54 protein-coding genes and 1 tRNA gene (1 of these 55 running past the window's edge) are annotated in these 56288 nt (G+C 70.1%); 32 read left to right on the top strand and 23 right to left on the bottom strand.

Annotated elements, in window-relative coordinates:
• The 4 genes from rqcH to C471_RS01240 form a co-directional block, all read left to right on the top strand.
• Positions 1-1800, top strand: the 3' portion of a protein-coding gene (rqcH, locus tag C471_RS01255; RefSeq protein WP_004045942.1) for a ribosome rescue protein RqcH. It extends 402 nt beyond the left edge of the window; the window shows 1800 of its 2202 coding nt (coding positions 403-2202); the start codon falls outside the window, past its left edge; it ends in the stop codon at positions 1798-1800.
• Between the two features lie 88 nt (positions 1801-1888).
• Positions 1889-2272 carry a DUF5820 family protein gene (locus tag C471_RS01250; RefSeq protein ID WP_004045941.1) on the top strand — a complete coding sequence of 128 codons (384 nt, stop codon included), beginning with the start codon at positions 1889-1891 and terminating at the stop codon, positions 2270-2272.
• 147 nt (positions 2273-2419) lie between these two features.
• The gene (gene purF / locus C471_RS01245) at positions 2420-3919 is read left to right on the top strand and encodes an amidophosphoribosyltransferase (RefSeq protein WP_004045940.1); all 1500 of its coding nucleotides are present in this window, start codon (positions 2420-2422) and stop codon (positions 3917-3919) included.
• A 109-nt stretch (positions 3920-4028) separates the two neighbouring features.
• A complete protein-coding gene (locus C471_RS01240) occupies positions 4029-4733 on the top strand; it encodes a halocyanin domain-containing protein (protein ID WP_004045939.1) in 705 nt (234 codons plus the stop codon).
• Between the two features lie 54 nt (positions 4734-4787).
• Here C471_RS01240 and C471_RS01235 read toward each other — a convergent pair whose 3' ends face one another.
• Complete coding sequence (locus C471_RS01235) at positions 4788-5348, bottom strand: DUF420 domain-containing protein (RefSeq protein WP_004045938.1); 561 nt, start codon at positions 5346-5348, stop codon at positions 4788-4790.
• 175 nt (positions 5349-5523) lie between these two features.
• Between C471_RS01235 and C471_RS01230 the strand changes: the two genes are divergently transcribed.
• Both C471_RS01230 and gatE read left to right on the top strand, forming a co-directional pair.
• A tRNA-Leu gene (locus C471_RS01230) sits at positions 5524-5608 on the top strand.
• A 490-nt stretch (positions 5609-6098) separates the two neighbouring features.
• Positions 6099-7982 carry a Glu-tRNA(Gln) amidotransferase subunit GatE gene (gatE, locus tag C471_RS01225; RefSeq protein ID WP_004045937.1) on the top strand — a complete coding sequence of 628 codons (1884 nt, stop codon included), beginning with the start codon at positions 6099-6101 and terminating at the stop codon, positions 7980-7982.
• Positions 7983-8277: 295 nt separating this feature from the next.
• Here gatE and C471_RS01220 read toward each other — a convergent pair whose 3' ends face one another.
• Entirely contained in the window at positions 8278-8760 is a 483-nt protein-coding gene (locus tag C471_RS01220; RefSeq protein ID WP_004045936.1) for an Lrp/AsnC family transcriptional regulator, read from the bottom strand.
• Positions 8761-8943: 183 nt separating this feature from the next.
• Here C471_RS01220 and C471_RS01215 point away from each other — a divergent pair, with 183 nt between their 5' ends.
• The gene (locus tag C471_RS01215) at positions 8944-9885 is read left to right on the top strand and encodes a DMT family transporter (protein WP_004045935.1); all 942 of its coding nucleotides are present in this window, start codon (positions 8944-8946) and stop codon (positions 9883-9885) included.
• A 29-nt stretch (positions 9886-9914) separates the two neighbouring features.
• Here C471_RS01215 and C471_RS01210 read toward each other — a convergent pair whose 3' ends face one another.
• Positions 9915-10490 carry a hypothetical protein gene (locus C471_RS01210; protein WP_004045934.1) on the bottom strand — a complete coding sequence of 192 codons (576 nt, stop codon included), beginning with the start codon at positions 10488-10490 and terminating at the stop codon, positions 9915-9917.
• Positions 10491-10721: 231 nt separating this feature from the next.
• Here C471_RS01210 and C471_RS01205 point away from each other — a divergent pair, with 231 nt between their 5' ends.
• Positions 10722-11723, top strand: a complete 1002-nt coding sequence (locus tag C471_RS01205; RefSeq protein ID WP_004045933.1) for a biotin--[acetyl-CoA-carboxylase] ligase — start codon at positions 10722-10724, stop codon at positions 11721-11723.
• A gap of 48 nt (positions 11724-11771) precedes the next feature.
• Here C471_RS01205 and C471_RS01200 read toward each other — a convergent pair whose 3' ends face one another.
• Positions 11772-12320 carry a universal stress protein gene (locus C471_RS01200; RefSeq protein ID WP_004045932.1) on the bottom strand — a complete coding sequence of 183 codons (549 nt, stop codon included), beginning with the start codon at positions 12318-12320 and terminating at the stop codon, positions 11772-11774.
• A 127-nt stretch (positions 12321-12447) separates the two neighbouring features.
• On the opposite strand from C471_RS01200, the gene C471_RS01195 reads away from it, so the two are divergent.
• Positions 12448-12705: a DUF5789 family protein gene (locus C471_RS01195; protein ID WP_004045931.1), complete on the top strand. Its 258-nt coding sequence runs from the start codon at positions 12448-12450 to the stop codon at positions 12703-12705.
• Positions 12706-12815: 110 nt separating this feature from the next.
• On the top strand, positions 12816-14018 hold the full coding sequence (locus tag C471_RS01190) for a redox-regulated ATPase YchF (protein ID WP_004045930.1): 1203 nt from the start codon (positions 12816-12818) through the stop codon (positions 14016-14018).
• Between the two features lie 32 nt (positions 14019-14050).
• Here C471_RS01190 and C471_RS01185 read toward each other — a convergent pair whose 3' ends face one another.
• Positions 14051-15916, bottom strand: coding sequence for an aldehyde ferredoxin oxidoreductase family protein (locus tag C471_RS01185; protein WP_004045929.1), 1866 nt, complete (start codon positions 15914-15916; stop codon positions 14051-14053).
• 121 nt (positions 15917-16037) lie between these two features.
• Here C471_RS01185 and yqeC point away from each other — a divergent pair, with 121 nt between their 5' ends.
• Positions 16038-16835, top strand: a complete 798-nt coding sequence (gene yqeC / locus C471_RS01180; protein WP_004045928.1) for a selenium cofactor biosynthesis protein YqeC — start codon at positions 16038-16040, stop codon at positions 16833-16835.
• Positions 16836-16895: 60 nt separating this feature from the next.
• Here the strand turns inward: yqeC and C471_RS01175 are convergent, their stop codons facing one another.
• From C471_RS01175 to C471_RS01165, 3 genes are all read right to left on the bottom strand, one after another.
• Positions 16896-17486 carry a DUF7109 family protein gene (locus C471_RS01175; protein WP_004045927.1) on the bottom strand — a complete coding sequence of 197 codons (591 nt, stop codon included), beginning with the start codon at positions 17484-17486 and terminating at the stop codon, positions 16896-16898.
• 2 nt (positions 17487-17488) lie between these two features.
• Positions 17489-18682, bottom strand: coding sequence for a hypothetical protein (locus C471_RS01170; protein WP_004045926.1), 1194 nt, complete (start codon positions 18680-18682; stop codon positions 17489-17491).
• 90 nt (positions 18683-18772) lie between these two features.
• Positions 18773-19957 carry an MFS transporter gene (locus C471_RS01165; protein ID WP_004045925.1) on the bottom strand — a complete coding sequence of 395 codons (1185 nt, stop codon included), beginning with the start codon at positions 19955-19957 and terminating at the stop codon, positions 18773-18775.
• A gap of 100 nt (positions 19958-20057) precedes the next feature.
• On the opposite strand from C471_RS01165, the gene C471_RS17550 reads away from it, so the two are divergent.
• The gene (locus C471_RS17550; RefSeq protein WP_004045924.1) at positions 20058-20228 is read left to right on the top strand and encodes an HVO_0758 family zinc finger protein; all 171 of its coding nucleotides are present in this window, start codon (positions 20058-20060) and stop codon (positions 20226-20228) included.
• Positions 20229-20329: 101 nt separating this feature from the next.
• Here C471_RS17550 and C471_RS01160 read toward each other — a convergent pair whose 3' ends face one another.
• Genes C471_RS01160 through C471_RS01150 form a run of 3 tightly spaced genes read right to left on the bottom strand, consistent with a single transcriptional unit; the run spans position 20330 to position 23576 of the window.
• Positions 20330-21679, bottom strand: coding sequence for a hypothetical protein (locus C471_RS01160; RefSeq protein ID WP_004045923.1), 1350 nt, complete (start codon positions 21677-21679; stop codon positions 20330-20332).
• Positions 21676-22374, bottom strand: a complete 699-nt coding sequence (locus C471_RS01155; protein WP_004045922.1) for a hypothetical protein — start codon at positions 22372-22374, stop codon at positions 21676-21678. Before C471_RS01155 ends, C471_RS01160 begins: the two co-directional genes overlap by 4 nt.
• Before the next feature lie 59 nt (positions 22375-22433).
• On the bottom strand, positions 22434-23576 hold the full coding sequence (locus tag C471_RS01150) for an aldo/keto reductase (RefSeq protein WP_004045921.1): 1143 nt from the start codon (positions 23574-23576) through the stop codon (positions 22434-22436).
• A 152-nt stretch (positions 23577-23728) separates the two neighbouring features.
• Here C471_RS01150 and dacZ point away from each other — a divergent pair, with 152 nt between their 5' ends.
• The 5 genes from dacZ to C471_RS01125 all read left to right on the top strand — a co-directional run bounded on the left by dacZ (position 23729) and on the right by C471_RS01125 (position 29891).
• Positions 23729-24538, top strand: coding sequence for a diadenylate cyclase DacZ (dacZ, locus tag C471_RS01145; protein ID WP_004045920.1), 810 nt, complete (start codon positions 23729-23731; stop codon positions 24536-24538).
• Between the two features lie 5 nt (positions 24539-24543).
• Complete coding sequence (locus C471_RS01140; protein ID WP_004045919.1) at positions 24544-25332, top strand: mechanosensitive ion channel family protein; 789 nt, start codon at positions 24544-24546, stop codon at positions 25330-25332.
• A 77-nt stretch (positions 25333-25409) separates the two neighbouring features.
• A complete protein-coding gene (locus C471_RS01135) occupies positions 25410-26630 on the top strand; it encodes a sensor histidine kinase (RefSeq protein WP_004045918.1) in 1221 nt (406 codons plus the stop codon).
• 84 nt (positions 26631-26714) lie between these two features.
• Complete coding sequence (locus tag C471_RS01130; protein ID WP_004045917.1) at positions 26715-27383, top strand: GNAT family N-acetyltransferase; 669 nt, start codon at positions 26715-26717, stop codon at positions 27381-27383.
• Positions 27384-27458: 75 nt separating this feature from the next.
• Positions 27459-29891 carry a DEAD/DEAH box helicase gene (locus C471_RS01125; RefSeq protein ID WP_004045916.1) on the top strand — a complete coding sequence of 811 codons (2433 nt, stop codon included), beginning with the start codon at positions 27459-27461 and terminating at the stop codon, positions 29889-29891.
• Positions 29892-29936: 45 nt separating this feature from the next.
• On the opposite strand, the gene C471_RS01120 is transcribed toward C471_RS01125, so the two are convergent.
• The gene (locus C471_RS01120; protein ID WP_004045915.1) at positions 29937-30470 is read right to left on the bottom strand and encodes a DUF7344 domain-containing protein; all 534 of its coding nucleotides are present in this window, start codon (positions 30468-30470) and stop codon (positions 29937-29939) included.
• 706 nt (positions 30471-31176) lie between these two features.
• Between C471_RS01120 and C471_RS17330 the strand changes: the two genes are divergently transcribed.
• The 3 genes from C471_RS17330 to C471_RS01105 all read left to right on the top strand — a co-directional run bounded on the left by C471_RS17330 (position 31177) and on the right by C471_RS01105 (position 33452).
• Entirely contained in the window at positions 31177-31347 is a 171-nt protein-coding gene (locus C471_RS17330; RefSeq protein ID WP_160163119.1) for a hypothetical protein, read from the top strand.
• A gap of 89 nt (positions 31348-31436) precedes the next feature.
• On the top strand, positions 31437-31883 hold the full coding sequence (locus C471_RS01110) for a phosphate-starvation-inducible PsiE family protein (RefSeq protein ID WP_004045913.1): 447 nt from the start codon (positions 31437-31439) through the stop codon (positions 31881-31883).
• A gap of 81 nt (positions 31884-31964) precedes the next feature.
• Positions 31965-33452, top strand: a complete 1488-nt coding sequence (locus C471_RS01105) for a cryptochrome/photolyase family protein (protein ID WP_004045912.1) — start codon at positions 31965-31967, stop codon at positions 33450-33452.
• Between the two features lie 321 nt (positions 33453-33773).
• Here C471_RS01105 and mvaD read toward each other — a convergent pair whose 3' ends face one another.
• The gene (gene mvaD / locus C471_RS01100) at positions 33774-34772 is read right to left on the bottom strand and encodes a phosphomevalonate decarboxylase MvaD (RefSeq protein WP_004045911.1); all 999 of its coding nucleotides are present in this window, start codon (positions 34770-34772) and stop codon (positions 33774-33776) included.
• Between the two features lie 64 nt (positions 34773-34836).
• Positions 34837-35049 (bottom strand): antitoxin VapB family protein, encoded by a 213-nt coding sequence (locus C471_RS01095; RefSeq protein WP_004045910.1) that lies wholly within the window; start codon positions 35047-35049, stop codon positions 34837-34839.
• Positions 35050-35182: 133 nt separating this feature from the next.
• Here C471_RS01095 and C471_RS01090 point away from each other — a divergent pair, with 133 nt between their 5' ends.
• A complete protein-coding gene (locus C471_RS01090) occupies positions 35183-35524 on the top strand; it encodes a 2Fe-2S iron-sulfur cluster-binding protein (protein WP_004045909.1) in 342 nt (113 codons plus the stop codon).
• A gap of 381 nt (positions 35525-35905) precedes the next feature.
• Here the strand turns inward: C471_RS01090 and C471_RS01085 are convergent, their stop codons facing one another.
• The 4 genes from C471_RS01085 to C471_RS01070 all read right to left on the bottom strand — a co-directional run bounded on the left by C471_RS01085 (position 35906) and on the right by C471_RS01070 (position 41209).
• Complete coding sequence (locus C471_RS01085; protein WP_004045908.1) at positions 35906-36961, bottom strand: ABC transporter permease; 1056 nt, start codon at positions 36959-36961, stop codon at positions 35906-35908.
• Positions 36954-38933, bottom strand: coding sequence for an ABC transporter permease (locus C471_RS01080; RefSeq protein ID WP_004045907.1), 1980 nt, complete (start codon positions 38931-38933; stop codon positions 36954-36956). The genes C471_RS01085 and C471_RS01080 overlap by 8 nt, the downstream gene beginning before the upstream one ends.
• Positions 38930-40021 (bottom strand): ABC transporter ATP-binding protein, encoded by a 1092-nt coding sequence (locus C471_RS01075; protein WP_004045906.1) that lies wholly within the window; start codon positions 40019-40021, stop codon positions 38930-38932. Before C471_RS01075 ends, C471_RS01080 begins: the two co-directional genes overlap by 4 nt.
• 111 nt (positions 40022-40132) lie before the next feature.
• Positions 40133-41209: a succinylglutamate desuccinylase/aspartoacylase family protein gene (locus C471_RS01070; RefSeq protein ID WP_004045905.1), complete on the bottom strand. Its 1077-nt coding sequence runs from the start codon at positions 41207-41209 to the stop codon at positions 40133-40135.
• A gap of 133 nt (positions 41210-41342) precedes the next feature.
• Here C471_RS01070 and C471_RS01065 point away from each other — a divergent pair, with 133 nt between their 5' ends.
• Both C471_RS01065 and C471_RS01060 read left to right on the top strand, forming a co-directional pair.
• Positions 41343-42311: a hypothetical protein gene (locus C471_RS01065; RefSeq protein ID WP_004045904.1), complete on the top strand. Its 969-nt coding sequence runs from the start codon at positions 41343-41345 to the stop codon at positions 42309-42311.
• A gap of 316 nt (positions 42312-42627) precedes the next feature.
• The gene (locus tag C471_RS01060) at positions 42628-43119 is read left to right on the top strand and encodes an SRPBCC family protein (protein ID WP_004045903.1); all 492 of its coding nucleotides are present in this window, start codon (positions 42628-42630) and stop codon (positions 43117-43119) included.
• 37 nt (positions 43120-43156) lie between these two features.
• Here the strand turns inward: C471_RS01060 and C471_RS01055 are convergent, their stop codons facing one another.
• Together C471_RS01055 and C471_RS01050 are read right to left on the bottom strand one after the other, a co-directional pair.
• Entirely contained in the window at positions 43157-43639 is a 483-nt protein-coding gene (locus C471_RS01055) for a VOC family protein (RefSeq protein WP_004045902.1), read from the bottom strand.
• A 96-nt stretch (positions 43640-43735) separates the two neighbouring features.
• Positions 43736-44185, bottom strand: coding sequence for a DoxX family protein (locus C471_RS01050; RefSeq protein WP_004045901.1), 450 nt, complete (start codon positions 44183-44185; stop codon positions 43736-43738).
• Between the two features lie 69 nt (positions 44186-44254).
• Between C471_RS01050 and C471_RS01045 the strand changes: the two genes are divergently transcribed.
• Together C471_RS01045 and C471_RS01040 are read left to right on the top strand one after the other, a co-directional pair.
• Positions 44255-44644 carry a winged helix-turn-helix transcriptional regulator gene (locus tag C471_RS01045; RefSeq protein ID WP_004045900.1) on the top strand — a complete coding sequence of 130 codons (390 nt, stop codon included), beginning with the start codon at positions 44255-44257 and terminating at the stop codon, positions 44642-44644.
• A gap of 46 nt (positions 44645-44690) precedes the next feature.
• Positions 44691-45164: a hypothetical protein gene (locus C471_RS01040; protein WP_004045899.1), complete on the top strand. Its 474-nt coding sequence runs from the start codon at positions 44691-44693 to the stop codon at positions 45162-45164.
• A gap of 41 nt (positions 45165-45205) precedes the next feature.
• On the opposite strand, the gene C471_RS01035 is transcribed toward C471_RS01040, so the two are convergent.
• Positions 45206-45502, bottom strand: a complete 297-nt coding sequence (locus C471_RS01035; protein WP_004045898.1) for an acylphosphatase — start codon at positions 45500-45502, stop codon at positions 45206-45208.
• 116 nt (positions 45503-45618) lie between these two features.
• Here C471_RS01035 and C471_RS01030 point away from each other — a divergent pair, with 116 nt between their 5' ends.
• The 5 genes from C471_RS01030 to C471_RS01010 all read left to right on the top strand — a co-directional run bounded on the left by C471_RS01030 (position 45619) and on the right by C471_RS01010 (position 52666).
• Positions 45619-47082, top strand: coding sequence for a phosphoglucomutase/phosphomannomutase alpha/beta/alpha domain I (locus C471_RS01030; RefSeq protein WP_004045897.1), 1464 nt, complete (start codon positions 45619-45621; stop codon positions 47080-47082).
• Positions 47083-47380: 298 nt separating this feature from the next.
• On the top strand, positions 47381-48574 hold the full coding sequence (locus C471_RS01025; protein WP_004045896.1) for a BMP family lipoprotein: 1194 nt from the start codon (positions 47381-47383) through the stop codon (positions 48572-48574).
• A 108-nt stretch (positions 48575-48682) separates the two neighbouring features.
• Positions 48683-50278, top strand: coding sequence for an ABC transporter ATP-binding protein (locus C471_RS01020; protein WP_049908905.1), 1596 nt, complete (start codon positions 48683-48685; stop codon positions 50276-50278).
• Positions 50279-50322: 44 nt separating this feature from the next.
• Positions 50323-51621 carry an ABC transporter permease gene (locus C471_RS01015; protein ID WP_193366103.1) on the top strand — a complete coding sequence of 433 codons (1299 nt, stop codon included), beginning with the start codon at positions 50323-50325 and terminating at the stop codon, positions 51619-51621.
• A complete protein-coding gene (locus tag C471_RS01010) occupies positions 51614-52666 on the top strand; it encodes an ABC transporter permease (RefSeq protein ID WP_004045893.1) in 1053 nt (350 codons plus the stop codon). Before C471_RS01015 ends, C471_RS01010 begins: the two co-directional genes overlap by 8 nt.
• A gap of 135 nt (positions 52667-52801) precedes the next feature.
• Here C471_RS01010 and C471_RS01005 read toward each other — a convergent pair whose 3' ends face one another.
• Positions 52802-53119, bottom strand: a complete 318-nt coding sequence (locus tag C471_RS01005) for a hypothetical protein (protein ID WP_004045892.1) — start codon at positions 53117-53119, stop codon at positions 52802-52804.
• 152 nt (positions 53120-53271) lie between these two features.
• On the opposite strand from C471_RS01005, the gene C471_RS01000 reads away from it, so the two are divergent.
• Together C471_RS01000 and C471_RS00995 are read left to right on the top strand one after the other, a co-directional pair.
• Positions 53272-54642: a geranylgeranyl reductase family protein gene (locus C471_RS01000; RefSeq protein WP_004045891.1), complete on the top strand. Its 1371-nt coding sequence runs from the start codon at positions 53272-53274 to the stop codon at positions 54640-54642.
• Between the two features lie 380 nt (positions 54643-55022).
• Positions 55023-55439, top strand: a complete 417-nt coding sequence (locus C471_RS00995; protein WP_004045890.1) for a thiol-disulfide oxidoreductase DCC family protein — start codon at positions 55023-55025, stop codon at positions 55437-55439.
• 126 nt (positions 55440-55565) lie between these two features.
• On the opposite strand, the gene C471_RS00990 is transcribed toward C471_RS00995, so the two are convergent.
• Positions 55566-56288: thiamine pyrophosphate-dependent enzyme (locus tag C471_RS00990; RefSeq protein ID WP_004045889.1), on the bottom strand; the 723-nt coding region annotated here is incomplete at its 5' end.

Here is a 56288-nt window from a genome sequence, read left to right as displayed (position 1 = left end):
GGCGAGGTCGTGGGCGCGCTTCAGACCGTCCGGCTCAAGTCCCGGACGGTCGCGCCCGGATCGCAGTACGAGTATCCGGCCTCGCGGCTCAACCCCCTCGACGTGAGCCTCGGCGGGTTCAAACGCCACATGCGCGAGTCCGACAGCGACGTGGTGCGGACCCTCGCCACGCAGCTCAACCTCGGCGGGCTCTACGCCGAGGAGGTGTGCACCCGGGCCAGCGTCGAGAAGGAGACGCCCATCGAAGAGGCCACCGACGACCAGCTCCGTGCGCTTCACGAGGCGCTCGAACGCATCGGCGAGCGGCTCCGCTCGGGCGACGTCGACCCGCGGGTGTACGAGGAGGAACTCGACGAGGGGGACGGAGACGGCGGCGAGGACGACGAGGCCGACGACCGCGACCCCCGCGTCGTCGACGTCACGCCCTTCCCGCTCTCGGAGCACGAGGGGCTTCCGAGCGTCGGCTTCGACTCCTTCAACGCCGCCGTCGACGAGTACTTCTACCGGCTGGAACACGAGGAGTCCGACGCGGGGGAGGCGCCGACGGACGCGAGCGCCTCGCGGCCCGACTTCGAGGAGGAGATCGCCAAACAGGAGCGGATCATCGAACAGCAGAAGGGGGCGATCGAGGGGTTCGAGGAGCAGGCGGAGGCGGAGCGCGAGCGCGCGGAGCTGCTGTACGCCGAGTACGACCTCGTCGACGAGGTGCTCTCGACGGTGCAGGAGGCCCGCGAGAACGACGTGCCCTGGGACGAGATCGCGGAGACCCTCGACGCCGGCGCCGAGCGGGGGATCCCCGCGGCGGAGGCCGTCGTCGACGTCGACGGCGGCGAGGGGACGGTGACGGTCGAACTCGGTGAGGACGACACCCGCGTCGAACTCGACGCGAGCGCGGGCGTGGAGGTCAACGCCGACCGCCTCTATCAGGAGGCCAAGCGGATCGAGGGCAAGAAGGAGGGCGCGATGGAGGCCATCGAGTCGACCCGGCAAGATCTTGAGGCGGTCAAAGAGCGGAAGGCCGAGTGGAAGGCGAAGGAGGCGGCCGACGACGAAGAGGGCGGAAGCGACGCCGGCGGCGGCGAGGGGGACGAGGGCGAGGAGGAGTACGAGACCGACTGGCTCTCGCGCTCCTCGATCCCGATCCGGAGCCCCGACGACTGGTTCGAGCGGTTCCGCTGGTTCCGGACCTCGACGGGGTACCTCGTCATCGGCGGGCGCAACGCCGACCAGAACGAGGAGCTTGTGAAAAAGTACATGGGCAAACACGACCGGTTCTTCCACACGCAGGCGCACGGGGGACCGGTGACGCTGTTGAAGGCCGCGGGGCCCTCCGAGTCGGCGGACCCGGTCGACTTCTCGGAGGAGACCCTGCGTGAGGCCGCGCAGTTCGCGGTCTCCTACTCGTCGGACTGGAAGGACGGGCGCGGCGCGGGCGACGCGTACATGGTCGAGCCGGATCAGGTGTCGAAGACGCCGGAGAGCGGCGAGTACATCGAGAAGGGGAGCTTCGTGATCCGCGGCGACCGCACCTACTTCGAGGACGTGCCCTGCCGGGTCGCCGTCGGCGTCCAGTGCGAGCCCGTCACGCGCGCCATCGGCGGCCCGCCCTCGGCCATCGTCGACCGCGCGGCGACGAGCGTCACGCTGGAGCCGGGGATGTACGCGCAGAACGACGCCGCGATGATGGCGTACCGCGAGCTGAAAGGCCGGTTCAAGGACACCTCGTTCGTGCGGAAGGTGGCGAGCGCCGACCAGATACAGGAGTTCCTGCCGGCGGGCGGCTCCGACATCGTGGACTGAGGTGGTCTCCCGGTCGCCGGGGGAGCCGGCCGGCCACCTCTCCCGCCCGGAGCGCGACCCTTTCAAGCCCTCGCCCCCGACTCCGCCCATGAGCTTCGAGGCGCTGCCGGACGGCTGGCGGGTGTGGAACGAGGAGCCGAGCGGCCGGGCGATCCTCGTGTACCGCCCGGACGTGTTCGGCGGCGACGACCTCCCGTCCGAGTGTCTCCCGACGATCTACCTGACGAACGGCGCGCGCAACGCCCGGCCCGGGTCGGGCCAGTACGCCACCGAGGAGTGGCACGTCGTCCTCTTCTTGGAGCCCGAGATCGAGGCGATCTCGGAGACGTACGAGAGCCGCGAGACCGGCGCGGCCGCCGCCGTCGACGCGGCGGAGCGGTTCGCCGCAGGCGACGTGGACTACCGGGCCGCCTACCAGGTGCCGCGCGAGGCGTACTTCGAGCGGTTGGACGAGTACGTCGACGAAGACTGAGAGGGTCGCCGCGGGAGGGATGCGATCGCTGTCGCGTCGGGGAATCAGCGTCTTTGATCCACTCCTGTGCATACTTCTGTAGGTTACACGGATGATTGCACCACGAACACGAGGGTTTTTATCGACTCACGTCCCACCGACGTGTATATGCAAGCCGGTGGGGACAACACCGCTGACGAGCCGCGAGAGAAGTGCGGCGTCGTCGGCGTCTCGCTCGCCGACCGCGAGGCCGCGCGACCGCTGTACTACGCGCTGTACGCGCTCCAACACCGGGGACAGGAGTCCGCGGGGATCGTCACGCACGACGGCTTCCAACAGCACAGCCACGTCGAGCGCGGGCTCGTCGGCGACGCGTTCGACGAGGGCGACCTGGAGTCGCTGTCGGGCGGCACCGGCATCGGCCACGTCCGGTACCCGACCGCCGGCAGCCTCGACAAGAGCTGCGCGCAGCCCTTCTCGGTCTCCTTTAAGTCCGGGTCGCTCGGGCTCTCGCACAACGGGAACCTCGTCAACGCCGACGAGGTCCGGGCGGAGCTCGCGGAGGCCGGCCACGCGTTCACCTCCGACGGCGACACCGAGGTGATCGCCCACGACCTCGCGCGCAACCTCCTCGAAGAGGACCTCGTCCGGGCGGTCAAACACACGATGAACCGGATCCACGGCTCCTACTCGCTGGCGATCACCCACGACGACACGGTCCTCGGCGTGCGCGACCCCCTCGGGAACCGCCCGCTGTGTCTCGGAAAGATCGACGGCGGCTACGTGCTCGCCAGCGAGTCCGCCGCCATCGACACGCTCGACGGGGAGCTGATCCGCGACGTGCGCCCCGGCGAACTGGTCGTCTTGGACCCCGACGGGAGCGGGTACGACACGTATCAGCTCGTCGAACGCGAGTCGTCCGCCCACTGCTTCTTCGAACACGTCTACTTCGCCCGTCCCGACTCCGTGATCGACGAGAGCCTCGTGTACGAGGTACGTCGGAAGCTCGGCCGGAAGCTCTGGGAGGAGTCCGGCGTCGAGTCGGACGTGGTGATGCCCGTCCCGGACTCGGGGCGGGCGTTCGCCTCCGGCTACGCCGACGCCGCCGGCGAGACGACCGCGGACGGGGACCCCCGCCCCGAGGGCGAAGGGGGGATCGAGTTCGCCGAGGGGCTGATGAAGAACCGCTACGTCGGTCGGACGTTCATCATGCCGACCCAGGACGAGCGGGAGCGCGCGGTCCGGCTGAAGCTCAACCCGATTCGGTCCACCGTCGAGGGCAAGTCGGTTACCATCATCGACGACTCGATCGTCCGGGGGACCACCTCGACGCAGCTCGTCGAACTGGTCCGCGAGGCGGGCGCCGAGGAGGTCCACCTCCGGATCGGCGCGCCGGCGATCGTCGCGCCCTGCTACTTCGGGATCGACATGGCGACCCGCGAGGAGCTGATCGCCGCCGACGCCTCCACCGAGGAGATCCGGGAGGAGGTGGGCGCGGACTCGCTGTCGTACCTCTCGATCGACGCCGTCGCCGACGCGCTCGGCGAGAGCCGCGCGGACCTCTGTCTGGGGTGTGTCACCGGTGAGTACCCGTTCGACGTGGAGGGCGAAGAGGCGGACCGCGACATCGAGGGGACCGCGCCCGGCGCGACCGCGGCCGACGACTGATCGAGCCTCCGTCCAGCGTTCCGACCGCATTCTGTCCGCTGCCGATGCCCTTTCACGGCGCGGCGGTGGAATCGGGAATTTAAATACGCCCACGACGGGAGGTACGCGTATGACATCCGACGCCGACGAGACAACGATGAGTCGCCGCGGACTGTTCAGGGCCGGCGCCGCGGGGGCCGCCGTCGCAACGGGCCTCGCCGCCGGTTCCGGCGGAGCGGCGGCTCAGTACGACGGCTGGCTGGACGACGTCGACAACTACGACGGCACCCACGATTACACCGGGCAGGACGAGGTCACGGTCGACGTCGGCGCGGTCGACGGCCTCAAGTTCGGGCCGGCGGCGATCCTGATCGATCCCGGGACGACGGTCGTCTGGGAGTGGACCGGACAGGGCGGCGCGCACAACGTCGTCGCCGAGGACGGGACGTTCGACAGCGGCGAGACGGTCAGCGAGGAGGGAGCCACCTTCGAGTACACCTTCGACGACGCGTCCGACGGCGACACGTTCAATTACCTCTGTGTCCCCCACGAGGCGGTCGGGATGAAGGGCGCGGTCGCGGTCGGATCGGTCGACGACGACCTCGTGACGCCCGGCGGTGACGGGGGCGACGGTGGAAGCGGTAACACGACCGACGGCGGCAACACGACCGACGGCGGCAACACGACCGACGGCGGCAACACCACCGACGGCGGATCCGGCGGTCGCGATCTCACCGCCGGCGACATCGGCGCGCTCGCGCTCGGCTTCGGCTTCGCCGGGGCGCTGCTCGTACCGCTGTTCTACGCCGCTCACAAGATGGCGAACGAGGAGTAGGGCGCCGGCACCCGCCCGATTCCGGCCCTTTGCGTCGGTTCATGGCCGCTTCTCTCAGAAGGCGTGATGTAACATGAGGTAGACGCCGATCCCCATCGTGAAGGAGATCAGCCAGAGCACCGCGGCGACGGAGCCGACCTGCGCGTGCCGGGTGTGGTACAGATCCTCGTACGGTCGGGTGGCGGCGAGCAGTAGCGCGTAGAAGACGAACGGGACGCAGGCGATCGCGAGCAGGATGTGTATCGCGAGGAACGGGAGATAAACGTACGTGTACACGATCTCCGGGCCGGGGAACTCGGCGGTCCCCACGAGGATCAGCCGGTAGAGGTAGCCGCCGAGGAACGCGACGAACAGTCCGAACGACGAGAGCATGAACGCCTTGTGGCGGCGGACGTTCCCGCGGGAGATCGCCCGCCAGCCGAGCAGGATGGTGGCGATCGCGGTCGTCGATATCACGGCGTTGAGGTGCGGGAGCGTTTCGAGGACGGCGTCGCTCGCGCGCGGAAGCACGCTACTCGGGATCGCGCCGCCGACGGCGCCGAACACGAGCGCGAGCGCGGCGGCGGACAGGAGGGCGGTCAGCGTCGGGACGTTCTCGCGGGCCCACTCGGACATGTTGCGATCGCTGGGACGCCACCCCCAAACGCGTGCCGGTTTCGACGACTCGGTCCCGGCGGGTGGCTCGTCGCGTGCGTCCTCTCGATCGGTGGCAACCTCCGTCACGGTCCGGCCGAATGGAAGGGCTTTTAATTAGGGGAAGGGTACGTGGAGACGCGACAGAACACCGCGAGCGTGGGTAGCCAAGCCAGGCCAACGGCGCAGCGTTGAGGGCGCTGTCCTGTAGAGGTCCGCCGGTTCAAATCCGGTCCCACGCATCGCTCGGCGGAACACCCGCCACACCGATGCACGGTGTTGTCTCTACGACAGCACCCACGCACAATTCCTTTCGGCCGCTACGTGAGGAGTGACGACTTTGCGTTTGACTGCAGATCGGCGGCGGACACCTCCAAAGCCCCAGTCGCCGAGGGGCACGCTCGCTGCGCTCCTCAGTCGCTCGTTCCACTCGCTCCTTGCGGTGCTTACGTCCCCTGCGTGCCCCTCGGCGACTGCCCCTTTGAGTCCCACCCAACCGCGACCGCACAGCACCTCACGCCTCCCCAGCCTCGCGGCTCGCGCTCTCCGAGCGCTCACCGCGTCCCTCGCGCGTGCTCCTCGCGCCCTGCGGGCGCTCGGCGGCACGCGCCATCGCCTCGTTTATTTATAAATCACGTCGCCGGCGTCGATCGCGGCCGCTCGCTCGACCGGCCGATCGTCGCCCACGCGAACTGCCACCCTTTTAGTCACGCGCCGCCGGAGTGAGGCGTAATGAGTACGGACGCGACCCCCGAGTACGACTACGAGGAGCTGGGGCTCGTCGCCGGGCTGGAGATCCACCAGCAGCTCGACACGGCGACGAAACTGTTCTGCGACTCCCCGACCGTCGAGCGCGACCCGGACGAGGCCGACCGGGAGATCACCCGTCGCCTCCACCCGACGAAGAGCGAACTCGGCGAGCTCGACGACGCCGCCATGGAGGAGAGCCGCGTCGACCGCGAGTTCACCTACCTCGCGTACGACACCACCTGCCTCGTCGAGGAGGACGACGAGCCGCCCCGCCGGGTCGATAGCGAGGCCCTCTCCGTGGCGCTCCAGATCGCGGACCTGCTCGACATCTCCGTCGTCGATCAGGCGCACGTCATGCGGAAGCTCGTCATCGACGGCTCGAACACCTCCGGCTTCCAGCGTTCGATCCTGCTGGGGCAGGCGGGCGAGATCGAGACGAGCGAGGGGCGCGTGTCGATCGCGGACCTCATGCTCGAAGAGGAGTCGGCCAAGCGCGTCGAGGAGACCGAGGAGGGCGTCGTCTACTCGCTCGACCGGCTCGGCGTCCCGCTCGTCGAGATCGGGACGGGTCCGGACATTCGGAGCCCCGAGGGCGCTCGCGAGGCCGCCGGGCGCATCGGGATGCTGCTCCGCTCGACCGGCGCGGTCAAGCGCGGGCTCGGCACGATCCGGCAGGACGTGAACGTCTCCATCGCCGACGGCGCCCGCGTCGAGGTGAAGGGCGTCCAGGACCTCCAGGGGATCGAGGACATCGTCCGCGGCGAGGTCGGGCGGCAGGCCGAGCTCCTCGACATCCGCGACGAACTCGTCGAGCGCGACGCGAGCGTCGGCGACGTGCGCGACGTGACCGACACCTTCGCCGACACCGAGTCGGGGGTCATTCGCGGCGCGCTCGACTCGGGCGGGAAGGTGACGGCGGTCCCTCTCTTCGGCTTCGACGGGCTCGTCGGCCGCGAGATCCAGCCCGACCGCCGGCTCGGCACCGAGCTCTCGGACCACGCGAAGCGCCACGGCGCGGGCGGCATCTTCCACACCGACGAGCTGCCGGCGTACGGCGTGACCGAGGCGGAGGTCGACGCCCTCCGCGACGCGGTCGGAGCCGGCGAAGACGACGCGGTCGCCATCGTCGCCGCCGATCCCGAGACCGCCGACCTTGCGATCGAGGCCGCCGCCGAGCGCGCGGAGACCGCGATCGAGGGCGTCCCCGAGGAGACCCGCGGCGCGAACGACGACGGGACGACGCGGTATCTCCGCCCCTTGCCGGGCGCGGCGCGGATGTACCCGGAGACGGACGTGCCGCCGGTCGAGCCCGACCCGTCCGACGTGGAGCGGCCGGAACTGCTCGACGAGAAGGCCGAGCGGTACGCCGACGAGTTCGGGCTCGACGCCGGCCTCGCCGAGCAGGTCGCGTTCGGCCAGCGGTTCCCGCTGTTCGAGACCGCGGTCGAGCGCGGCGTCGACCCCACCTTCGCCGCGTCGACGCTGGAGTCGACGACGACGGAGATCCGCCGAGAGGGGGCGCCCGTCGAGAACCTCACCGACGACCACTTCCTCGCGCTCTTTGACCTCGTCGAGGACGGCGACCTCGCGAAGGAGGGCGTCCCCGAAGTGCTGACGACGCTCGCGGAGGACCCGTCGCTGTCGGCGTCCGAGGCGGTCGAGGAGGCGGGGCTGTCGGGCGTGAGCGAGGACGAGGTTCGGGAGGCCGTGGTGGAGGTCGTCGAGCGCAACGCGGACCAGATCGAGGCGGAAGGGATGGGCGCGTTCTCCGGGCTGATGGGCGAGGCGATGGGGGCGCTCCGCGGGAAGGCCGACGGCGAAGTCGTCTCCGACATGCTGCGCGAGGAGATCGGCAAGCGGACGTAGATCCCGGTGTGTAGAGCGCCTGTTCATAAACGACGGACTAGAGATCGACGGCGAACGCCTCCAGAGCCCCAGCCGGGAGGCGGGCGCACAGCACCTCACACCTCCCCAACCTCGCCGCTCGCTCGGGGCTCCCTTCGGTCGCCCACCTCACTCGCGGCGTCCCTCGCGCGGCGCTCCTTCGCGGCCGCCGGTGGCGGCCGCTCGGAGGCGCGCGCCACCGCATATCTGTTTATAAGCGATCGTCGCGATCCATTCCGTTTAAAACCACTGCCGTTGCCTAGGCGAGACCGGTTCCTCAGTCCGTCAGCTCCTCGATCAGCGTGTCGAGGTCGTACGTCGCCGGCGCACGCGGCTCGTCGCGCAGGGTGGCGATCGTGAACGTCGAGTTCGTACGCTCGACCTCGGGGATCGCCTCGAAGTCGCTGATCAGGCGCTCGACGGTATCCGACGAGGAGAGCCGCGCGAGGACGACGAAGTCGGTCTCGCCCATCGTGAAGAACGCCTCCGTCACGCCCTCGACCGCGAGCAGTTCGTCCGCGAACTCCTCGTAGGGGCCCTCGTAGTCCGCGAGCACCTCGACGATCACCGTGACGCCGAGCCCGAGCGCCTCGTGGTCGAGGTCGTACAGGTCGTTCTCGATCACCCCGTCCTCTCGGAGGTTGTTCAGCCGGTAGTGGATCGTCGACACCGGAATGTCGGTCTCTTCGTGGAGCCGCTCGGGGCTCCCGGTGCCCAGATCCGAGATCGCCTTCAACAGCCGCACGTCGCGCTCGTCCATACCCCCCGTTCGCGTGATGGTCTGTTATATATTTCGACCGATATAGTTGAATCCCAATACAAAATTAGCGCTCATTTCGGGGACCGAATCGCATCAGATTCGTATGTCTGATTGTTCATCCCAGATCAACGCTTGATCGAGAGAATAGTTTAACTATCTCTGTCAACTTCGAATAGATAACCAATGAATCTGCGGTCCCTCATTTCCACTCCCGAATCGATCGTCGCCGCGTTCGTCCTCCTCGCGACCCTGTGGGGTACCTCCTTCGTCGCCATCGAGGCCGGGCTGCACTACTTCCCGCCGCTGCTGTTTGCCGGCGTGCGCTACGCGATCGCCGGCGCCGTCGTGCTGGGCCTCGCCGCGGTCATGTCCGGCAGGACGGTCCCCCGAGGCCGCGACGAGTGGCTCGGCGTCGCCGTCGCCGGCGCCTTCGTGATCGCCGCGTACCACGGCCTGTTGTACGTCGCCGAACTCCACATCACGGGCGCCGTCGCCGCCGTGGTCGTGAGCCTCGCACCGGTGTTGACCGCCACGTTCGCGGCCCTGCTCCTCCCCAACGAGCGGCTCGGCCCCTTCGAGATCGGCGGGTTCGCGCTCGGGATCCTCGGCGTGATCGTGATCGCCGACCCGATGGAGGCGGGGCTCGGTAGCGCCGCCCTGTTCGGCGTCGGGCTCGCGTTCGCCGGCGCGGTCGCCTTCTCGCTCGGCGCGGTGCTGCTCCGCCCGCTCCGTACCGACCTCCCGATCGCCGCGCTGCAGGGGTGGGCGATGGTCTCCGGCGCCGGGATGCTGTTCGTCGGGGCCGCCGTGCTCGGGGAGTCGCCCGCGGCGATCGTCTGGAACGCCACGTCGGTCGCGTCGCTGTCGTACCTCACCCTGCTGTCGGGCGTCGTCGCGTTCCTGATCTACTTCGCGCTGCTCGACGAGGTCGGGCCGGCCCAGCTCCACCTCGTCGGCTACGCGGAACCGGTCGTCGCCGCGGTCGGGAGCTGGGTCCTGCTCGGCAGCCTGATCGACGCGGAGGCGATGGTCGGCTTCGTCGCGATCCTCGCCGGCTTCCTCGTCCTCGAACGCCACGAGATCGCGGCCTACGTCGGCGTCGAAGACGCGCTGCGAGCGCGCTGACCCGACCGTTTCGCTCCGCCTGATTCGCCTTATCCGCCGATGTCCTCGGTCAGCCCCGTCCGGAGGTCCCGCCCGAAGTAGTGACCGAGCAGCGCTAACGCGAGCCCCGCGCCGCCGCCGACAGCGACGAGCGGCAGTCCCCACTGCGAGAGGTAGTCGAGCCCGATCGGGAGGAAGCCGACGCCGAGGACGCTGGTCACCGCACTCGTCGCGCCCGCCGCGGCCCCGGCGATCCCCGTCTCGACGTACCGGCGGGTCGAGACGGCGAGGCCGAGCAGGAACGCGGCGAGGAACACGCCGCCCGCGGTCCCGATCGTCCCGCCGATGAGCGGGATCAGGCCGCCGACGAACACCCCGGCACCGACCGTGAAGAGCGCGAGCGCGAAGGCCTTCGCCGAGAACCAGCGGCCGTCCATCCCGACGCGGCCGCCGCTCCCGGAGCCTCCAGTGGCACTTCCCGGTCCGCCGACGCTCCCGGCGTCCGAATCGGTGCCCGCGGCCGAGTCGGAGCCGCCATCGCCGTCGGCGAGGTCGTCGTCGAGGAGGTCGTCGAGGTCGTCCATCGGGTCGCCGTCGGACGCCTCCCGCTCCTTGGAGGGTTGCATACCCGAGCGTTCGCCCGTGAGACCTTGTGTCTTGCGCCGAGGGCGACGTACACCCCTCGATCGCCGGTCAGTCGGATTTCGTGCGGCTTGCTACCACTCGCCGTTTCACCGGAAACCCGGTGTCTCCGGACGTTCGACTCCGCCTTCGGGCCCGGCACTGATAGGACTGCGTGCCTCCGACCCGCATCCGGACCCGGAACGGCTTTGCGCGTTCGCGCCGACCGCGTCGATATGGACACGCGTCGCGCGCTGCTCGACGCCCTCGTCGACGGCCCCGTCTCCGGCCCCGCGCTCGCCGACGACCTCGGCGTGTCGCGGGCGGCGGTCTGGAAGGCGGTCGAGTCGCTCCGCGAGGAGGGGTTCGCGGTCGAGTCGACCTCGGAGGGATACGCCGCGCCCGACGACCCCGGCTACTCCGCCGCCGGCCTCGAGTTCGGGCTCGGCGCTCCCTACGAGATCGAGTACCACGACCGAATCGCGTCGACGAACGAGCGAGCCCGCGAGCTGGCGGCCGAGGGGGCCGACGGGATCGCGGTCGTCGCCGACGAGCAGACCGGCGGGCGAGGGCGTCTCGACCGCGAGTGGGTCGCCCCGAGCGGCGGCGTCTGGCTCTCGCTCGCGATCCGGCCCGACGTACCGCCGGCTCGTGCGCCGCTTTTCACCCTCGCCGCCGCGGTCGCGACCGCCGACGCCTGCCGGGAGGCGGGCGTCGACGCTCACATCAAGTGGCCGAACGACGTGCTCGTGGGCGGGCTCGGCGGCGAAACCGACGGCGACGCCGATGGCGACGCGCCCGGCGCCTCCGGCGGTCGCGGCGGTCGCAAGGTCGCGGGGATCCTCACGGAGATGGAGGGCGAGGCCGACCGGGTGTCGTGGCTGGTCGCGGGGATCGGCGTCAACGCCAACATCGACCCCGGGGCGCTTCCCGCCGACGCGACCTCCCTGCAAGAGGTGCTCGGGGAGCCCGTCGACAGGCGTCGGTTCGCCGCGACCCTCCTCGAACGCTTCGCGGCGCTCGCGGGGACCTCGGACCGCATGGACCGGATCCTCCCGGCGTGGCGCGAACGCGCGAGCACCCTCGGCCGACGCGTCCGGGTGGACACCCCGAACGGCCCGGTGACTGGCACCGCGGTCGACGTGGAGCCACCAGGCGCGCTCGTGATCGAGACGGACGACGGGACGCGTCGGGTCCACGCCGGCGACTGCGAGCACCTGCGCGACGCCGGCGACTGAGCGTCGCTCGTCTCGCTCGCGACAGACCGCGGAGCCGGCGGCCGCAGGCTAGCTCCGTCCGGTCGCTTCCGGCTCGCCGTCGACCGGCGCCTCGCTTTCGGCCGAGACTTCGCTTTCTGCCGGCGCCTCGCTTTCGACGGCGGCGTCTCCCGGAACGTCGCCGTCCAGCCGCACCGTCAAGACGGGGACGCTCGACCCGCGAACCACCTTTTCGGCGACGCTCCCGAGGAGGAGCCGGTCGATCCCCCCCCGTCCGTGCGTCCCCATCACGATCAGGTCGCAGTCGTTGCCCTCGGCGTACCGGATGATCTCCTTGCTCGGAGAGCCCTCCGCGACCGCCGTCTCGACGCCGAGTTCGGTCTCGGCGGCGAGCGACTCGACCTCCGCGACCGCCTCCTTCGCGTCGTCTCGCAGGAGGTCTCCGACCCCCTCCCACGAGCTCTCCATCGGCATCCCCGCGTAGCTCGCCGTGTCGACCACGTACAGCGCGTGCACGTCCGCGCCGTGGACCGACGCGAGGTCGAGGGCGTGCGCGACCGCCCGCTTTCCCTCCGCGGAACCGTCGGTCGGGACGAGGATCCGATCGTATAGGGTCATACGTTCACACATATCACGGAACCGCCCGTACATAACTCTTTGCGCGCTTTGCCGGTTCTCTCGCGGCCGGAACCGGGGAACTTCCGTCGAGGCGCGTGTTTAAGCCCTCGCACGCCGATATCCACTCATGACATCCGAAGTTCACCTCTCGCGCGTCGAAGACGAATTCCGAGACTACGCTTACCCGGTCGCCCGCGAGAACCTCGTCGAGTCCTGTACCGGCACGACCGTGCTGTTCGCCGACGGCGACGCCGACCTCGGCGACCTCGTTGCTGACATCGACCAAGAGCGGTTCGAGAGCGCCGAGGACGCCTTCGCCGCGCTCCAGAACGTGCTCCCGATCGAGGCGCTCGGGGAGCCGGGGCAGTCGGACGGCGACGCCTGACCGGACTCGGTTACCTCCCCTCAGCCGCTGACAGCCCGCCCCGCGTCACCGCTCCCCACGTCACGGCGCGTCTCGCATCGCTTTTTACCGTGGATCGCGCAGTGATGCCAATGAGTTACCGGATCGGCCTCGTCGGCAAGCCCTCAGTGGGGAAGTCGACGTTTTTCAACGCCGCGACCATGAACGACGTGCCCGAGGGCGCGTACCCGTTCACCACGATCGACCCGACCGTCGGCGAGGCGTACGTCCGCGTCGACTGCGCCGCCCCCGAGTTCGACGAGAGCTGCACGCCGAACGTCGGCGTCTGCCGCGAGGGCACCCGTTTCGTCCCGGTCAAGCTCGTCGACGTCGCCGGCCTCGTCCCCGGTGCCCACGAGGGGCGCGGGCTCGGCAACCAGTTCCTCACCGACCTCAACGAGACCGACGTGCTGATCCACGTCGTCGACTTCTCGGGCAAGACCGACATCGAGGGCGAGGCGACCGAGGGCCACGACCCGCGCGAGGACATCGACTTCCTAGAGGAGGAGCTCGACGCGTGGTACCTCGACGTGTTAGAGAAGGGGCTCGAAAAGTTCGAGACGCGCTACCACGGCGCGGACGCCGCGATAGAACGGGAGCTCGCCGAGCAGATGTCCGCGTTCGGAATCGACAAGGACCGGATGAAGCAGGTGATCCTGGCGGAGGGCCTCGAACTCGACCCGGAGACGTGGGACGACGCGGACAAGGCGGACCTCGCCCGCGAGATCCGGAAGCGCACGAAGCCGATGGTCGTCGCCGCCAACAAGATGGACACCCCCGAGGCGCAGGCGAACTGGGAGGAGATCACGAGCGACCCCGATTACGACCACCTCTCCTTCGTCCCCGCGAGCGCCCACGCGGAGAAGGCGCTGAAGAACGCCGACGACGCCGGCGTCGTCGACTACACGCCCGGCGAGAGCGACTTCGAGGTCGTCGGCGACGTCTCCGGCGATCAGGAGGCGGGCCTCGATCAGATCGGCGAGTTCGTCGCCGAGTACGAGGGGACCGGTGTCCAGGGCGCGCTCGAAGCCGCCGTCTTCGACGTGCTCGGGTGTATCGCCGTCTTCCCCGGCTCCGCGAACGGCAGCAAAGACGAGAAGGGCGTCTTCCGCGACTGCTTCATCCTCCCCGGGGGCTCGACCACCGAGGACTTCGCGTTCCACATCCACTCGGACATCGGCGAGGGGCTCCTCCACGGCACCGACTGCCGGAGCAACCGACAGGTCGGCGCCGACCACGAACTCTCCCACCGCGACGTGATCGAACTGGTCTCGACGAAGCAGGCGGCGCCGTAGGTCGGTCGTCGGAGTTCAGTCGCCGCCGTCGTTCAGTCACCACCGCCGTTGACGCGCGGAACCGCTCCCGCCGTTCCGACCGGCGTCGCCGAGTCGGGGAGGTCGGCGAGCCCGAGTCGGTCGAGCAACTGAGCCGTCGGCCGTCCCTCTCGGTCCCAGCCGCGGTACGCGTAGTACCGATCGAGGAGGCCCTCGAACGCGTCGGGATCGAGGCCGTCGTCGCCTCCTTCATCCGTTTCGCTCCCCTCACCGGTCCCCCGCGTCAGCGCCTCCGGGAGCCCGTCGTCGCGGCGCTCGAACCCCTCCCGGAGGTTGAACAGGCGCGTGAGCGTCCACACGCGCTCGCCGAGGAGCCGGAGGTCCGCGGGGTCACGCTCGTCGCCGAGGGCGGCGAACCACTCGGCGGCCGCCGCCGGCCCGAAGCTCTCGGCGAGGAAGTCGTCGCCGACGAGACACCACAGCGCGGCCCGCCGGTCCTGCTCGTCGGCGACGGTGGCGGCGCGCTCGGCGGGGCTCCACCCCGGATCGGCCACGGCCTCGGTCTCGACGGGTCGCGCGCGTCGGTGACAGCCGCCGCGGTCGCCGGTCGCGAACGCCAGCGCCATCGTCGCCGCGCCGCGCGGGTCGTACGAGGCGAGTTCCATCCCCTTCACGGTCGGCACCATACCCGTCCCGCCGAACCGCTTCGCGGCGTCCGCCACCCCGTCTGCGAGCGCGTCGCCGAGGGGGGTCGAGCGCGCCGCGATCTCCTCGATCAACTCTCGGGCGGCCGCCTCGTCGCCGAATGAGAGCCCGCCGTCGACGCCGTGGTCGGCAGGGTCGATCAGTCCCGCGTCGCTCGCGCGGACCGCCCACGCGACCGCGTTGCCGGCGGATATCACGTCGATCCCGAGTCGGTCACAGACGCCGCCGAGAGTCGCCACCGCGTCGAAGTCGTCGATCCCGAGTCCCGAGCCGAGCGCGATCGGCGTCCCGCCGCGCGGGACGGTCGTGTCTGAACCGCCGTCGTCGTGTGACTCGGTTTCGTCGCCGGCCGGCACTCGGAACCCTCCCGGAACCGGAGCGTCGGGGCGCTCGCGGCCGGCCGCGCGCTCTCTCGCGCGCTCGACGCCGAGCCCCTGCGCGCCGTCGAATTCGCGGGCCTGCCAGCCGCGAGTCGGCAGCACACCGGTCTCGTGGCCGAACTCGACCGTTTCGAGGGTGTCGCCCGCGGCGAGCCACCGCCCGGCGCCGCTGTCGGCGAACGCCTCCTCGCTTCGCTCGCGGAGCGCCCTGAGCGCGGCCGGGACCTCCGGCGACCGATCGCGGGCGACCACCGCTTTGAGCCCCTTCGAGCCCATCACCGCGCCCGCGCCGCCTCGGCCAGCGTGGTGATCGCCGCCGTCGGAGGCGATCGTCGCGTACCGGACCCCCGCCTCGCCAGCCGGACCGACGCAGGCGACGGCGGCGTCCGGGAACCGGGCGTCGGTCTCGGCCGCGTCGAGCCCCCGGAGGTCGCTCGCGGGCTCGATCGTCGCCTCGCCGCCGCTGAGCGAGAGCACGACCGGCTCGTCGGCCGCGCCCTCGATCACGACGCCGAGGTGGTCGCCGAGCGAGCCGGCCAGCCGGGCCGCGAACGACCCGCCGCCGTAGGAGTCGAGGAACGCGCCGGTGAGCGGGGACTTCGTCACCGCCGCGTAGCGGGGCTCGCCGGGGAGGTAACCGGTGAGGGGACCGACGACGAACGCGAGTCGGTTCGCCGGCGAGGCCGGGTCGACGCCCGGTTCCATCTCGTAGAGGTACCGCGCGCCGAGCCCTTTTCCGCCGACGTAACGCGCGAGCCACTCCTCGGGGACCGGATCACTGCGTACGCGCTCCGCTGAGAGGTCGACGCGGAGCATCCGGTCGGGAACGGTCATCGTGAGACACCTCGCCGGCGAGCGTGATTAAACCACACGCTGGAGGCAGGCGGCCTCACCCCGATCGAACCCGACACCCCGACCGACGGGCTTTCGCCCCCGGCCGACCACGGGTTCGAACATGAACGAAGTCGTCGACGCCCTCGGCGCGGCCGCGGGGACGACCTGCCTCGTCGGCGCCGGCGGGAAGAAGACCACCCTCTACGCGCTCGCCGGCCGACTCGACCGGGCCGTGCTCACCGCGACGGTCCGGATCCCCATCTTCGACCGCGAGGTCGCCGCGGTTCGCGTCACCGAGGATCCCGTGGCCGCGCTCAACGAAGCCGCGGCGAGCGGAGGGGACGAGCCGGCGGGAGGCGCCGAGTCGATGAGCGACGCCGAACCGGCGGGAGGCGCCGATTCGTTCCCGCTCGGACTGGTCCCGGAGCGCGAGCGCGACGACCGGTATCGCGGGTACGATCCCGCGATCGTCGACGAGATCGGGAGCGCGCACGACGGACCGGTCCTCGTGAAGGCCGACGGCGCCCGAACGCGGCTGATCAAGGCACCGAACGAGCGCGAGCCGCAGATCCCCGCGAGCGCGGACACCGTGGTTCCGGTGGCGAGCGTCGGCGCGGTCGGGGAGCCGCTGACGGCGGAAACGGCCCACCGCCCCGAGCGGGTCGCGGCGATCGCTGACGCCGCGGTCGGCGACGAGATCACGGCCGAACTGATCGGTCGCGTCCTCGCGCACGAGCAGGGCGGTTTGAAAGGGATCCCGAACGGCGCGACCGCTGTCCCCCTCGTGAACGCCGTCGACGACGACGCCGACGAGAAGGTCGCACGGGAGATCGCCCGAGTCGTCCACGAGCGAGCGGACGTGTCACGGGTCGTCCTCGCGCGGATGATCGAGGGAGAGATCGTGGACATCGCCGAGTGAGAGATCGTGGACATCGTCGAGTGAGCGCCGTCGGGATCGGAGCCGTCCACGCGGGGGCGCCTATCCGTCCAGTTCGTCCACGATCCGCTCGCGTATGTCTCCGGCGTCGACGGGCGCCCAGGCCTCGATGTCGTAGGTCACGTCGGCGAGGACTTCGAGCCGATCTGCGTCGCCCGCCCCGATCGCGGCCACCGCGTCCTCGGACAGTCGCCCCAAGACAGCTTCCGAGAGGGTCTCGCGGTCCACGCCGCGCTCGGGCACGTCGAGGATGTGCGGGAGGTCCTCCGCGTCCGGCGGCAGCGAAGGGAACGCCGCCGGGCCGACCGCGAGCGCGACCGCGCCGCTCTCGGCGTCGCGGTCAGCGGCGGCGGTGAGGTCGGCGAGGGCCGCGCCTCGGTCACCGCTTCCCCCCGCCTCCGAGAGCGCCGCGGGCGGCGCGGGGACGAGCGCGTACTCCGCGACCGCGACGTCGATGCCGGCTGCGATGGCCTCGTCGTCGACCTCGGCGCGCTGTTTGAAGGCGAGCTCCGAGAGCGCTCGCGACAGCTCCTCGCGGGTGAGCCACTCGAACAGGTCGACGACGCCGGCGAGGTCGTCGCGGGCGGCGACGCTGGGGGCGTCGTCCTCGGAGCCCGCGGGTCCGTCTCCCATCGTCAGTCCTCCCCGGGCGCGGCGTCGACGCCCGGGTCCGCGGGCCGCGGCCGATCGGCCTCTCGCGGCTTCCGGCTCGGTCTCCCCGAACCGCCCTCCCGAACCGCCGCGATGTCGGCCCGCGCCGCGTCGGCGACTTCCGCGGTCGTGACGGGGGCGTCGCGCCACGCCGGCAGGCGGGTGTCCGGCCCGGGCTCGCCGAGGGCGTCGACGTACGTCTCGACCTGCTCGCGCTCGGCCGCGCGGTCGTAATCGAGGCCGTTGAACGCGGCGTCCGTCTCGTAGCCGCGGATCAGCCCGTCGGCCGCCTCGCGGTAGCGGTCTGCGAGCGCGTCGTACTCGACCCCGACGCCGGCGTTTTCGATCGCGCGGAGTGTCGCCTCGCCGACCGCTCGGCTCATGTCGGCGAGCCCGGTCGGTCCGTCGACGGAGCGGTGTTCGTGCTCGTACCGCCCCAGGTCGACCTGCGCGCTCCCCGCGAAGCCGGCGTGCGTGAACGTCTCGCCGAGCGTCCCGACCTCTAACCCCCAGCCGCGCTGGATCCGGAGCCGCGAGACGAGGTCGGTCGTCGCCGCGAACTCCCCGGCGAGCGCGTAGCGGAACGCGTCGAGGTACTCCAGAATCCCGGCTTCGCGTCGCTCGGTCGCGTCGGCGAGCGCGCGGACCAGCGGTCGGAAGAACAGTCGGAACAGCCGCCCGTACAGCGATCCGTCCTCGACTCGGGCGTAGTACCCCTTCGAGAACTCGTGACCGTGCGCGAGCGGGAACAGCAGTCGGGTGACGAACGCGGGCGAGTACGTCTTCGTGTCGGCGTCGTGGACGACGACGAACTCCTCCTCCAAGGCGCGGCCGAGTCCGAGCCACACGTCCCGGCCCTTTCCGCGCTCGCCGTCGAGCCCCCGGGCCGCGAGCAGTTCCGTGAGCCGCGGACCGCCGCACCACAGGGGCTCCACGTTCACGTCGAACCCGTCGAGCCAGTCGGCGAAGGGCCCGACGCGCTCGGCCGGGGCCCGGAGGGGGACGACGACCCGCGCCGGATCGACCGACTCCAGCGCCGTCAGGACCCGGTCGGCCGCGAGCGTCCCGTACTCGCGCTCCGTCATCGGTACGACGACCGCCGCCCGTCCGGTGGGGGCCTCCGGCCGGTGGTCGGTCAACGCGTGCAGCGTGGTCACGCGCTCTTGTACGTACTCCATCTACCAGTCACACGGGCGCGAGGCCCTAAACAGATGCGATACCCGTGCTCCCGTGCCGGTCCCGGCGTCAGAGCGGACGACCGACCCCGCTCACCGCGCCGGCTCCGAGCCCGCGGCGCCACCGGGGACCCGCCCGACGTGCTCCAGCACCGCGTACGCGACGACGACGAGCGCGAGCCCACCGGCGAGCGAGAGGAACACCGCGTCGTAGCCGGCACCGGCCTCGATCGCCTCGCCGACGACCCACGAGCCGGCCGCCTGCGTCGTCATCATCCCGGCGGAGAAGACGGCGTACGCCGACGCCCGCGACTCGTCCGGCAGCGAGGCGAGGAGGTAGGTGTCGCCCGCGGGGAACAGCATGTGGATCGCGAACCCCACGACGACGCTGGCGGCGACGACCGCGGCCAGTCCCGAGGAGACGACCACGAGGACGACCCCGACGAGGAACGTCGACACGATCCCGAGCAGGTACGGGACGTGCGGGAGTCGGTCGGCGAGGTCGCCGGAGATGAGAAACGCCGGGACGCCGGCGGCGAAGATCACCGTCAGCAGGTTCCGCGCGGTCGCGTCGGGGAGTCCCTTATCGATCATGTACAGCTCGTAGAAGTTGAACAGGCCCTGCCAGACGAAGCTCGTGAGCCCCATCAACACGACCCCGGCGAAGATCAGCTTCCACTCCGAGAGCGCGCCGGCGACGAAGTCGGTGTCGCTCGCGCCGGCGTCCGGGAGGTCCGTCCGGCGGGCGAAGGCGACGAAGACGACCGTCGACGCGGCGGCGGCGAGCGCGAGCCCGTAGAAGGCGAGCCGCCAGTCGTACCAGAGCGCGACCGTGACGACCGGCGCGGCGGCGACGGCGGCGAGTTGGCTCGCCATCCCGTGGACGCCCATGACGCGCCCGACGCGGGTCGGGAACAGCTCCGCGATGAAGGGGTTGGCGGCGACGAAGTAGACGCCGGACGCCAGGCCGATCGCGAACGTGGCGAGCATCAGCGTCGGCACGCCCGGCGCGAGCGCGACGCCGAGCGCGCCGAGCGTCAGCATCACCCCGGAGACGAGGATCACGAACTGCCGGGAGAAGCGCGTGAGCGCCCACCCCGCGGGGAGCCGCGGGGCCGCCGAGCCCAGCCACGCGAGCGTGACGATGAGCCCCGCCGTTCCCTCGCCGATCGCGAACTCGCCGATGAACTCGCCCACCAGCGGCGCGAACACGACCCGCGCGAAGTTGACGAGGAAGATGATCGCACACAGCGATCCGAACAGCCGGCTCCGTGACACAGGCGGCGTTGACGGCGGCGGGAGACAAGGGTTGCGAAAGCGACGCGTCCGACCGGCGTCGTACGGGGTTTTTATACAGTCACGCGATCAACTTCGAGGCATGAAATCGACGCGGAAGGGGCTTCGCGACGGCGACCTGTTCAAGGACACCTACGAGCGGCTGAACTGCGCCGACTGCGAGAAGGTGCTGAAAAAGCAGAACGACCCGGACGAGGTGTTCTCCGTGCGCGTCTGTCCCGAGTGCGAGGCCGAGTTCAAGGAGCTGCGCTAACCGTTCCCCGTCTCATCGAACCGCGGCTGAGAGCGGTGTCACCGCGCCCCCGCCTTTGTTCCTCCCTTCGCTTCCCGCGCCCGCTCCCGCGGCTCGTTCGTCTATCCGATAGCGTCAGTCACCGCCGCTGTCACGGGACTCGTCTCGTCGCCGACCAGCTCGACCCATCGGTACGTGGCGACCGCTCGGGCGACCGCTCGGGGGTCGGGATCGCTCTCCGCGAGCGCGGCGTCCCGTTCGGCGAACAGCGTCCGGAACTGCGCTCCGAGCCACCGTTCCAGCGGGTTCTCGCTCGTCACGAGGGCGTCCACCGACCGGATCGCGCCGTCACGGCCCTCCTCGACCGCGGCGGCGTCGGCCGGGAACAGCGTCTCACCGTCCTCGATGCGCGCGGCGAGGGCGTCGAGCGCGCGCAACCGGACACGGGCGAGCGCCGTTCGGGTGAGCGCCGTCGCCGGGTGGTCGGGGGTCCAGTCGTCGATCGGGACCGGATCGAACCAGAGGTCCTCGAACGTCCGGTAGCTCGCGCGCGACAGGAGCGAGACGCTCGGCGCGTCGCGCGGGATCGGTCGGTCGCCGAGGAACGCGTCCGTCCCGGGGTTCTGCCTGAGTCGCTCGGTGTCGCCCCCGTGGAGCTCTCTGAGTCGCTCGCCGACCTCGGCGCCGACCCGCTCGGCCGCCTCGCGAAGCGGCGCGGCGACCGCCTCCGGCTCGGCGAGCGAGCCCTCGTACCGGTCACGGAGGTGCCGACCGACCTCGACGTGGGACCGCACTCGCTCGACCTCTCCCACCGTCTCCCCGGCCCGCAGCGGGTTCGCGCTCTCGTCGACGCCCGCGGATCCGCCGACGAGGTCCCGGCGCAGCGCGGTGTCGAGCCAGCGCTCGATCGGGCCGTACACGGCCGCCCCGGCGAGAGGAGTCGACGCGCCCCCGGGAAGCGTGTCCAGCGTCGAACCCGCCCGATTCCGGACGGTCCCCACGCTCTCGGTCACCGCTCGCGGGTCGCCCTCGGTCGTCACGCCGGCCCACGTGCCCACCGCGGTCGCGGCGTGGCCGCGCGCGGTCGCGAACCGCTCCGCCCGCCGGAGCGGCGTGGCCGACTCACCGGACGCCGGGAGCGCCTCGCGGGCGGCGTCTCGACTCTCCGTGATCTGCTCGCGGATCGCGCCGTTTGGGAGCGCTGTCGCCGTCAGCGGCTCGGGGATCGGTGCGAGCAGGCGGTCGACGCGATCGGCGAACGACGCCGAGACCTCGCCCCCGATCGACACGGGGACGAGCCGCGGGCGGTCGGGAACGGGCGTCTCGATCGCCCCCGACACCCTGCTCGTGTCGAGGGACGGCGGGTCGTCCCAGAACCCCCGGTCGCGGCCGCGGCCGCCGTCGAGACAGCCGCCGAGCGCGAGCGTTCCGGCGGCCGCCAGCGCGCCGCGGCGGGTGAGGCGGCGCGTCACGAGCCGTCACCTCCGGCGTCCTCGTCGGCGCCCGCTCCGGCGGGTTCCGACCCTCCCAGAGCCGTGTCATTCCCCGGCACGGTCGCGTTCGCGTCGATCCGGTCGTACTCCGTCTCGACGGCTCGGCAGGGCGAACGCCCGCTCGACCCCGATCCGCTGAGCGGCGAATCGAGCGCCGCGGGGAGCCGGAAGAGAAGCCCGACGGCGTCTCGCGTGCCGGTCTCGCAGGCCGCGTCGGGCGGCCGGAGCTCGCGGCAGTACTCGTACTCGACGTGGCCCGGCTCCCACGAGACCGACCGGATCCGGTACCGGTAACACGACCTGATACCGGCGCGGGAGACGAACACCGTCTCGGTGTCGTAATCGGTGTCGTCGAGGAACGATCGGACCCGCGAGCGGTCCTCGTCGGCGACGCCCGGAGCGACCGTCAGCTGGGCCGCCCGGTCGGCGGTCGTCACGAGTTCGCGCGAGAGCGAGACGGGACCGGTGTCGCTATCGCTCTCGGCGGCGAGGTCGAAGAGGGCCGCCTCGCCGCCGGGGTTCCGAACCTTCAGCACGGTCGGATCGCCGTCTCTGCCCGTGGCCGATCCCGGAGTCGATCCGGGTGCGGAGGTCGCGCCGTTACCGAGACAGCCGCCGAGCGCGAGCGCGCCGAGCGACGCGCTCCGGAGGAGGGCTCGCCGCGTGGGGGACATGGGCACGGCTTGGGCCGGTCCCGACAAACGTCTTTTGCCGACCCGGTCCCGCCCGCCGCTCACTCGAACACCGCGTCGAACGCCGACGCGCCGAGGGGGTCAAAGGTTCCGGCGGCGACGTTCTCGCGGAGGTGGTCGAGGTCGCTCGCGCCGACGAGCGACGAGGTGACGCCCGGCGCGCTCCGCGCGAAGTTGAGCGCGCGCTGGGCCGGCGTCTCGCCTGCGAGCGTCGCGTCGACGTCGGTCGGGACCGCGCCCTGGGCGGCGAGTTCGCCCTGTCCGATGCTCGCGCTCGTCACCACGGAGAGCCCGGCCTCGTGGGCGAACTCCAGCGCGGAGACCGGTTCCGCCTCGGGGTCGTCGGCGGCGTCGCCACCGGACGACCGCCGGGTCTCGGGCGGGCGCTGGTTCCGCCGCGTGAACGCGTCCGCCATCGCGACGTTGAAGGGGAGCTGGATCGCCTCGAACCCGTGGTCGTCGTCGGGTCCGACCGCCTCCCCGGCGGCCTCGGCCCGCGAGAGCACCTCCGCGAGCGAGAGGTATCGCTCGTCGCCCTCGGCGACGCGGAACGCGTCCCACGTCGCGACGCCATAGGCCCCGACGTCGCCCGCGGCGCGCCGGCGCTCCAGGAGCTCGAAGGCCGCCTCCAGTCGGTCGTACACCGCGGCTCGCGAGCGCGTCGCGAGCTGCGTCTCCGGGTTGTGGACGTAGTAGCAGTCGACCGAACCGAGCCCGAGCCGGTCGAGCGATCGGTCCAGCGACCACTCCAGGTAGTCGGGATCGATCGCGTGCGCCCCGTTCGCGAGGTCGGCCGACGCGACGATCCCCGGCTCGACGAAGCGCTCGCGGACGAACGCGCCCGGGTCGTCGGGGCGGTCGCCGTCGAACGGGAGGAACCCGCCCTTCGTCGCCACCACGACCGCTTCGCGGTCGATCGGGGAGTCCCGGACCGCCTCGCCCACGACGCGCTCGGCGCGCCCGCACCGGTAGTTGACGGCGGTGTCGACGTGGTTCACGCCGGAGCGGAGCGCGAGGCCGATCGCCTCGCGGTACGCCTCGTCGACCGCGGGAGTTGGGTCGCCGAGGTACGTCCCGAGCCCGATACTGGAGACCACTCCGGGGCCGAACCGCCGGAAGTAGGTGCGGCCGAAGGCGTCGCCGAACTCGTCGCGGTAGTCCCAGAGGGCCTCGCGGGTCGCCATGTGCGTCCGACCGATGGCGCCACGGGGGGAAAAGTCGCGCGGCGCCGGGCCACCGAGCGCGGGGAGCCGATCGTTTCCGGCGCGCGCAACGTGTCAGACGTGCGCACGACACTGACGCAACGACTATACGTCGTCCGAGAGACCCAGAACCAATGGCCTCGCTCACCGACCACCTGTCCGATCTTGTCGCGGACGCCGACGCGGTGCTGCTGTTCTCGCCGACCAGCTCGTTCCACGATCGGTTCGAGGACGGCGACACGGAGGTCGTCGTCGTCGCCCCCGACAACGACGTCGACGCCGAGGTGTTCGTCGAACTCCCCCTCCCGTTCGACAACGTCAAAGACCGGATCCGGTTCGGCATCGAGGGGGCGATGGACGCCGACCTCGTCTCGGCGGGCGACGAGGTGGTCTGTATCGCGTCCGTCTTCGACGGCGGGTCGGACGCGGTGATCCGCGTCACCGTCGACGACACGGTCCACACCGGGATCTACGACCTGTTCGTCAACTCTCGGGCTGAACCGAGCGTGATCCGCGACGTGTTCGAGGTCGCGATCGAACTCGGGCAGAAGGGGCAGAAGGGGAAGCCGGTGGGCGCGCTGTTCGTCGTCGGCGACGCGGGGAAGGTGATGAACAAGTCCCGCCCGCTGTCGTACAACCCCTTCGAGAAGTCGCACGTCCACGTCGGCGACCCCATCGTCAACGTCATGCTCAAGGAGTTCTCGCGGCTGGACGGCGCCTTCGTCGTCTCCGACTCCGGGAAGATCGTCTCCGCGTACCGCTATCTCGAACCCGGCGCGGAGGGCGTCGACATCCCGAAGGGGCTCGGCGCGCGCCACATGTCCGGCGCCGCGATCACCCGCGACACCAACTCGACGTCCATCGTGCTCTCCGAGTCGGACGGGCTCGTGCGGGCGTTTAAGGCGGGAGAACTCGTCTTGGAGATCGATCCGGAGGAGTACTGATCCCCATGTCAGCGGTACCGACGCGCCTCTCCGAGTTCGCCACCGCGGTGCCGGACCGGTTCTGGCTCGCCCTGTTCGTGCTGCTGTTCGGGCTGGTAGCGGCGTACGTCGTCGGCGTGATCAACCGCCGCCTGCTGACCCGCGCCGGGGTCCCGGAGGTGATCGAGGGGACCGCCTTCGAGCGCACCGCCCGCGAGTTCGACACCTCGACGGTACGGATCCTGGCGCAGCTGTCGAGCTACTTCATCGTCGCCGTCGCCCTCATCGTCGCCCTGACCGTCGCCGATGTCAACTACCTCGAGCAGTTCTGGTCGGGCGTCGCCGCGTTCCTCCCGCGGCTGTTCGTCGCCGCCGTCGTCCTCATCGTCGGGATCGTCGTCGGCGACAAGGCGGAGATGCTCGTCGCCGAGCGGCTCCGCGGGATCAAGCTCCCCGAGCTCGGCGTGTTGCCGCCGCTCGTGAAGTACAGCGTCGTGTACGTCGCGACGCTGGTCGCCCTCGGACAGGTCGGCGTCCAGACGCTCGCGCTGATCGTCCTGTTGGCGGCGTTCGCGCTCGCGGTCGTGCTGTTCGCCGCGCTCGCGACGAAGGACCTCGTCGCCAGCGCCGCCGCCGGCGTCTTCCTCCTGCTCCGGCAGCCGTACGGGATCGGCGACGAGGTGCGGGTCGCCGGCGAGCGCGGCATCGTGCAGGAGGTCGACCTGTTCGTCACGCGCATCGAGGCCGACGGCGAGGAGCACGTCGTGCCGAACCACTCGGTGTTCCGCGACGGGATCGTCCTGATTCGGGAGTAGCGACCGTTCTATGCCGTCCGTCGCCCGCCGCCCGGTGCGGAACGCATTTAGCCGACTGTGTTTTAGGCTGGCCTAAAATGAAGCAACACGAGGAGCAACTCGTCGGGGCCCTTTTCGACGCACTGGACACCGAGGAACACGGTGTTGCCAGACGACAGCTGTTGGGTGCGTACGAGTCGAACGCGGCCGGCGGCCGCGACGAGCTGATCGAGGGGCTCGTCTCGGAACTGGTCGCCGTTCTCAACGACCGCCTCACGCGGCGCGAGGGCGTGGACGCGCTCACCGACGCGATAGGGTTCCTCGTCGATCGGTTCACCTCGGTGGTGGAGGTCGCGCCCGTCGCGATCGTCGTCGTCGACCCCGACGGAACGGTGCAACTCTGGAACGACGGGGCGGAGCGGCTCTTCGGTTGGTCGGAGTCCGACGCGCTCGGACATCGGTTGCTCTCTTCGGAGTCGGACGCGTCCGACGCGTTCGTCTCGTCCCTCTCGCGGCTCGCGGACGGTGAGCGCCTGACCGGTATCGAGGCGCGTCACCCGCACCGCGACGGGTCGTTGATCGACATCCGGTTCTGGGCGGCGCCGTTACACGATCGCGACGGCGAGTTCACCGGCGCGACGTACGTTGCAACCGACATCGGAGAGCGAAAGCGACGCGAGCAGCGACTGACGGTGCTCAACCGTGTGTTGCGACACAACATCCGGAACGACGTGAACGTCGTCACCGGGCACCTCGAAGCGCTCGCCGCCGACCGTCCGGACGACGACCCGCACGTCGAGGCGATGGAACGACGGCTCTCGAGCATCGTCGATCTGAGTGACGCCGCCAGACACCTCGAGCGACTCGACGGGCCCGAGGCGGAGGCGAGCCGGACGGCGTACGACCTCTCGTCTCTCGTTGCGGAACGAGCCGACGACCTCCGAACCGTTCGTCGACCGGTCGATCTCACGGTCAGAACGCCGGACGAAGTCGAGGTCACGGCCCACGAACTCCTTCCGTACGCGCTCGACAACTTACTGGAAAACGCGGTCGAACACAACGAGTCGGCGTCGCCTCGCGTCCGCGTGACGGTCCGTGAGAGCGGCGACCGGGCGTCGGTCACCGTCGCCGACGACGGTCCGGGGCTTCCGTCCCACGAACGCGAGGTGTTGACGAGATCGGAGGAGACCCAACTGACCCACAGCACCGGGTTGGGGCTCTGGCTGGTCCGGTGGATCGTCCGCGCCTCCGGCGGCGAGTTCCGGGTCGAAGACAGCGACTTCGACGGCACCGCGGTGACGGTGATTCTCCACGGATGACCGCCCTCTCGGACCGACCTCGCCGTTCCCACGCCGTGGGACCAGCTATCACGATATAACTCCGTTGGGGACCGACAGCTACCTATGAGCCACGATGCCACCGCCGCCTGCGACGGCTGGGACGGCAGCGAGTGCGAGGGGACGGTCCACTGTCCGCCGCGCTGTCCGCGCTTCGTTGACAAGCAGGGGGCCCGGTGGACGCTCCGCCCCGCGGCCGACGAGGACGCCGCGGCCCTCGCGGAGATGTACGAGGCGTTCGGGACCGCCGACCGCGCGCAGGGGCTCCCGCCGGTGACCCGGAGCCGCCGCGCCGACTGGATCGAGTCGATGCTCGCCGAGGGGAGCAACGTCGTCGCCGAGCGGGACGGCGAGCTGTTCGGCCACGCGATGTACACGCCGACCGACGCGGCCCGCCCCGAACTCGCCGTCTTCGTCCACCCCTCGATGCAGGGGCGCGGCGTGGGGACGGAGCTCTGTAAACACGTCATCGCCGACGCGGTCGCCGGCGGGCGCGAGGGGCTCGAACTCCACGTCGAGAGCGGGAACCGGGTCGCGCGGAGCGTCTACCGGACGGTCGGCTTCGAACTCGCCGAGCGTAGGGGGGACATCCGGATGGCGCTCGACCTCGACGACTCGATCGCGACCGAGGTCCGCTGGCCGCCGCTCGCCCGCGAGGGACCGGACGATCCGATTCCCCGTGAGCTGGTCCCGATCGAGCTCGACCGCGCGCCGGCCGCCGGCGCCGACGACTAAGAACGGTTCGGGAGGCGGCTTTCGGGGGCACCGACCGCAACGATTAGGCCCCGCGGACCCCACGATACCGTAGCCGTGGAGGACGCCATCGAGTGGCTGCGGAACCGGCCGTTCTACGAGGGACAGATCGCGGAGCACCGCCGCCTGCCCGCCCGCGAGCCGGCCTATCGGGACATCGACCTCGCGCCCCGGATGGCCGACGCGCTCGCGAAAGCGGGGATCGACCGCCTCTACCGCCACCAGGCCGAGGCGATCGAGGTGGTCCGCGACGGCGACGACGCCGTGCTCGCCACCGAGACCGCGAGCGGGAAGTCGCTGGCGTACACCGTCCCCGCCTTCGAGGCCGCGATGGACCACGGGGGCCGAACGCTCTATATCGGTCCCCAGAACGCGCTGATCGCGGACCAGGAGGAGTCGCTGTCGGACCTCGCGCACGGGCTCGGATTCGGCAGCGGCGTCTCCGTCGAGTCGTACACGGGCCGGCTCTCGCGATCGGAGAAGCGCGAGGTGCGCGGCCGCGAGCCGACCGTCCTCCTCTCGAACCCGGACATGCTCCACTACGCGCTGTTGCCGTACGCCGGGCGCCTGTGGGACTGGTTCTTCTCGTCGCTGGAGTACGTCGTGATCGACGAGGTGCACAGCTACCGCGGGGTGTTCGGCTCGCAGGTCGCGCTGACCTTGCGCCGGCTCGCCCGGACCTGCGAGCGGTTCGGGTCGAGCCCGCAGTTCGTCTGCTGTTCGGCGACGATCAACAACCCGGTCGAGCACGTCGCGACCGTGACCGGGCGCGACCCGGAGGGAATCGCGCTCGTCGACGAGGACACGTCGGGGCGAGGGCCGCGCGACTGGGTGCTGTGGAACCCCCCGGAGTATGACGACGACTGGGCCGAGCGCGGCAGCGGTCGCCGGAAGTCGAGCCACGCCGAAAGCAAACGGCTGTTCGTCGATCTCGTCACGGCGGGCGCGCAGACGCTGGCGTTCACGCGCGCCAGACAGACCGCGGAGCAGTACGCCACCGACAGCGCGAGCGACCTCCGGGAGCGGGGCGAGCGCGACCTCGCGGGGAAGGTCGGCGCCTATCAGGCCGCGCTGACCGACGACCGGCGCCGCGAGATCGAGGCCGACCTCCACGCCGGCGACCTCCGGGGGGTCTGGTCGACGAGCGCCCTCGAACTCGGCGTCGACGTGGGCGGGCTCGACGCCGTAATCTTGGACGGCTACCCGGGCACGCGGATGTCGGCGTTCCAGCGCGCAGGGCGGGCGGGCCGCGGCGACGACCCGGCGCTCGTGGTGATGGTCGGCGGCGAGGACCAGCTCGACCAGTACCTCATGCGCAACCCGGCCGACTTCTTCGAGGCGCCGCCGGAGGACGCGATCTGCGACCCCGAGAACGACCGGATCCTCCCCGGTCACGTCGCCTGCGCGGCCGACGAGAGCTGGCTCTCGCCGGACGACGAGCGGTTCTTCGGCGGGTCGTTCCCCGGCGTCGTCGCGGACCTGACCGAGGAGGGGACCCTGAACAGGCGAGAGGTCGCCGACGGGACCCGGTGGACGCACGCCGGCTCGTCGAGCCCGCAGCAGTCGGTGAGCCTGCGGACCGCCGGGGACCGCGAGGTCGACCTGATCGACGTCTCGCGCGACGAGACGGTCGCCTCGCTCGGCTTCGCCGACGCGCTCCGAGACGCGCACCCCGGCGCGATCTACCACCAGCAGGGCCGAACGTACGAGGTCGCGAACATCGACCTCGACCGCGACGTGGCCGAGCTGCAGTCCTCCTGGGCCGACTACTACACGCGGCCGCTCACCGAGAAGGACATCGTCGTGAACGCGGACCTCGGTGAGCGCGAGCTGTCGGCCCGCCCGGACGTACCGGTCCGGTTCGCGGACGTGACGGTGACGGAGCGGATCACGGGGTTCGTCCGGAAGGACGCCACGACCGGCGAGTCGCTCGGCGAGTCGACGCTGGACCTCCCGGAGACGACGCTGCGGACGAAGGCGCTGTACTTCCCGGTTCCGGCCGATATCGAGTCGGAGATGCGGGCGCTCGGGGGTCGGATGGAGGACGAGGACGCGGAGGGAACAGGCGACGCGGAGGGAACAGGCGACGCGGAGGCGTCGACCGACGGCGGAGAAACCCTTTCCGGCGGCGAGCACGCCTTCAACGGCGGGATCCACGCGGCCGAACACGGGATCATCTCGCTGTTCCCGTTCCACCTGCTCTGCGACCGCGCCGACGTGGGCGGGATCTCGACGCCGTACCACCCCCACACCGAGGCGCCCGCGGTGTTCGTCTACGACGGCCACCCCGGCGGCGTCGGCCTCACGCGTCGCGGCCACGAGCGGATCGAGGAGCTGATGAGCCGGACCGCTCGCCTGATCGACACCTGCGACTGCGGGAGCGGCTGTCCCGCGTGCGTCCAGTCGCCCCACTGCGGCAACGCCAACGAGCCGCTGGCGAAGGCGCCGGCGGTGCGGCTGTTGGAGGGGCTGACGGGCGCGGGCGAGTGACCCGGCTCGGAAGTCGCCGCCGGTGCGAGACGGTCCCGCCGACCGTCAGTCGAAGAGCGCGTTGAGGACCACCCAGCGATCACACCAGAGCTGGTATCCCAGCGAGGCGGCGAACGCGAGGAGGAAGAGGCTCACCCAGAGCAGCGGCTCGACCATCGAGACCACCGGAACGCCGACGAGCGTGGCGAAAATCACGAACAGCGAGAGCAGCCCCAGCATACTGTAGTACTCGCTCCACGTGATCCCGTACGGCGTGACCACCTCCATGTACACGTCGACTGTGCGGGCGTCCTCCGTGAGTCGGATTGTCTTCCGACCGGAGTCGTACTCGACGATCCCGCGTCTGTCGAGCTTCGGGAGATGCGTCTGGTGGAGCGAGTTGTAGACGCTGTTTCGAATGCCCTTCGGTGGCGGCGACTCACCGGTCTCGTGTTCGGCGATGGCCTCCGCGACCTCGCGCAGCGTGGTCGCGCCCACGGTGTCTTGGAGGTGCTTGATGACCTGTCGCCTGCGTTCGTTACGGAGCAGATCGTGGATCTCAGTCTCTGGAAGCTCCGCGTAACGGTTTGTTATTGCCATCTGTGGTGTCTCGCTCACCGGCTGTCAACCGGATGTCATCAACACACACAGCAGCATGTACCATAAGAAATTGGAGCCTGTAACGAGACCGCCGAGCTTCAGGTTACGCCCGATACACAACGAGCAAATGCTACCGGATTTCTCCCGATACTCACTGCTTCGAATTGCGGTTCGACGGCTCGCCTCCGTCACCGGCGGAGAGTCGTAATCGACCGTTAGCTGCGATCCCTTCGGCGGTATGCTGTTCTTACTCACGCGATCTATCGGTTCGAATCCGCTCCCGTCTCGGGATCGTTCTCGTGACACCCGCATCGCCGTTCGGTCCGTTCCGAGCCGATGAGGACCGCACTCTCCCCGCCATCAACGGCTCATTAGCGGGCCAAACATCCGGTTTCGTCACGCAATGCTCTCGTTTCCTCTCACATGGTGTGATTGGCTAAGGGGGTGGCTATTGTGGCCGTTTACTAATCCCCACCGGGAGCGGATCGGGGCCGACCACGATGACGAACGAGCCATCCGAACCCCACCGACACGCCGCACTTCGACCGCGTGAGTGCCGCGACCGCGATCGGCTCGGTCCCGCGTCGTCGACGCCGACCGAGCCGACGTGGCGGCCGGAGACGGGGCACGATCGCGACAGAATCGAGATCGGGAACGAGCGCCGAGAGCCGGAGAGACGGAGGGGACCGAGAGCCGGAGAGACACGATGAGTCCGAACGAGTCACCGAACGAGCGCGACGGTGCCGGCGTCGACGCGCTCCAAACGGTCGAGGGTCGGATTTGGGGGCGCCGGCTCCTGAGCAAGCGAAACGTCCTCCGGCTGCTGATACTGTCGTTCGTCCTCTTTCCGGTCGTCTCCTGTCTGCTGCGGATCTGATCGGCTCCAAGTGGAACCGGGGTCGCCGGAAGCGCAGGTGGGCGGCGAGCAGGCACAAGCGACTTGCCGCCTCCGCGCGAGGCGCACGCATGGCGTTCGATCTCGACGAGGCCGCGGACCCCGCAGCGCGGACGATGGAATGGCTCGTCCTCGGTGCGGCGTACTTCCTGCTGCTCCTGTTTCTCATCGGCGTCTTCGATCTGTTCGTCTCGCTGTTCCGATTGCTCGTTGCGGGGAACTTCACCGACCCCGTCGAGGTGGTCGGCCTGCTCGACAGCGTGCTGCTGTTGCTCATCATCGTCGAGGTCCACCGGACGCTCGTGGCGCACGCCAGGGGCAAGCCCGTCCTCCGAATCGTCGTGAGCGCCGCGATCATCGCCGTCGCCCGACGCGCGATCAGCTTCCGGCTGGAGGATTACGGCTCGGGCGAGGAGACGGTCCTCGCGGCGCTCTCGATCTCCCTGTTGGTGCTCGCTCTCACGGTCGGCTACTTCCTCTTGGACCGAGTGAGCGTCCCCGGTCGCCCCGAGCTGTGAATCGGATTCGCCGACGGACTGGAAGCGCCGCCCCCGCGACCCCGCCGGTGGTTTGACGGTGCTCGCAGCCGTGCCGCTCCCATGGAGCTGTTCTGTCACCGACGGGACCTCAGGCTCGCCGACAACGTCGGGCTCGCGGCCGCCGCCGACCGGGGCGAGGTCGCCGGCGCCTTCGTCTTCGACCCCGACGTGCTCGACCACGCGAGCGACGTGCGGGTCCGCCGCCTGCTCGACGGGCTCGCGGCGCTCCGGGACGACTACCGCGACCGCGGCAGCGACCTCCTCGTCGCTCGGGGCGACCCGGAGTCCATCCTGCCCGATCTGGCCGACGCCGTCGACGCCGACCGCGTCGTCTGGAACCGGGACTACTCGGGGCTCGCTCGGGAGCGGGACGCGGGCGTTCGCAAGGCCCTCAACGACTCTGGGGTCGAGCGCGAGGCGCACCACGACGCGGTCCTTCACGAGCCGGACTCGATCCGGACCAACGCCGGCGACCCGTACTCGGTGTACACCTACTACTGGAAGAAGTGGACCGATCGCGAGACCGACTCGCCGGCCCCGACGCCGGCGGCGGGCGACCTCGTCGACGTCGGCGCGCTGACCGCGGCGGTGGGGGACGATGGCGCCGTCGCAGACGGCGGCGCCGAGACCGACCGCGTCGCCGTCGGTGACCTCCCGTCTCCGGCGGACCTCGGGTTCGACGCGCCCGACGCCGAGGTCGGTCCCGCCGGCACCGAGGCGGCCAGAGGGCGCCTCGACGACTTCCTCGACGAGCCGGTGTTCTCCTACGAGGCCGAGCGCGACTACCCGGCCCGCGAGGCGACTTCCCGGCTCTCGGCCTTCCTGAAGTACGGTGAGATCGGGATCAGGGAGACGTACGAGGCGACCGAGCGCGCGCTGGCGGCGGCCCAGTCCGAGGGCGACGAGGAGCGCGTCGAGAGCGTCGAGGAGTTCCAACAACAGCTCGCGTGGCGGGAGTTCTACACGCAGGTGTTGTACCACAACCCCGAGGTCGTCACCGAGAACTACAAGGAGTACGAGGAGGGGATCGAGTGGCGCGACGACCCCGACGAGATCACAGCGTGGACACGCGGGGAGACGGGGTACCCCATCGTCGACGCCGGGATGCGCCAGCTTCGCGAGGAAGCGTTCATGCACAACCGCGTGCGGATGATCGTCGCCTCCTTCCTCACGAAGGACCTGCTCGCCGACTGGCGCCACGGCTACGACCACTTCCGGGAGCACCTCGCGGACCACGACACCGCCAACGACAACGGCGGGTGGCAGTGGGCGGCCTCCACGGGGACCGACGCCCAGCCCTACTTCCGCATCTTCAACCCGATGACGCAGGGGGAGCGCTACGACCCAGAGGCCGAGTACATCACGGAGTACGTCCCCGAACTCCGGGGGCTCGACGCCGACCTGATCCACGAGTGGCACGAGCTGTCGCCGACCCAGCGCGCGAACGTGGCGCCGGAATACCCGGAGCCGATCGTCGACCACTCGGAGCGGCGGGAGGAGGCGTTAGCGATGTATAAGCGGGCGCGCGGCGAGGATCCGGAGGAGTAACTGGAAGTCAGTGAAGTATGCACCGTTGCCGTGACAGTGAACACCTCCAAAGCCCCAACCGACCGCACCGCCGGAAGACGGTCGCCTCGCTTCGCTCGGCGCTGCGACTTCCGTGCTCCCGCTCGCTACCGCTCGCGGGAACGCGACCGCACCTCTCGCCTCCCCAGCCTCGTCGGTCACTCTCCGCTTCGCTCCGAGTGACCGACTCCAGCGAGGGACCAACGGTCCCTCTGGCAGTCGGGCTCCGCCCGACGACCTCGCGCGTGCGCTTCGCGTCCTTCGGACGCTCGGCGGCACGCGCCACCGTACCGCCGCCTTCGATTAAAACAGCGCCTCGCTCTCGTCGAGGACGCGCGCCGGGCCGCCGACCTCCCAGACGTCGGTGTCGATGCCGATCTCGGCGATCCGGCTTTCGACTTCGTCGACGTGGTCGGCCAGCGTGTTCACGTACACCGAGGCGCCGGTGTCCGTCGAGAAGTAGACCGGGACGCCCTCCTCGCGGAGTTCGCGGACGGCGTTGAACACGGCGATCGTCTCGGGCTGCCAGTACACCCAGCCCGCGGGGCCGGTCATGGTGGTGGCCGTCAAGGAGAGGGAGTCGTGTTCGGCGGTCTCGAAGATCCGGTCGAACTCGCCCTCTCGCAGGGCGTCGGTCATCTCGACGAGCTGGTCCTGCACGTGTGCGGTCCGCGCCTGCATCATGTGGCTCGCGGCGGCCTCGCGGTGGGCCTCCTCCGTCTCCTTGTAGGCGGGGACGTGCGCGGCGACGATCCGGAGGTCCTCCTCGGGGTCGAAGCCGTCGTCGCTCACGCCCACGTCGAGCCGGTACGAGCGGCAGTCCTCGTCGTTGAGCCCGGCGTCGAGCCGGGAGTAGGCGCCCGTGACCGAGCGCGCCGCGGAGGAGGAGCCGCGGCGGGCGACGGTGGAGACCTCGGGGAGGGACATATCGAGGCCGGCGGCCTCCGTCAAGGCGAGCGCGGCGGCCGCGAAGCCCGACGACGAGGAGCCGAAGCCGATGTTCGACGGGAAGGAGTTCTCGCTCTCCAGCCGGACCGCGGCGTCGACGCCGGCCAGCTCGCGGACGTGGTCGACGACCATGTCGATGCGCTCGGCGGCGCGCCCGTCGACCGCCTCGCCGCCGATGACGTAGGTGTCCTCGCTCGCGTCGGGCTGCCACTCGACGGTGGTCGTCGTCGCGGTCGGGGCGGTACAGAGGCTGATGCTGTCGTGGTACGGGAGCCGCAGTTCCTCGTCGCGCATCCCGTGGTACTTGACGAGCCCCTGGATCGGGTGGGCTCGCGCGGTGGCCTTCTCGGTCATACCTCGGGAAGCGTCCGGCGGGGGATTAGTCGTTGCGATGGTCTCTTCTCGGACTCAGCGTCGGTCAGTCGCATCGTTCGGGCGACCGACCTCGTCCTGCTCGAACGAGCGATTCGAGTTCGTCGGCCTCGTCTTCGGAGAGAATCCCCGCGACCTCCGTCCACGACCGCTCGCCGGCGATCCGCTTGACCACGTCCGAAAACGACTCTCCCTCCCGCTTGTGTGCCTTGAGCCGCTCGTAGGCCTCCTCGTCGAGCGAGATCGTTTTCGTCGACATCACGGTACACAGTCACATGTGTTCAGTTATAAATGACAGCGCCGTTTTCGGTTCGCTTCGCTCCCTTCCGTCCCCGCGACGGCGACGCGATCGAGGGGAACCCTTTTTGACTGGTCGGCCGATACTCCGCTTCATGACCGAGTACACCGTCGAGTTCGTCGGCACCGGCGAGACGATCGAGGTGGCCGACACGGAGACGATCCTCAGCGCCTGCATCGAGGAGGGGATCGCTCAGGAGTACTCCTGCCGCGTCGGGATGTGTCTCGCCTGCTCCGCGGAGATCGTCGACGGCGAGGTGACCCAGCCGGCGGCCCGCGGGCTCACCGACGAGGAGGCCGAGGAGTACGCGCTCACCTGCATGGCGCGACCGCAGTCCGACCTGCAACTCGACCGCGGGAAGTACCCGCCGAGCATCGAGGACGACGCGGCGACCGAGGCGGGCGCCGGAGACGGTGCGGCGGCCGACGACGACTGAGACGTACTTTGCGGTCGGGGTGTCGTTTTTAAGTGGAACAGGATCTGTTTCGGATTACTCGGTTATTTATAAACTGCTGTTCGCGGATCGACGGCGAACACCTCCAAAGCCCCAGCCGTGAGGGCGGCGCACGCTCGCTGCGCTCCTCAGTCGCTCGTTTCACTCGCTCCCTGCGGTGCTTCCGTCGCCTGCGCGGTCCTCCCGGCTACCCCTTTGAGTCCCGCCCGACCGCGACCGCACCGCACCTCACGCCTCCCCAGCCTCGTCGGTCACTCTCCGCTTCGCTCCGAGTGACCGACTCCCTCGCGCGTGCTGACTCGCGTCCTTCGGACGCTCGCAGGCACGCGCCGACCGCCTCGTTCACTTATAAACGATCGCCACCTACCCCTCGAACCCGTTCTCCGCGACGAGGGCCCGGACGCCGGCGTACGCGACCGCGGCGATACCGACGTAGGCGACCACCAGCGCGGTCGTCGTCGCGTCGGCGCTGTCGATCGCGAGGCGCGCGACCGCGTTGGCGGGGCCGCCGGCCATCGCCGTGGCGCCGCCGAAGAGGACCAGCACCCCGACCGAGTAGAGGAACTGGGCGGCCCGCCGGTCGGGCGCGAGCGCGGAGATGGCGAGCGCGAGCGCGACGACGAGGGCGGTGAGCGCGGTCATCAGGACGAGGATCGAGGGGACGTTGGCGACCGGCGTCCCGTTCGCGCGGAGGAGCAGGAGCCACAGCAGCGCCTGTCCGGGGGCGATCGCGACCGCCGCCAGCGCCTTCCCGTCGACGATCTCGCCGAGCGTGACGGGCGCGACGCGGAGCAGTTCGAAGGTCCCCTCGTCGAGCTCCTCGGTGATCGAGTCGACCACGAGCGACCCCGAGATGAAGACGGGGAGGAAGACTAACACCGGGATCAACACGGTGTACGTGAACGTGAAGTACGGGCTGGTCCCGGTGCGCTCCGGGAGGGGGAGCGGCGACTCGCTCAGGTGTGCGGCCCGGTCGGCGCGCTCCTGTCGCTCGTACGTCCGGAGCAGGTCGCGCAGTTGGACGACGATCACGGTGGTCTCCACCGTGGCGTCCGGAGCGGTCACGGTGGCCGAGATCCCGCCGTCGTCGTTGCGGTTCGCGACCACCACCGCGTCGGCGGCGTTGCGGTCGAAGGCGAGCCGCGCCGCGGCGGCGTCCTCGTAGCGCGTGACCGAGGCGCCGTCGACCTCGCTCGCGGCGCGTTCGAGGTCGCTCACGGCGTCGCCGGCGCCCGCCACCTCGATCTCCGCGCCGCCGAGCGAGCCCGGGTCGTACATCGAGACGAGCCCGACCACGAGGAACGACGAGAACGCGGCGATGAACAGCTGGATCCCGATCGCGAGCAGGATCGTCTTCTCCGCGCGCAGCCCCGACAGCTCCCGGCCGGCGATCGTCAGCCGGCCACCCCGACTACGCATAGACGCGCATCACCCCGAAGTTGTACGCGGCGTGGATCAGCGTCGCCAGCGCCAGCGTCGCGACGTAGTACGTCCGGCTCCGGCTCGCCCCCACCGCGGCGACGGTCGTCGCGAACCCGTGGAGCAGGAGGGGCGCGAATAACAGCCCCGCGATCGCGATCGGCGGGAGCCCCTCCAGCCCCGCCACGCTCCCGAACGCGGCGCGACCGACGTACAGCTCCGTCAGCCCGACCGCTTGCACGACCGCGGTGGCTTTCTCCGCGAGGAAGAAGCCGACCGCGGAGGCGAGCCCGACCGCGACGGCGACCCGATCGGTCCGGGCGAAGGCGCCGCGCTCGAACCCGGCGTAGAGGTGGACGCTCTTCGCGAGCTCCTCGATGAACGCGATGGTCACGAGGAGGACGGGGATCGACACCGTCACTGGTAGCGCGAACAGCAGCGCGACGGCCAAAAGCTCCGCGACGAACACGAAGGGAATCGTGCAGGCGGTGAGGAACCCGACCGGCGCGAGCGCGCGGAGCCGTGCTCGCAGGGTGGCGTCGGAGGCCCCCCGCCCCACCGCCGCGAGCCGCACCGCGAGCGCGTCGAGGAACTTCCGTCCGACCGGCTTCTGGGTGAACATGTCCTCCTCGCGGTAGACGCCGAGCCCGAGCCCGAACAGGAGCGCGGCGCCCACCGCCATCGGGACGGTCGAGAAGAGGATCTCGCCGAGCCCCACCGCCTCGCCCTGCAGGTCGAAGACGACCAGCGTGAGCGGCGAGACGAGCGCCACGGGCGTGACGTTCGTGAATATCGCCGGCACGAACGCGTACGTCGTGAGGAGCACGCTCACCCCGACCGTGACGAACGTGAGCTCCTTGAACGACCGCGCGAACATCGCGCCGACGAACGTCGCCGCGAGGAAGGTCAACGCCACCGGGAGCACGGCGACAACCGACAGCGCCCCCCCGCCGACGGCGACCGCGAGGAGCGTCGTGACGAGCGCCGCGACCGCGACGTACGGCAGCGTCTTCCCCGCGACGATGTCGACCGGCGAGAGCGGCGTGACGAGCAGGGGCTCGCCGCGCCGGTTCGTCCGCTCGTCGAGCACCGACGAGCCGTACGCCTGGATGAGGAAGTTCATCGGGACGAGGAAGACGAACGCTAAGAGGAGCGAGACGAACGGGAAGGGCGGCGAGATCGACCCCGGCGACCCGACCGTGTCGGCGCCGAACGCCGCACCGCCGACCGAGGGGACCGCGAACCCGTCGTTCCCGGCGTCGCTCTCGCCGTCGCCGCCAGCGGTGTCGCCGCCGGAGAGTCCGCCGTCGCCGCCGGTGGCCCCGCCGCTCCCCTCGCCGGAACCGTCACCTCTCCCGCCAGATCCGCCGTCGCTCCTGCTGGAATCGCCGTCGCCTCCGTCGCCGGAACCGTCGCCGCCGGCGCCTCCGGTGCCGGAATCACCGCCGCCGTCATCCCCTCCGAGCGTCGCCCCGTCGTCGAGCCCGCTGGTTCGGCCGACGTACTGGAGCGTGACGGTGATCGGGAACGCAGCGGTCCGGTTCTCCTCGGCGGCCATCAGCCGCTCGTTGTGCGCCTCGACCGCCTCCCGGAACTCGGCCGCCGCGGCCTCGCCCTTCCGCGTGTCGCTGGCGCGGACGGCGACGGTCTCGACCGTCCCGCTCCGCCCGCCGTCGACCACGACGAGGTCGGCCGTGTCGCCGAGTGCGGCGCTTTCGACGGGGACGCGCGTCAGCGCCGGCGCCCCCTCGACCGCGTCCGCGTACGGGGAGTCGCCGTCGACGCCCACGCGGTACACGTCGCGGTCGACGTCGAGCCCGACGACCCCGGCCGCGAGTCCCCCGCCGAGGACGCCGCCGGCGACGAGCAGGAGCGCGAGCGCCGCGAGCAGGGTCCGGCGGTCGACGCCGCCGCCAGCGCGAGCCGTCTCCCAGCGGGCGACCCGGAGGATCCGCCGGAGCCGGTCGATCACTCGGCCCCCTCCGGCGGCTCGGCCGGCCGCTTCGCGTCGCGGTCGTCCGATGCCGGATCGGAGTCTCCGCCGTCCTCGTCAGCCTCGACGGCGTCGACCGCGGCACCGCCGGTGTACCGCCCCGGCATCGGTCGTCCGACGATGTCGAGGAACACGTCCTCCAGGCTCGGCTCTCGGGTCCGGATGTCGACGACCTCGCCGCCCGCCGTGGCGGCGGCCTCGCGGACCGCCTCGACCGCGTCCATCGTCGGTACGGCGGTGCGGAACCGGTCGCCGACCTCCTCGGTCGCGGCGTCGATGTCGTCGAGGGCGTCGATGTCGTCGATATCGTCGATGTCGTCGATGCCGTCGCGGTCGGTAAACGTCTCGGCCAGCGCGTCGGTTCGGGCGGGAGACACGTCGGTGAACACGTGATACGTCGTCTCGCCGTGTCGCTCGCGGATCCCGTCGACGCTTCCCCGGGCGACGATCCGGCCCTCGTTCATCACCGCGACGCGGTCGCAGACGGACTCGACGTGATAGAGGTTGTGCGCGGAGAACACGACGGTCTTCCCGGTCTCGCGCAGTTCGCGGGTGAACGCCAGCACGGAGTTCGTCGTCACCGGGTCGAGCCCGGAGGCCGGCTCGTCGTACACGAGCACGTCCGGGTCGTTGACCAGCGACCGGGCGATGGCGACCTTGCGTTTCATCCCCTTCGACATGTCGCCGAGCCGGCGCTCGCGGTGGTCCAGCTCCAGCCGGTCGAGCGCGGCCTCGATCCGCTCGTCGGCCGCCTCCCGGGGCACGTCGTACAGGTCGGCGAAGAACCGAAGGTACGACAGCGGCGTCATCTCCTCGTACAGCGGCGACTCCTCGGGGAGAAACCCCAACTGCCGGCGCATCTCGGGGTCGTCGGAGGCGAAGCCGGCGACCTCGACCTCGCCGGCGGTGGGGTCGACGAGCCCGGCGAGCACCTTCAGCGTCGTCGTCTTCCCGGCGCCGTTCGGGCCGACGATACCGAACACCTCGCCCTCTTCGACGGAGAAGGTGCTGTCGACGACGGCGGCGAACTCCCCGTACGTCTTCCGCAGCCCCTCCACTTCGATCATGCGCTCGGGTCCGCCGTCGGGCGGGTTAAAGCCACGCCCGCGGCTATCACCCGCGAGAACGCGGCGAGCGATGCGGGCGTCGCGGGAGCGGAGGCGGGAGTTCCGGTCCCGTCAGTCGTCGCCCCACGAGTCGCCGTGCGAGCGGTACCCGTCGAACTCGCCGATCTCGATCTCGCGTTCGATCTCGTCGAGCGTCGTCCCCTCGACCCGGACGATGTGACAGAGGGGGTGTCCGGGGGCTGCGACCGGGTTCTCAAGCGATCCGAGGATCAGCCCGTCGAAGGGGGCCTCGACCGCGTGCTCCTCCGTCTTGAAGTGGTTCGTGATCGTACAGATCGTCTCCCCCTCGTAGACGAGCGGGTAGGGTCCCCACTCCATCTCGACGAGGCCGCCGGTGTCGGCGCGGAGCCAGCGCTTCGTGCTGTCGGCGGCGGTCGACTGGTACCACCCCGGCCAGTGGACCGCTTGGCCGGGCGTGAGCTCGTACTCGGCGAGGACGCTCTCGACCCCCTCCAACGCCTTCTCGATGAGCACGGGCTGGAACCGGTGCGCGCGGCCCATCTCGACGGTGACCGTCGGGATCCCGTCCGCGGTCGCCGTCGACCGGAGCGATCCCTGGTCGCCGGTCCCGTACAACACCACGTTGGTCGCGAACGCCCGCGCGAGACGCCTGACGCCGGGGTCGTCGAGGTCGGCGCGGGCGTGGTAGATCGTCGTCCGATTCCGGGTCGACGTGTGGAAGTCGAGTCCGAGGTCGCACTGCGCGACGAACCGCCGGTAGATGCGGTTCGCCATCCGCTCGGTGGTGTTCGAGCGCTCTTTCCCCGGAAACGACCGGTTCATGTCCTGGTCGTAGATCGGGGTGTCGCGCCGCTGCGCCTCGTAGGCGGGGACGTTACAGACGTGGAGACAGACCAGCGTGCCGTGGATCTCGGCGGGCGAGTAGCGGTCCGCGACCTCCTGGACCACTTTGACCCCGTTGAGCTCGTCGCCGTGGATCCCGGCGGAGAGGAACAGGGTCGGTCCGCCGCCCTTGCCGTTGATTATCGTCACCGGCATCTCGATCGGGTCGCCGAGGTACGTCTCGCCGATCTCGTACCGGACGTGTCGCTTCTCTCCCGGCTCGACCTCGGCGTCGTACCGGAACGGCTCGGGCTCGGATCGCGGGGCCGACTTGGGATCGCTCATACGCCGTGGACGCACGAGGCCGGTAAAACCGCTTGGCCCGTCGGCGGCGGTCCGGCGGTGGTCCGGAACCGGTGGCGGAGCGACGGGCACCCCGCCGATACCCTTACGTCGCCCCTTCGAGAACGGCCTCCGTATGAGCGATCGACGGGGGCTCTCGGAGGGACGCGACGACGCGCCGGACGGTGCCGGCGGGGCCGCCGCGTCCGGTCACCCGGGCGAGCGGACCGAAGATGCCGTGTCTGAGGGCCGGGACGGGGTTGCCGGGAACGGCGGAGACGCCGCGATCGACCCCGCGGTCGCGGCGATGACCCGCGAGGAGCTCCGCACCACGTTCGACTATCAGGTCGAGCGGCTCCGCGAGATCGACAACAAGGCGATCGAGATACTGAAGGCGAACCTGCTGCTCATCGGGATCGTCGTCACCGGCGGCTCGATCGTCGTCCAGACGACGGTGGATCTGGCCGTCTTCCTGAACCCCTTCACCGTGGTCGGCGGTCTCCTCCTGCTCGCCTCGACCGGGCTGGCCGCGGTCACCTACACCGCGTCGGACCTCCGCGGCGGGCTGGATCTCAAGGCCGTCGACGCGGTGATCGCCGCCGAACGCGGTGAGGAAGATGGGAAGGGGAAAGGACCGCAGGGCGCGGGAGACGGCGACCCCGAGTTCGACGAACGGCTCCTCCGGAGCTACGCCGAGTGGATCGACTACAACGCCCGCGTCACCGCGGTCAACGACCTGCTGGCGACGGTGACTGTCCTCCTGATCTTCGTCGCCTTCGTCTACGTGATCGCCGGCGTCGTCGTGGGAGCGGCGGGCCTCACACCGATCGAGTCATGGACCTCGTTCGCCGTTCTCACTGGCCTCTCGGCCGTGTTCACGTGGGTCTCCGCGCACATGGACCACCTCGGTCCCGAGACGACGCACCCGTCGGCGTCGTTCGCGGGGATCCCGATCTCGAAGGGCGGAGACAGACGCCAGGCGTGGTCGTCGCTTCGGGCCATGCTCGGACGGGCGCCGACGGAGGGAGATGAGTTCGGCGCCGCGACGAACGAGACGGAGGCCGAGGGGGAAGTGAACCGCGACGCCGGGGATCCGGAGCGGTAGCGACGCCGGAGATCCGGAGCAGTAGGGGAATCGCGCGGGCGTCGATCACCGCCGAACCAGCGGGTATGCGTGCCGCGAAAACGGAGAGAAAATCTGGTCTGACGGCCGTTACTCCTCTTCCTCTTCTTCCTCGACGGGGCCTCGTTCCCAGACGGCTTTCGCGGAGGTGTCGTTCGGTGCCGTGTGCGAGACGTCTTTCATAGTGTCGCGATCGTTTGCCATCTTGGGGCAGGATAGCGAGGATCTCCGTATTAACCCTTCGTGGAAAGAGATAATGAGACCTGATACCATTTAAGGAATTAATATGTGTTGGCTTATGTACGACGCGAACGTTCGACGGATCGTGAATTACCGGCCTGGTTGCGGCGGCGAATCGACCGGACGTTTCGATCGCGGCGAGAGCGAGTCCGCGTCGACGGTCGTCCGCGAAGGAACGACGCTCGCCGTGGGTCGCGACGTCGGGGCCGCGCCGGCGGTCGCCGCCGAGCGTCTCCGCGACACCCGCGAGTGGCCCGACTGGGGGCCGGCGATCGCCGCCGTCGAGAGTGACGACCGCTACGTGATCCGCGGGACGAGGGGACGGGTCCGCGTCGCCGGCGCGTGGCTTCCGTTCCGCGTGACCGCGTGCAACGGCCGACGCTGGGACTGGCGGGTCGCCGGGGTCCCGGCGACCGGACACCGCGTCGACAGCTACGCCGGCGACCCCGAGCGCAGTCGCGTCGTCGTGGAGGTGCCCTTGGTCGCGGCGTGGTACGCCCCCGTCTGCCGGCGGGCGCTGGATCGGTTCGCGGCGCTGATCGAGTCCTGACCGGGCTCGTCAGCCCCCGTTCAGGTCCGTCCCCCGCTCAGTTCTCGTACCCTTCCTCGAACGGGTCGATGACCCCGCTGCCGGGCTCCTCCTCGTCGCGGGTGAACCCCGGACCCGCCGTCGCCAGTTCGAAGACGAGCCCGTCGGGGTCGCTGAAGTAGATGCTCTTGAAGTAGGTGCGGTCCTTCACCTCGGAGACGCGCACGTCCTGCTCGCGGAGGTGCTCCTGCCACTCGCGGAGCGTCTCCTCGTCCTCGACGCCGAACGCGAAGTGGTGGCCCGCGCCCGGGCCGGGCGCCCCCTGCGAGTTCGGGTACTCGAAGTAGGTGACGTTGGTCCCCGGCTCGCCCTGCGGCGTGGGCGAGAAGTAGTAGTGGGGCGTCCCCGGATCGTCGTAGTTCTGGGTCCGCTTGACCGTGTGCCAGCCGAGAACGTCCTCGTAGAACGCGACGGTCTCGCCCATGTCGGTGCAGATGTTCGTCACGTGGTGCAGTCCGGTGATGGGCGGGGCGTCAGTCATGTTCGTGCGATCGGTTGTCGGGGGGAAAGTTAGTGGTACGGGTAATCGGGGGAAACGAGTCGGGAGCGCGGGTCGCGTCGTCTTCGAACGCGTCGCTTAGAACAGCCCGAGACCCACCGCGTACGGCCACGCGGTGCCGCCGACCGCCAGCAGCGCGAGCGCGGCGCCGGCGCCGTAGACGTTCTTGAGGAAGCTCGTCATCTCGCTCTGCTTCTCCTCTGGGTCGTCCATCGACCAGAAGTCGTGCATCGTCACGGCGGAGACGAGCAGGAAGACGGCGAGCGCACCGGCCGCGAGCACGGGGAACGCGCCAGCGGCGACGCCGAGCCCGCCGAGCACTAAGACGAGCCCGGAGGCGACCACCGAGAGCCGCGGCGCCGGCAGGCCCTTGAACTCGGCGTAGCCGGCCATGGTGTCGACGTCCATGAAGTGGTTCAGCCCCATGAACGCGAGCGTGACGCCGAAGAGGATCCGGCCGAGCAGGAACAGTTCGCCCGCGAAGGGGGTGTCGAATTGAAGCGGTATCGTTGCGATTTCAGCTAACATCGTGTAACCACATATACGGACGTAACCTATTTATCGTTTCCCGGACAATAGGGTAAGTAGGTAACCCCGATGTCATCGCAGGAGCTCGCCGAGACGGAACCGGCGGAAACGACCGACGCAGAGCCCGGCACGGACACGTCCTCTGCCCCCGACACGCCGTGTCCCGTCGTCGACTCGCTCGAACAGATCGGCTCGCGCTGGCGGCTCGTCGTCCTCCACGAGCTGTTGAACGGCGAGTCTCGCTTCAACGAGCTGAAACGCGAGACGGACGCGAACGCCCGGACCCTCTCGCGCGTGCTCGACGACCTCCAGGAGACCGGCTTCGTCGACCGCCGGTTAGAGGAGGACTCGCCCGTTGCGACCTACTACAGCCTCACGCCGAAGGGCGAGTCGCTGGCGCCCGTCTTCGAGGAGATCGACGAGTGGGCCCACGAGTGGCTCGCCGAGTGCAGCGGGTAGCCCGCGCGGCGAAACGCACAGGGCCCTCCACCCCGTACAAGTTCGCGTGTACGCCGGCCTGAAGAACACCCCCTGTTGCCTGTGCGGCCGCGACGACACCCACACCCGGATCGCGGTGCCGCCGCGGGCGCTCCGGCTCATGGACAACGGCGGGCCGATCTCGTGGCGCGACGTGGTCGGAACGGTGACGCTCCGATTCTGCGCCGACGACTGGGACCTCGTGACCGATCTGGCCGTCGAGATGGACACCCACCCGCTCTCGCGGTGTAACGCGGCGCACGTCTCGCTCGACCTCCGCGAGGACCACGAGGCGCTGCTGTCCGCGACGAAGGCCGAGACGGACCAGACGGAGTTGGAGGCGCGGCTCGAATCGGAGGCCGAGGCGGCGCTCGACGCCGTCGACGACCCCTACACCGAGGAGCGCGACGTGGTCGAGGCGATCGTGGTGTTACGCGCGCTGGAGGAACTCGGCGTGCGGGACTCGCCGGGCAACGCCGCGGCGGTCGCGAACGACGACTGACTTCGTCGTCTCACAGAGGAACGAGGAGGAAGCCCACGGCTTCAGCCGTGGGAGGAATCCGACCACCTGACCTCGAACCCGTCGAGCCCCTCCGGTTCCTCGTCGGTCGCGTCCACGTCGTCGACGTCGGCCGCCTTACTTCCCGTCTCGCACCACGCGACCATCTCCTCGACCGCCGCTTCCGGCCCCTCGAAGACGGCCTCGACGCGTCCGTCGTCGAGATTGCGCACCCAGCCGTCGACGCCCTTCTCTCGGGCGGTGTCGCGAGTCGTCGCGCGGTAGTAGACGCCCTGCACGCGCCCCGAGACGTACACGTGTGCTCGCGTTCGGTCGGTCATCGGTGACCCCTGCGTCCGCCGCCCTGTTAAGCGTCGCGGGGGTGAGTTCGAGCGTCGCCGTCCGCCGACGACCCGCAACCGACGACTTCTAACGAACGCCGGCCGATACCGGAGGTATGGACTTGTTCGGAACCGCGGGGATCCGCGGCAGCGCCGAGGCCCGCGTTACGCCGGAGCTCGCGCTGGCCGTCGGCCGAGCGGTCGCGGCGGAGGTACGAGCGGCTAGCGAGGGGAAACAGACCGCCGAGGTTGTCCTCGCCCGCGACGGGCGCGTGACGGGTCCGGCGATCGCGGCCGCGATGGAGTCGGGGCTCGCCTCCGGCGGTGTCCGGGTGCTCCGCGCCGGACGCCTGCCGACGCCGGCGCTCGCGCACGCCTCGCAGGGACGGTACGGCGTGATGCTCACGGCCTCGCACAACCCGCCGACCGACAACGGGATCAAGCTGTTCCGGGACGGCAGCGAGTTCGATCGCGAGGCGGAGCGCGCCGTCGAAGAGCGCGTCGCGGGCGAGGGGCCCCCCGCGGCGTGGGACGAGTGGACCGAGTCGGAGCGCGTCGACACCCTCGGCGGCTACCTCGACGCGGTCCGCGCGTACGCGGAAGGGTTCGGAGACGACCTCGACGGCCTGCGAGTGGCGGTCGACTGCGGGAACGGCATGTCCGCGCCAGCGACTCCGACCGTCCTGCGAGAACTCGGCGCAGAGGTCGTCACGCTCAACGGGAACGTCGACGGCCACTTCCCCGGCCGCGGGAGCAAGCCGACCCCCGAGACTCTCCGGGACCTCCGGGCCTTCGTCGCCGACGCCAACGAGGGCGTCGAGCGCCCGGGCCGCGCGAGTGTGGACGACGATGGCGACGTCGGCGACACCGAGGGGTTCGCCTTTGGCGTCGGCCACGACGGCGACTCCGACCGAATCGTGATCGTCGACGCCGACGGCGACGTGGTCCACGAGGACACCGTGCTCGCGCTGCTCGCCGAGCGGTACACCCGCGAGAGCGACGCCGCCGACCCGGTGGTCGTGACGACGCCGAACGCCTCGGGCCGGATCGACGAGCGCGTCCGCGAGGCCGGTGGACGGGCCGACCGCGTCCGGCTCGGCGCACTTCACGAGGGGATCGCGGCGATACGAGCGGAGGCCGCCCCCGGCGACGACACCCGCGTCGTCTTCGCCGCCGAGCCGTGGAAGCACATCCACGTCGGCTTCGGCGAGTGGATCGACGGTGTCGCTTCGGCGGCCGTGATCGCTCGGCTCGTCGCCGAGTCGGGGCTTGACGCGCTCCGCGCGCCGATCACGGAGCGCCCGTACCGCAAGGTCAGCGTCGACTGCCCGGACGAGGCCAAACCCGACGTGATGGAGCGATTGGGATCGACCCTTCCGGACGCCTTCCCAGGCGCGACGGTCGACACCGACCACGGGGTGCGGCTGGAGTTCCCGGACGCCTCGTGGGCGCTCGTTCGACCCTCCGGTACGGAACCGTACGTGCGAGTTTACGCCGAAAGCGACGAGGTCGACGAGCTGATCGCGGGCGTCCGGGCGGTCGTCGAGGACGCGGTGACCACCGTCGGCGGCGGCGAGTAGCTGTCCGCGGCGGCGAGTAGCTGTCCGCACCGGCGGGTAGCTGTCCGCACCGGCGAGTAGCTGTCCGCACCGGCGGGTAGCTGTCCGCACCGGCGGGTAGCTGTCCGCACCGGCGAGGGGGTGACGTTCGCTCCCCGAAAACAGCCCGATCGTTCCTGATACACCACGAACATGTGCACGATTCCCGGTCGATCGCGGCGGATCGGGGAAATTTTCCCCGCGGTATCACGCGAACGTGCAACAACAGGACCGAGAGAGCGACGAATTTATGCCGCGGACCCGCCCCGTTGTAGGTGACATGGCATCCGACTTCGATCGGCGGCGGTTCCTCAAGGCGGCAAGCGCGGCGGGACTCGTTGGCCTCGCCGGCTGTAGCGGCGGCCCGAGCGGTGACGGGTCCGACGGCTCCGACGGTAACACCTCGGACGGGTCGAACGGTTCCGACGGATCGGACGGTTCGGACGGTTCAGACGGTTCGGACGGCTCCGACGGTTCGGACGGCTCCGACGGTTCGGACGGCTCCGACGTGCCCGCCACGGTCGGCATCGTCTACTCCGACGGCGGCCTCGGTGACAACTCGTTCAACGACGCGGCCAAGCAGGGCATCCTCGACGCCGAAGAGGAGTTCGGCATCGAGTACGCCGAGTCGGAACCGGACGGCACCGGCGAGTTCGGACAGTACCAGCAGCGCTACGCGAACTCGACGGATCCGGACTACGACCTAGTCTCCTGTATCGGGTTCAACCAGGGCGACGCGCTCACCGAGACCGCGCCGCAGTTCCCCGACCAGGACTTCATGGTCGTCGACACCGCGGTCGACGAGCCGAACGTCGCGAACTACCTCTTCCGCGAGCACGAGGGCTCGTTCCTGATGGGCGTGCTCGCCGGGAACCTGACCGAGACCGACTTCTCTGCGGGCGCGGGCGCGACCGCTCCCGACTCGACGAACGTCGGGTTCATCGGCGGCGTCGACAGCCCGGTCATCCGCCGGTTCCAGGCCGGCTTCGAGGCCGGCGTCGACTACGCGTCCGACGACGTCGACGTCACCACGAGCTACGTCGGCAGCTACGCCGACCCCTCGGGCGGGCAGGAGCAGGCGCTGTCGATGTACCAGAGCGGTGCCGACATCGTCTACCACGCCGCGGGCGCGACGGGTGTCGGCGTGTTCCAGGCGGCACAGGACGAGGGCCGGTTCGCGTTCGGCGTCGACCAGGACCAGTCGGTCACCGAGGACTCGTTCGCGGACGTGATCCTTGCGTCGATGGTGAAACGCGTCGACACCGCGGTGTACGAGTCGATCTCGAACGTCATCGACGACAACCACCAGGGCGGCGAGTCGGTCTTCCTCGGACTGGAGTCGAACGGCGTCGAGTGCGTCTACGGACAGGAGATCGGCGATCAGGTGCCCGACGACATCGTGACCGCGGTGGCGGACGCGCGCGAAGAGATCATCGCCGGGAACATCGACGTGCCGGAGACCACGAGCAACTGAGCGCAAGGAGACGACTTTTTCGGACGATCTGATCGAACGAACGACAGTCCAGAGGTCGTCAGTCCGGAATCCGCGCTCTTTTAGGCTCCGGCACGGAGTTACGGGTGAATGAACCCGGCGGTCCACATGGACGGCATCACGAAGCGATTCCCCGGGGTCGTCGCGAACGACGACGTGGATCTCGCGGTGGAGCGCGGGAGCGTCCACGCACTGCTCGGCGAGAACGGGGCCGGTAAGACCACGCTGATGAACGTGTTGTACGGCCTCTACGAACCGACCGAGGGGACCGTCTTTCTCGACGGCGAGCCGCAGTCGTTCGACTCGCCGCGCGACGCGATCGACGCGGGCGTCGGCATGATTCACCAGCACTTCATGCTCGTCGACCCGATGACGGTGTGGGAGAACGTCGTCTTGGGCAACGAGCCGAGGACGTGGGGCGGGCTTCGAGTCGACGAGGCCGCCGCCCGCGAAGCGGTCGTCGACCTGAGCGAGCGCTACGGCTTCGACGTGGACCCCGACGCCCGGATCGAGGACGTCTCGGTGGGCGTCCAACAGCGCGTCGAGATCCTGAAGGCGCTGTACCGCGGTGCCGACGTGCTCATCATGGACGAGCCGACCGCGGTGCTCACCCCGCAGGAGGTCGAGGACCTGTACGACGTCTTCGAGGAGCTGACCGATCAGGGGAAGACGATCATCTTCATCTCGCACAAGCTCGGCGAGGCGCTGTCGGCGGCCGACGATATCACGGTCCTCCGCGACGGAGTCAACGTCGGTACGGTCGCGTCCACGGACGTGACTCGCGAGGACCTCGCGGAGATGATGGTCGGTCGGGAGGTGCTGATGGAGCCGGCGACGACGCCGCAGGAGCCGGGCGACAAGGTACTAGAGGTGACCGACGTCCACGCCGACGACGACCGCGGCGTCGAGGCGGTCTCGGGGATCTCCTTCGAGCTCCGCGCGGGCGAGGTGTTCGGTATCGCCGGCGTCGACGGCAACGGCCAGTCCCAGCTCGTCGAGGCGATCACCGGGATGCGGGAGCCGACCGACGGGGAGATCACCTACCTCGGCGAGGCGATGGCCGGCGAGAGCCGCCGCGAGCACATCGATCGCGGGATGGCCTTCATCCCCGAGGACAGGCAGGAGCGGGGGTTGGTCATGTCGTACGACCTGACCGAAAACGGGATCCTCGGGAGCCAGCACGACCCGCCCTTCGCCGAGGACGGCCGGCTCGACTGGCGGGCGTCCCGCGACCACGCGGAGTCCGTGATCGAGCAGTACGACGTGCGCCCCCCGGACGCCGACGCCGAGGCGGAGTCGCTCTCCGGCGGGAACCAGCAGAAGTTCATCGTCGGTCGGGAGTTCGAGCGCGACCCGGACCTGGTCGTTGCGATGCACCCGACGCGCGGGGTCGACATCGGCTCCACGGAGTTCCTCCACGACCGCCTGCTCGAACTGCGGGCGGAGGGGAAGGCGGTGCTTCTGGTCTCCTCGAAACTCGACGAGGTTCAGGGGCTCTCCGACCGGCTCGCCGTGATCCACGAAGGGGAGTTCTCCGGGGTCGTCGACCCCGCCACGGTGACCGAAGAGGAGATCGGCCTGCTGATGGCGGGCGAGACGCTCGCCGACGACTCCGTCGAGGGGGCCGCCGTCCACGACGCCGGGACCGACCTCGGCGAGGCCGGCGATGAGGAGGTGGACGCGTGAGTCGCTCCGACGCCGGGGATGACGACGGAACCGGCGCCGGCCGGATACCGCAGATCGCGAGTCGACTCATCGCTCCGTTCGTCGATCGGTCGGTCGCCGAACGGCTGCTGATAAGCGTCGCCGCGATCCTGCTTTCGATCGCCGTCGGCTTCGTCATCGTGCTCGTCTCCGGGCGCATCGCCGAGTGTTCCACCGCGGCGTGGACGATGCCGCTCACCGGGATCGGCTTCTGTTACGACCCGGTCGAGGTGTACCTCGTCCTGTTCAACGGCGCGCTGGGCTACCCGTTCGCGGTCGGCGAACCGGGGCTGTTCAACCCCGACTGGTCGCCGTTTAACCTCTCGTTCGCGCTGACGCTCTCGGAGACGACGCTGCTCATCTTCACCGGGCTCTCCGTCGCGGTCGCGTTCCGCGCCGGGCTGTTCAACATCGGGACGCAGGGCCAACTGGTCGTCGGGGGGCTCGCGACCGCGCTGACCGTGCTCGCCGCGGCGCCGCTGCTCCCGGCCGGACCGATCGCGGGCGTCGCGCTGATCGCCGTCGGGATCCTCGCGGGCGCCGTCGGCGGCGGCTTCTGGGGCGCGATACCGGGCGCGCTGAAGGCCTACACCGACGCCAACGAGGTGATCACGACGATCATGCTCAACTTCATCGCGGCGAACGTCGCGTACGTGCTCGTGTTGGAGGTGTTCCGCGCCGAGGGCTCCTCGGTGGTCGCCACCGAATACGTCCCCGAGTACGCCCAGTTCCTCCCGTGGTTCTTCCCGGGGTCCAGCGACTTCGCGCTTGTGGCGCTGCTCGTCGGGTTCGGGTTCATCGCCGGGCTCTACTACCTCGTCGAGCACACGTCGTTCGGCTACGACCTCCGCACCAGCGGGGTGCAGGCGGCCGCCGCCGAATACGGCGGCGTGAACGCGAAGCTCACGACCGTGAGAGCGATGACGCTCTCGGGCGCGATCGGCGGCGTCGGCGGCGCCGTGTGGGTGCTGATGTCCGAGGGGCGGTGGATGGCGTCGGTCCCCTCGCTCGGGTTCGACGGGATCACCGTTTCCATCCTCGCCGGGAACAACCCGCTCGGCGTGTTGCCGGCGGCGTTCCTCTTCGGCCTGCTGAAGGGCGGCGCCCTGGAGATCGGATTCCGCACCGACGTGCCGACGGAACTCGTCGGCGTGTTGCGCGGCCTGATCATCCTGTTCGTGGCCATGCCGGAGTTCTTCCGGATGATCGGCCGCTACACCGGCCTCGGCTCGCGAGGTCCGAGCGGGCCGGACGCCGGGGGCTCGGGCGGCGCGGAGCCGGCCGACGACGCGGCCGCCGTCGAGGGGGGTGAGACCGATGCGTAACCCGCTCGCGGACGTGTCGATTCCGGTCCTCGACGATCTGATCAAGTCCGACTACGTGCGGTCGCTCGTCGTGGGCACCGTCGGGGTGCTCGGCGCGCTGCTGGTGCTCGGGACGCTGTTCCCCGAGTCCGTGGCGGGCGACCTCTCGGGGATCGTCTTCTCGACGAGCACCGCGGCGTCGACGGCGCGACTGGCGGCGCCCATCGTTCTCGCCGGGCTCGGCGGTATCTTCGCCGAGAAGTCCGGGGTCATCAACATCGGCCTGGAGGGGCTGTTGATCATCTCGGCGTTCGTCTCCGTCTACGTCTCCTCGGTCGTCGGGATCGGGAACGCCGTGCTCGGCGTGCCCGCTATTTGGGTCGGCTTCCTCGGCGGAATCGCGGCGTCGACGGCGCTTTCGTTAGTGTTCGGTATCGTCTGCATCGAGTTCCAGGCCGACCAGATCATCGCGGGACTCGCGGTCTGGCTCATCGCGCTCGGACTCGCGCCGTTCATGTCGACCGTGTTCTTCGGCGGCGTCAACACGCCGAACCTCGGCGCCAGCGTCGGCTGGAAGTACTCCGCCGTCATGGTCGTCGTCGCGACGCTGGCCTCCTGGTGGGCGCTGAACCGGACCGCGTTCGGGAAACACCTCCGGGCGGCCGGCGAGAACCCGAAGGCGTTGGACACCGTCGGCGTCTCGGTCTCGAAGGTGCGTCACGCCGGCGTCCTGCTGTCGGGCGTGCTCTCCGGCGTCGGCGGCTCCGCGCTCGCGCTCTCGATCGGCCAGTTCATCGGCTCGGGAGAGACGATGGTGCAAGGGAAGGGGTTCATCGCCATCGTGGCGTACCTGTTCGGCAACTACAACCCGATCGGGACGCTCGGCGCGGGCGTGTTGTTCGCCGGGCTCGACGCGGTCCAGATCCGGCTACAGCAGCTCGGCTACGCGATCCCCGACACGCTGGTCCAGACGATCCCGTACGTGGTCGTCATCCTGGTGCTCGCGTTGGTCGGCCGGACCCGTCTGCCCGAGGCGGCGGGCGAGCACTACGAGACCGAGGACTGAGGCGGCGCGGTCCGCTCGGCGATCCCCGGATCTGTCCCGCTTCGCGTCGGCGACCTCGCCGCCGTCGTCCGATCCGGTCGATCCAGTTGCTCCGGTCGATCAGGCGGACCCGGTCGATTCGGTCGCTCCGGTCGCTCAGTCAGCGTGGTCGCGGATCACGCTCGCTGCCTCCGTCACGGGGCGCTCCGACAGCTCGGCGAACGGGACGTCGACGGCCTCCACGTCGACGCCTTCGAGCCGGGCGATCTCGGCGACGTGACCCGGCGAGTCGATGGCGGCGATCGTCTCCTCGACCGACTCGGTCGAGCGACCGTACCACGCGGCCAATTCGCCCGGGCCGATCCCCTTGTCGTAGGCGACGGCGAGCATCAGTGCGGCGGTCGTCCGCCCCCTGCGAACCTCCGAGAGCCAATCCCGGAGCCGGTCCGTGTCGACGTGGTCGAGCCCGGTCATACGCGATCGAACGGGCTCGCTCGAAATAAAACGGGCCCCGGACGAGGGCGGACGCGCCGCCGCCGCTCGGCGCTCCGGCCCGTCAGTGTCGGTCCGAAAGCGACCGAAACGGGAACAAAGAGTTTTGCCACAGGGGCGACCACGCACGTGGTATGAGCATCGACGAGTACGACGTCGTCGTGGCGGGCGCCGGGACCGCCGGCTGTTACGCGGCCGCGACGATCGCGAACGAGGGGCTCGACGTCGTCATCGTCGAGCGGAAGGACGCGGAGGAGGCCGGGCACATCGCCTGCGGCGACGCGCTGAAGGGCGCAGACGCCTTCCCGGAGGCGATCCCCAAAGACCGGCTGGAGCCGGCGTTCACGAACACGGGCGTCGACCACGGGCGCTTCGAGATCCCGCAGGAGGACACGGTGCTGGAGATCCCCGTCCCGGGCGAGCTCGCCGTCATCGACCGCTGGGAGTACGGCCGACGGATCATCTCGGGCGCCGAGGACGCGGGCGTCGAGTTCCACTACGACACCGTGATCAACGACGTGACCCAGACGGAGGGGGGCCGGGTCACGGGGCTGCGCGCCAAGCGGAATGGCGACCCGGTCACCTACGAGGCCGACCTCGTCATCGACGGCGCCGGCGCGCTGTCGCTGTTACAGGACAAGGCGGACTTCGAGGGGACGACGTTCGACACAAACGTGCGCTACTCGCAGTTCTGCTCGGCGTACCGCGAGATCGTCGAGGTGCCGGAGCCGGTCGAGTGGGACGACGCCTTAGTGTTCAAGGCGACCGACCGCGCCGCGGGCTACCTCTGGTACTTCCCGCGGACGAGCACGGAGATCAACGTCGGGCTCGGCTTCCAGATGAACGAGGAGCCGATGCAGCTCGTCGAGGCGCTGAAACGCGACCTCCGGAACCGCTCCGAGTTCGAGGGTGCCGAGGTCAGAGACAAGCTCGGCGCCGCGCTGCCGACCCGCCGCCCGTACGACTCGGCGGTCGCGCCGGGGTACATGGCGGTCGGCGACGCCGCGGGCCACGTCAACCCGACCACCGGCGGCGGCATCGCCGGCGCGGCGTACGCGGGCAAGTACGCGGGCGAGCAGGCGGTGAAGGCGGTCTCCGACGGCGACGTGAGCGAGGAGAACCTCTGGCGGTACAACACGCGCGTCATGGACCACTTCGGCGGCCGGTACGCCGGTCTCGACGTGTACAACGTCCTCTCGACCGCGGTCGACGTGGACGACCTGATGGGGTTGCTCGCGGCGCTGCCGGGCGAGAAGCTCGCGGAGGCGCTGTACGAGGGGTCGACCTCGATGTCGTTCGGCCTGAAGCTGAAGGCGGCCGTCAAGAGCTTCGGCTACTGGGGGACGATCCGGAACTTCTACCAGACGAAGACGCTCGCCGACGAGCTGCTCGACCACTACGACGCGTACCCGACCAGCCCCGCCGCGATGGCGAACTGGACCGGCGAGCGCGACGCGATCATGGACCGGATCTACGAGACGACCGGCGCGGACGCGAAGTACTGAGTCGGACTCGTAGCATCTCTCTTGACCTCCGAGTCCCGTCGGACGCTCCGTTCGATCCCGTCTTCGAGGGCTCCGAAAGCGACGAACCATCGAGCCGTATCGGTCGGATCGGGCGCGAACAGCTGCCACGACTGGTCCACATCGACGGAATTCAGGGCGGCGGGATCGCATCGGTCCGGAGGGGGCGACGACGCGCTCGACGGCGTCCCAGACGGGTGTCTGGAAGAACGTGAGGAACCCGACGACGATGGGGAAGCGGCCGACCCGTATCGTGACCGCCACACCGAGGTGCATTCCGACGACCAGCGAGGCGAGCACGGCGCGCGGAGTGCCGGTGACCGGAAGGGTGAACTGAGACGGGTCCGTACGTCAGCCAAGCGATGCCCACGGAGATCCCGGACGACGAGGCGGTCATCCTCTTCGACGGCGTTTGCAATCTCTGTAGCGGGTTCGTACAGTTCGTCATCCCTCGCGACACGGAGAGGAAGTACCGCTTTGCCTCCCTCCAATCCGATGTCGGCCGGGCGCTGCTGGCCGAACACGACCTGCCGACCGACGAGCTCGAATCGGTCGTCCTGATCGAGGACGGAGAGAGCTACGAGAAGTCGTCGGCGATCATCCAGATTGCGACGGGACTGGGCGGACTCTACCGGATCCTCTCGCCGTTCCGGTATGTCCCGCGTTCGATCCGCGACCGGGTCTACGACTTCGTCGCCGAGCACCGATACCGATGGTTCGGCAAGAAAGACCGGTGCATGATGCCGTCCGGAGACGTCGAGTCGAGATTCTTGGAGTGAACGAACGCCTTCGTCGGCCGACTCCAGAGGGGTTCCGTGGCAGAGACGCCCCCCGCGTCTCGCGCGGCTCTCGGACAGCTCTTTGAATCCGGAGGACTCTCCGTGGTCGATGCGAAACGACGGCTCCTACGCGTCTCCGCCGTCGCCAGCGACCTCGCCGTGCACCGCGCGCTCGACCGCCGCTTCCAGGCGCTCGCGGGTGCGGTGGCTCGACTCGGCGTCCGTCCGTACCTCGATCAGGTGCGAGCCGTTCGCTTCGCGAGCGCGCCGGTACGCCTCGGTGAGGTCCGCGACGGCGCCCGCGGCGGACTCCCCGGGGCCCGGACGCGCGTCGATCCGAGCGTACGCCAGCCCGTGGAGGTCGGCCAGCGGCTCGAACTCGATGCCGTGCGGCGTCTTGAACGACTCCGTGAACTCCGGCTCGAAGGACTCGATCGGGAGCTTATGAAAGATCCCGCCGCCGTCGTTGTTGATCAGCACGACGGTCGCGTCGACGTCGCAGCGGTCGAGCGCGAGCAGGCCGTTGCTGTCGTGGTACAGCGCCAGGTCGCCGACGACGAGGGTGAGGTCGTCGGTCGTCGCCGAGCCGGCGCCGAGCGCGCTGGAGACGATCCCGTCGATACCCGAGACGCCGCGGTTGCCGAGGGCGGTGACGCTCGTGGTCGTCGGCTCGACGAACCGGTCGAGGTCGCGGACGGGCATGGAGTTGGAGACGAACAGCGTCGCGGGGTCGGGGAGCGCGTCGGTCACCGCGCGGAGCGCGTCGCCCTCGTGGAAGGGGAGGGAGTCGTCGGCGTCGAGGGCGTCCGCCTCTGTCTCCCGGCCGTGAACCTGTCTCTTATACACATC

The organism is Halorubrum saccharovorum DSM 1137, from assembly GCF_000337915.1.
Classification (GTDB): domain Archaea; phylum Halobacteriota; class Halobacteria; order Halobacteriales; family Haloferacaceae; genus Halorubrum; species Halorubrum saccharovorum.
The sequence above is the reverse complement of the archived record's forward strand: the minus strand, read 5'-3'. Positions and strand labels throughout refer to the sequence as shown.

Bases quoted from the DNA above. Each gene is read 5' to 3' on its own strand.
- C471_RS01250 (WP_004045941.1), top strand. From the start codon at position 1,889: ATGAGCTTCGAGGCGCTGCCGGACGGCTGGCGGGTGTGGAACGAGGAG.
- purF (WP_004045940.1), top strand. From the start codon at position 2,420: ATGCAAGCCGGTGGGGACAACACCGCTGACGAGCCGCGAGAGAAGTGC.
- C471_RS01240 (WP_004045939.1), top strand. From the start codon at position 4,029: ATGACATCCGACGCCGACGAGACAACGATGAGTCGCCGCGGACTGTTC.
- C471_RS01235 (WP_004045938.1), bottom strand. From the start codon at position 5,348: ATGTCCGAGTGGGCCCGCGAGAACGTCCCGACGCTGACCGCCCTCCTG.
- gatE (WP_004045937.1), top strand. From the start codon at position 6,099: ATGAGTACGGACGCGACCCCCGAGTACGACTACGAGGAGCTGGGGCTC.
- C471_RS01220 (WP_004045936.1), bottom strand. From the start codon at position 8,760: ATGGACGAGCGCGACGTGCGGCTGTTGAAGGCGATCTCGGATCTGGGC.
- C471_RS01215 (WP_004045935.1), top strand. From the start codon at position 8,944: ATGAATCTGCGGTCCCTCATTTCCACTCCCGAATCGATCGTCGCCGCG.
- C471_RS01210 (WP_004045934.1), bottom strand. From the start codon at position 10,490: ATGCAACCCTCCAAGGAGCGGGAGGCGTCCGACGGCGACCCGATGGAC.
- C471_RS01205 (WP_004045933.1), top strand. From the start codon at position 10,722: ATGGACACGCGTCGCGCGCTGCTCGACGCCCTCGTCGACGGCCCCGTC.
- C471_RS01200 (WP_004045932.1), bottom strand. From the start codon at position 12,320: ATGACCCTATACGATCGGATCCTCGTCCCGACCGACGGTTCCGCGGAG.
- C471_RS01195 (WP_004045931.1), top strand. From the start codon at position 12,448: ATGACATCCGAAGTTCACCTCTCGCGCGTCGAAGACGAATTCCGAGAC.
- C471_RS01190 (WP_004045930.1), top strand. From the start codon at position 12,816: ATGAGTTACCGGATCGGCCTCGTCGGCAAGCCCTCAGTGGGGAAGTCG.
- C471_RS01185 (WP_004045929.1), bottom strand. From the start codon at position 15,916: ATGACCGTTCCCGACCGGATGCTCCGCGTCGACCTCTCAGCGGAGCGC.
- yqeC (WP_004045928.1), top strand. From the start codon at position 16,038: ATGAACGAAGTCGTCGACGCCCTCGGCGCGGCCGCGGGGACGACCTGC.
- C471_RS01175 (WP_004045927.1), bottom strand. From the start codon at position 17,486: ATGGGAGACGGACCCGCGGGCTCCGAGGACGACGCCCCCAGCGTCGCC.
- C471_RS01170 (WP_004045926.1), bottom strand. From the start codon at position 18,682: ATGGAGTACGTACAAGAGCGCGTGACCACGCTGCACGCGTTGACCGAC.
- C471_RS17550 (WP_004045924.1), top strand. From the start codon at position 20,058: ATGAAATCGACGCGGAAGGGGCTTCGCGACGGCGACCTGTTCAAGGAC.
- C471_RS01155 (WP_004045922.1), bottom strand. From the start codon at position 22,374: ATGTCCCCCACGCGGCGAGCCCTCCTCCGGAGCGCGTCGCTCGGCGCG.
- C471_RS01150 (WP_004045921.1), bottom strand. From the start codon at position 23,576: ATGGCGACCCGCGAGGCCCTCTGGGACTACCGCGACGAGTTCGGCGAC.
- dacZ (WP_004045920.1), top strand. From the start codon at position 23,729: ATGGCCTCGCTCACCGACCACCTGTCCGATCTTGTCGCGGACGCCGAC.
- C471_RS01140 (WP_004045919.1), top strand. From the start codon at position 24,544: ATGTCAGCGGTACCGACGCGCCTCTCCGAGTTCGCCACCGCGGTGCCG.
- C471_RS01135 (WP_004045918.1), top strand. From the start codon at position 25,410: ATGAAGCAACACGAGGAGCAACTCGTCGGGGCCCTTTTCGACGCACTG.
- C471_RS01130 (WP_004045917.1), top strand. From the start codon at position 26,715: ATGAGCCACGATGCCACCGCCGCCTGCGACGGCTGGGACGGCAGCGAG.
- C471_RS01120 (WP_004045915.1), bottom strand. From the start codon at position 30,470: ATGGCAATAACAAACCGTTACGCGGAGCTTCCAGAGACTGAGATCCAC.
- C471_RS17330 (WP_160163119.1), top strand. From the start codon at position 31,177: ATGAGTCCGAACGAGTCACCGAACGAGCGCGACGGTGCCGGCGTCGAC.
- C471_RS01110 (WP_004045913.1), top strand. From the start codon at position 31,437: ATGGCGTTCGATCTCGACGAGGCCGCGGACCCCGCAGCGCGGACGATG.
- C471_RS01105 (WP_004045912.1), top strand. From the start codon at position 31,965: ATGGAGCTGTTCTGTCACCGACGGGACCTCAGGCTCGCCGACAACGTC.
- mvaD (WP_004045911.1), bottom strand. From the start codon at position 34,772: ATGACCGAGAAGGCCACCGCGCGAGCCCACCCGATCCAGGGGCTCGTC.
- C471_RS01095 (WP_004045910.1), bottom strand. From the start codon at position 35,049: ATGTCGACGAAAACGATCTCGCTCGACGAGGAGGCCTACGAGCGGCTC.
- C471_RS01090 (WP_004045909.1), top strand. From the start codon at position 35,183: ATGACCGAGTACACCGTCGAGTTCGTCGGCACCGGCGAGACGATCGAG.
- C471_RS01085 (WP_004045908.1), bottom strand. From the start codon at position 36,961: ATGCGTAGTCGGGGTGGCCGGCTGACGATCGCCGGCCGGGAGCTGTCG.
- C471_RS01075 (WP_004045906.1), bottom strand. From the start codon at position 40,021: ATGATCGAAGTGGAGGGGCTGCGGAAGACGTACGGGGAGTTCGCCGCC.
- C471_RS01070 (WP_004045905.1), bottom strand. From the start codon at position 41,209: ATGAGCGATCCCAAGTCGGCCCCGCGATCCGAGCCCGAGCCGTTCCGG.
- C471_RS01065 (WP_004045904.1), top strand. From the start codon at position 41,343: ATGAGCGATCGACGGGGGCTCTCGGAGGGACGCGACGACGCGCCGGAC.
- C471_RS01060 (WP_004045903.1), top strand. From the start codon at position 42,628: ATGTACGACGCGAACGTTCGACGGATCGTGAATTACCGGCCTGGTTGC.
- C471_RS01055 (WP_004045902.1), bottom strand. From the start codon at position 43,639: ATGACTGACGCCCCGCCCATCACCGGACTGCACCACGTGACGAACATC.
- C471_RS01050 (WP_004045901.1), bottom strand. From the start codon at position 44,185: ATGTTAGCTGAAATCGCAACGATACCGCTTCAATTCGACACCCCCTTC.
- C471_RS01045 (WP_004045900.1), top strand. From the start codon at position 44,255: ATGTCATCGCAGGAGCTCGCCGAGACGGAACCGGCGGAAACGACCGAC.
- C471_RS01035 (WP_004045898.1), bottom strand. From the start codon at position 45,502: ATGACCGACCGAACGCGAGCACACGTGTACGTCTCGGGGCGCGTGCAG.
- C471_RS01030 (WP_004045897.1), top strand. From the start codon at position 45,619: ATGGACTTGTTCGGAACCGCGGGGATCCGCGGCAGCGCCGAGGCCCGC.
- C471_RS01025 (WP_004045896.1), top strand. From the start codon at position 47,381: ATGGCATCCGACTTCGATCGGCGGCGGTTCCTCAAGGCGGCAAGCGCG.
- C471_RS01020 (WP_049908905.1), top strand. From the start codon at position 48,683: ATGAACCCGGCGGTCCACATGGACGGCATCACGAAGCGATTCCCCGGG.
- C471_RS01010 (WP_004045893.1), top strand. From the start codon at position 51,614: ATGCGTAACCCGCTCGCGGACGTGTCGATTCCGGTCCTCGACGATCTG.
- C471_RS01005 (WP_004045892.1), bottom strand. From the start codon at position 53,119: ATGACCGGGCTCGACCACGTCGACACGGACCGGCTCCGGGATTGGCTC.
- C471_RS01000 (WP_004045891.1), top strand. From the start codon at position 53,272: ATGAGCATCGACGAGTACGACGTCGTCGTGGCGGGCGCCGGGACCGCC.
- C471_RS00995 (WP_004045890.1), top strand. From the start codon at position 55,023: ATGCCCACGGAGATCCCGGACGACGAGGCGGTCATCCTCTTCGACGGC.